We start from the raw sequence: 41,530 nt of genomic DNA on the forward strand, positions 1-41,530 counted from the left end.
GCCGGCCCTGGCGGAACCAGTACAGGCGGGAGTCGCCCGCATGCGCCCAGTGCACGCGGTGGCCGACGAAGTCGATCACCAGGCCCACGACCGTGCTGAACATGTTGGCGCGTTCGGTGTCGGGCACCCGGGCGTCGATCACCGCGCGGTTGGTATCGAAGACGAGGTCGGTCAGCTGGCGGCTGCCGGTCGTGGGGTGCGCCGCGAAGCCCTGCAGCATGCGCTCGACGACCAGCCGCGCGGCGATGCCGCCGCCGCCGTGGCCGCCGGCACCGTCGGCGAGCACGCAGCAGAGTTCATCGACCGAGTGCCAGTGGCCGCAGGCATCCTCGTTGGCCTTGCGGCCGCCCATCTCGGACAGCATGGCGACTTCGAGCGCGAGCATCGGGGGTCTTTCGTCGGGCCGCCGGATCAGCGGCCCTGGTCCTGCTGGAGCTGGTCGATGTGGGCCTCGTAGGCCTTGCGGAAGGCCTTGCCGAAGAGCTCCTGGAAATCGTCGGCCGCCTCGGCGGACAGCTGCGTGTAGAGCTGCTGGAACTGCTCCCACAGCTGGGCCTTGCGGCCGGAGGGCAGCAGCCCGGCGAGGCCGCTGCGCTTGCTGATCTTGCCTTCGAGCACCGCCGGGTCGAAGCGCTGCAGCACGCCTTCGAGCGCCGAGCGCATGCCGGCCATCACCCCGAGCTGGTGGGCCCGCAGGTCGTCGAAGGCGTCTCGCATGGCGTCGGTCGGGCCCATGAAGCCTGGTGTCGGCGCGCCCAGCAGATGCTTGAGCGCGACGTCGACGTTGGGCGAGAACTTCAGCGGGTTGTTCTCGCGCGAGGCCATCAGCGTCACGTCGGCGCGCATCTCGCGCTTGATCGCCGCGCGTGCCACCAGCAGCTCGACCGCGCCGCGCGTGGCCTCGCGCAGCAGCGCGCCGGTGCGGCGCATCTGTTCGGCGTCCATCGAGCGCAGCTCGGAGGCCGGCAGGCCCAGGCCCTCGGCCAGCGCGGCCACGAGGTCGTCGCCGGCGGCCGCTGCACGCGCAGGGGCTGCCGCAGGGCGCGGAGCCGACGGCGGCAGGATCAGGGTCTGCGGATCGTCGGCGGCTGCGGGCGGCAGCACCGCCGGGGGCGCGCCAGGCGCCTCGGACGGCATGCGGCGCACGCCGGGCAGCGTCACGACCTTGCTCTCCCGCGTCGGGTGGTCCCAGGACAGGATGGCGCCGGGCGGCAGGCCCGGGGCGGCAGCCGGGGGCGCGGGCGCCGGGGCTTCGGCCGGCGGGGCGAGGGCCGCCTCGGCGCGGGGCGGCTGCAGCGAGGGTGCCTGCCACGGGGTGTGGAGGTCCGGCACGTGGTCCGGCAGGGCTGCCGCGGGTGGCGGCGGCGCCATGCCCAGGGCGCGCAGCGGGTCCGCGTCGGCCGCGGTGTTGGGTCCGGTGACCGGCGGGGCGAGCGGCGTGCCCGCGAAGGGGTCCGGCGTGCCGGCCCCGGCCCCGCCCCCGAGGCCGAACAGCGCATCGAGCGAATCGCCGCCCGAGGGGCCGGCGAGCGGCAGGTCGGGGATGTAGGGGCTGCTGGCGGGTGGTGCGGTGACGTAGCCCAGGTCGAGCGACTGGGGGCCGGTGGGGCTGCTGATCGGCGCGGCGAAGGGATCCCAGTCGTCGGGGATCGGGCCGGCGGCCGCGGGTGCCGGCGACGGGGGCAGGCGCGAGGCACCGGCGGCACCGGCCGGCGGCGCCGCGCCGGGCGACGGCCCAAAGGTCTGCGTGAACAGCGGTGGCGGCGGCGGCGGCGCGGCCGCGGGTTGGGCGCCGCCGGCATCGCCGAAGAGGTCGGCGAAGAGGTCCTTCGCGGTGGTCTGCTGGCCGACGGTCACGCCGATCAGGTAGCCGCCGATCTGCAGCGTGTCGCCGTGCTTCAGCGGCGCCTCGCGGCCGTTGCCCAGCGGCTGGCCGTTGACGATCACGGCGTTGCTGCCGCGGTCGACGAGCGCGTAGCTCCCGTGCCGGAAGACGACCTGGGCGTGCACGCGCGAGATGGAGCGCTCGGGGTCCGGCAGCACCAGCTGGTTGGTGTCCGCGCGGCCGATCGTGCCGCCCAGCTCGTCGAAGCTGGCCGCGAGCGATGCCGTGGCCTGGCCATTGAAGCTCTGGACGGTGAGGACGATCATGGGCGACAGCAGGGGTCCGATGAGGGGGATCGCGCAAGCATAGCGGCAGGCATGCGGCCGCGCTGCTAGCGCATCACGTGGCAGTGGCCTTCGACGACGCCGACGCGCACCGGCCAGGCATGGCTGCTGCCGTCGGGCCCCGTTTCGGTGCGCAGGATGGGCCGGCCCGCCGCGTCGACGCACTCCAGCAGCCGCCCGCCCGCGCAGGGGCGCAGCTGCACGTCGGGCAGGGCCGGCAACACCATGCGCAAGGCCTTGGTGGCATGCAGCATCTGGATGCGCGCACGCCAGCGCGCCGCCAGTTCGGCCGCGGGCTTCTGGTAGGCGATCGCCAGCTCCTCGAAGCGCAGCCGCGCGGCCTGCACGAAGGCATCGGCGTCGCCCCGGGCCAGCGCCACCGCCAGCCCTTGCACGAAGCCGGCGACCAGCGGCTGCACCGCGGCCGGATCGCCCGCCGGCGGCAGGTCGAGCCAGCGCCAGCGCGGGAAGCTGATGGGCAGCTCGGTGCTGCGCTGGGCCGTCAGCGGCGGCGTGTACAGCTCGCCCTCCGGCAGCGCCAGTTCCAGCTCGGCCAGCGTGCGCGCGCTGAGCTCGCTGCCGACCTGGCCGATGCGTGGCAGCAGCAGCCTGGCACGGGCGGCCAGCGGCTGGGCGGCCAGCCGCGGCGCGGCCGGCGCACCGGCAGGCACCGGCTCGATCGACAGCGTGAGCAGGTTGGTGCCGGCCAGCAAATATTCATGGACCGGCACGTTCATGGTGCCGCCGCCCGCGGGGGTGCGTGCCACCGGGATGTCGTTGATGCGCGCCTCGGCGGCGCAGCCGGCCGAATGCAGGCGAAGGAGCAGCAGTCGTTCCATGGCCGTCAGCCGAGGCTCCAGTCGAGCAGGGGCAGCGCGGGCAGCAGCGCGAGGTGGCGGCGCACCTGGCCGAGCAGCGGGTCGGCCAGCATCACCGGCGCCACCACCGGCTCCACCGAGGCCCGCACGAACCACTGCCAGCCGCTGCCGCCCGACAGCCGCGGCCGCAGCCCCGCCTCGCCGACGATGGCGCCGCTGCAGGGGCCGGCCTCGGCCCAAACCAGGCCGTCGTCGTGGGCGATCGGATCGACGGCCATGGAGAAGGGCAGGCGGAAGGCCGCCCTGCAGGGCAGCACCGCGTCCAGCAGCCCCGGCTTCGCCTGCTCGCGCAGCACGCTGCGCTGCAGGCGCACGTCGCCCTCGGCCGAGAGCTGCACGCGCGCGCGGCTGCCGCCGAGATCGAATTCGCCGTCGAGCGACACGGCCAGCCCGCAGCCGAGGTCGAGCTCGCCGGCCACACGCATCAGCGCCTCGCCGGCCAGGCCGCCGGCGCCTTCGCGCCAGCCCCAGGCGAGCGCCGCGCGGCCGGTGAGCAGCGCAGGCCTGGCCTGCATGCCGGCGTTCTGCGCCCGTTGCGACCACTGCTCGAAGAGCCCGCCGAACCCCTGGCGCAGGGCCTGCGCCAGGCCCTGGTCGAAGCCCTCGATCCAGCCCCTGGCATCGAGCGCGAAGCCGTCGCGCTCGATGCGGCAGCGCGTGGCGGGTGTCGCGCCCGCCGCGGGCGCCGCTGCTGTGGACCAGGTCCATTCGGGCCCGGCCTCGCGCTGCAGCGCGAAGAGCCACTGGTCGGCCGGGTAGGTCCACACCTGCGTGCGCAGCGGGCCCAGCGGCAGGCCTTCGTCGCGCAGCGCACAGGTGGGCGTCTCGAGCAGGGCGACACCCGGCGGGATCTCTTCGGCCAGGGCCAGCCCGAGCCCGGTCGCAGGCGGCTGCGGCGCCATCGCCGCGACGGGCCAGCTCACGGCGCGGGCCTCGTGGCCGTGCCAGCGCGCCAGGCCCTCGGCGCCCAGCCAGCGCACGGCGGGATGGCGCTCGCCGCAGCCGCCGTGCAGCGCCTGGCGGACCTGCAGCCGGGCCTGCGGGCCACGGCCGGGCGCGTGGGTGAGCACGCTGAGCACCGCGGGCGCGGGGTGGGCGCCGTCGATGCGCAGCGCCGCGGGCGGCGGCGGGCCCGGCACCCGCTGCCACTGGCCCTCGACCGCCCGGTACTCGTGCCGCCAGTCGGCCTCGAGCACCCGCAGGTCGATCGCCTCGATGTCGCAGGCCTGGCGCGGCAGCGGCTCGGCGTCGGGGTCGGCGGCGCGCCGGGCGGCGTCTGCACGGTCGGCCAGCGCGGCATCGGCGCGCTGCAGCGCCGCGGCGTCGCCGCCCTGGCGCTGCAGTTCCGGCACGGCGCGGTACTTCAGCTGGTGCAGCTTGACGGCGGGCGCGAGCCGTTCGTCGGCGAGCAGCGCCAGCGCCCATTCGTGCTGCGGGCGGGTCTCGAAGGCCGGCCCGAAGGCGAAGCACAGGTTGAGGTAGCGCGCTGCCTCGAGCGGCGCCACCAGGCCGTGGCGCGCGGCCTGCTGCACGGCGGTGTCGAGGAAGGCCGCGCGCCGCTCGCCCAGGCGCCCGGCCACGGCCGGCCAGTTGGCCTCGACGAGGGCGGCGAAGTCGTCGGTGTCGGCGGCCTGCATCGGCATCAACCCGCCAGCCCGGCGCGGCGCAGCAGGTCGAGGTAGCGCGCGCCGTCGGGTTCGGCCTGGAAGATGTCCTCGCCGTCGAGCATGTAGGCCTTCAGCAGGTGCTCGCGGCCTTCGTCGTCGCGGCCGAGCCGGGTGCTGCTCTGGCCCAGCCGGTAGTGCACGAAGGGGTTGTCGGCCGCACCCGGTCCGTTGAGCGCGTCGAACAAGGCCGCCCGCGCCGCGCCGAAATTGCCCAACTGGTAGTACGCATCGCCGATCGAGGTCTGCAGCCAGGTCCAGGCCTCCCAGTCGGCCGCCGGCGGCGGCAGCAGCGCGAGCGCCGCGTTCCAGCGGTCGATCGCGGCGGCATAGCGGCCATCGTCGAAGCGCTGGCTGCCTTCCTCCGACAGGCGCTCGACCTGCGCGTGGATCGCCTCGGGCAGCTCCATTCAGCCCCCCGATGCGCGCTTGAGATAGAAGGCGAGGTACTTCGGGTCCTCGCCCTCGAAGGGGCGCTTCTTGAAGCGCTGGTACTGCGCGTGGAAGCCGCGGTAGGCGGCGTCGAGGTCGCCCGCCTCGTGGTCGACCGTTGCCGCCATGAACTCGACATGGCCGGTGCCGTCGGCCGGGCCGTAGGCCTCGCGCATGCGCTCCAGCCACGGGCGGGCCTTGGCGGGCTGGTGCGTGTCGCGGAAGAACTTGACGAGGCCGCCGGTCATCGACTGCGCGCGGTCGTACGCGAGCTTCGGCTCGGGCAGCAGTGCCCAGGCGGCCAGGTAGTCGGCCTCGGCGGCGGCGATGTCGCCGGCCTTCCATGCGGTGCGTGCACGCAGCGTGTGGGCCTGGAAGGCCTCGGCGATCTCGGGGGGGAGGGGTTTGGCAGCCATCGAGGGCCCTTCAAGGAACGGGCGGCAGGTAGGTGTGGGTCTGGCCCAGTACCGCGCCGGCGGAACGGTTGATGCTGAAGTGGTCCAAAGTGTAGTTGTCGGGGTTCAGCATGAACTCGCGCACCTGCGGCGACCTGGCGCCAAACTGGCGACCCGTGTCGTTCCACCAGGTGACCGCGTCGCGCCCCGGCGCGTGCGACATGTCGGCCTTGGACAGCGGGTACCAGTTGCCGTTGCTGGCCAGGAACTCGGTGTCGCCGAAGTCGTCCTCGCGCAGCGTGCCCTCGGTGCGCATGCGCTCCTGCACCTCGCGGCCGGTGCGCGAGCCCCTGCCCGGCGTGCGGCCCATGTACTGCTCGCGCAGCTTCTTCGGCTTGGCCGCGGGGGCCGCTGCCGGCGGCGGCGGGGCGGCGGGCGGCGGGGGCGCCGGCTCGCGCAGCTGCGACGGCGTGACCGACTCGCCGCTGCGCGCCGACGTGCCCCCCACCGCGCGGTGCTCGCGCAGCCGGGGGTTGCGCATCAGCGCCTCGGCGTTGGCCGCGACCCAGTCGGCGAAGCCCGCGCCGAGGCGGCTCTGCCGCAGCGCGGCGACCAGCTCGCCCGCCGACGACGAGGCACGCCCGGTGGCCGACACCGCCTGGGCCATCGTCAGCCGCGCGACGATGGCCATCAGGATCAGCAGGATGAGCCGTGCCGCCGCGTCGGCGAAGAGCCGGCCCGCCGCTTCCACCTGGGGCGTGCGCCGCGGCGTGCCGTGCGCGTCCCAGGCCATGCCCACGGCCTGCAGCACCATGCCGCTCACTTCGCCCAGCCCGCGGCCGATCGCCGCCGCCAGGAAGCCGAGCCCGAGCCAGGCCAGCAGCGCCATGCCCACGTCGGTGCCCACCGCGGCGCCGGCCGCCGCGCCGGGCACGGCCCCCACGCCGCCGGCCAGCGCGCCGATGGCGGCGCCCACCACGCCGCCGAGCGCGGCCGTCGCGCCGACCACGCCCATCATCATCAGCAGGCCCGGCAGCAGACCTTCCAGCAGGGCCTTGAGCTGGCAGCCGGTCTCGCGCGCGATGGCCTCGGGCGCCTCGCGCAGGCCGATCAGGTAGGCCTCCTGCACGCAGCGCGCGCGGCGCCACAGCGTGAGCGGGTCGTGGTCGCTCGCCAGGCCGTCCTGCGCGCCGGCGACGCTGCCGGGCCGGCAGCCGGGCGCCCGCTGCAGCGTGCCGTCGTCGGGCTGCAGCGTCTGCTGCTCGCTGCAGGTGGGGCCTGCGAGCCGGTACTGCGCCACCCGTCAGCCCTCGCCGCGGTCCGTCACGCGAGCGGGTCCGTCGGCACCTCGGGGGCCTGCGGATCCTGCGTGGCTTCCGGTGTCTTCGGGCTCGCGCCGCCGCCGGAGCCGCCGCCGCCGCCCGAGTTGATCAGCACCATCGCGCCGGTGATCGCGACGTTGGCCGGCCCGATCACCACCGAGCCGCCGCCGCACTTGAGCGTGAGCATCGCGCCCGCCTCGATCACCACGTTGGCGCCGCCCTTGATGTGCACGTTGGCCGCGGCCTCCACGCCCAGGTTGGCGCCGACCTTTTGCACCATGTCGGCCCCCGACTGCGCCGAGACGGCGGCCGCCGACTTCAGCACCAGGTCGCCGGTGACCTTCAACCCGTACGCGCCGTCGACCTGGTTCGCGCTGTGGCCGGTGACCTTGAGGCTCTGGTTGCCGGCCACGCTCTCCTTCAGGTCCTTGCCGATCGTGCGCTGCACGTCCTGCTTGATCTCCTCGTTCTGGTTGTTCTTGACGATGCGGTACTCGTCGTTGTCGACGAGGATGCGCTTGTCGTTCTTGACGTACTGGTAGAAGTCCTTCTCGGCCTGGAACCAGATGTACTCGCTGCCCGCCTTGTCCTCGAAGCGCAGCTCGTTGAAGTTGGCGACGGCCGCGCCGGGCGTCGACATGGTGCGCAGCGTCGCCACGGTCTTGTTGGCGGGCAGCGCGTAAGGCACCTTCTGCACGTCGTTGTAGACGCGGCCGGTGACCACGGGCCGGTCGGGGTCGCCCTCGACGAAATCGACCAGCACCTCCTGGCCGATGCGGGGCAGCGCGATCATCCCGAAGCCCTTGCCGGCCAGCGGCTGCGACACACGCACCCAGCACGAACTGTTTTCGTCCTTCTGGCCCTGGCGGTCCCAGTGGAACTGCACCTTCACCCGGCCGTACTCGTCGGTGTGGATCTCGTCGCCCGAGGGGCCCACCACCACCGCCGTCTGCGGCCCCGGCACCGTGGGCTTGGGCGTGGTGCGCTGCGGCCGGAACACCTCGCTCGCCGCGGTCGCGGTGAAGCTGCAGTGGAAGTGGCTCGTGCCCTGGCCCGACTCCTGGTCGGTGTAGGCGGCGTCGATGCGCGTGGCCAGCAGCACGTGGGCCGCGTTCTCGGCCGCGCGGGGGTGCTCGGCCAGCGTGAAGCGATGCCCCACCGCCAGGCCGCGCACGTTGCCCGAGCCCGTCACGCGCAGGTGGCGCGCATCCAGCTCCTCCATGCGCAGCGCCGCGTAGCGGCTGCCGTCGCCGGCCGTCTGGTAGTCGCCCGGCGGGTCGTAGTGTTCGTAGGCGGCCACGGCGCCGCTGCGCGCGGAATCGGTGGACGCCAGCAGCGAGGTCTCGGGCGTGGTGAAGTTGTAGTCGTTGAGCGTGACCTTGCCCGGCTGCACCTCGAGGCTGGTGCGCCACTGGGTGATCGCCTCGAGGTCGAGCATGCCGTCGAGCGACTCGCGGAACTTCACCGTCTCGTGGCCCGCGTAGGCGGTGTGCGCGCTCATCTTGTCGACCACCACCAGCGTGTGCCCGCCCTCGGTGTGCCGGAAGTAGTAGTAGAGGCCTTCCTGCTCCATCAGCCGGCTGACGAAGTTGAAGTCGGTCTCGCGGTACTGGACGCAGTAGTCGTAGGTCGGCAGGCTGCCGGAGAGCTCGAACGCCACGTTGTGCGCGTAAGGCTCGAACACCGTGTTGAGGATCTGCTGCGCATCCTGCTGCTGGAAGATGCGCGTGTCGGCGCGCCGCGTCAGCAGCCACAGCCAGGGCCGCAGCACCATGCGCACCGACAGCAGCTTGCCGGCCATGCCGTCGATGCCGGCCGTCGTGACGAGGCCGTGGAAGTGCCGGGTGCCCTCGGCCAGCTCGATCGCCACGTGGGCCGGCGTGCCCAGCAGCGAGGCGACGTCGACGTCCGGGTCCTCGCTGAGGGCGTGGACGTGGAACTCGTACAGTCGGCCCATCTCCTCGGTGGCCGACAGGCTGCGGAAACGCAGGGCCCCGTCGCCCAGGCGGGTGCCAAGGCTCATGAGGGGTGCGGCGCTGGCGTCAGGCATCGTGGCTCCGGGAGGCGGGGGGCGGCAGGTCCATCGGGGGTGGCAGGGTCATGCGGCAGTGCGTGCGGTCACCAGCCAGCCGGTGACCTGCTTGCCGGCCTCCTTGCGCAGCACGACCGCGTCGATGCGCGGCTCCGCCAAGCCTTCCGAGGCCAGCACGCCGCGCACGTAGGCCGCGGCATGGCTGTAGCGGCCGTGCGGCTCCAGCTGGAAGCCGGCCGCCGGCGCGGCGCCGTCGTCGGGCAGCGCCTCCACCGTGAAGGCCAGCAGCCCGCCCGGCCGCAGGCTGCGCGCGGCGGCGGCGAGCACCTCGTCGAGCCGGCCGAAGTAGCACAGCGTGTCGGCCGACACGATCACATCGAACGCCTCGGGGTGTGCCTGCAGCCAGGCCGTCAGCTCGGCAGCCTCCAGCTGGTCGTAGCCGCCGCGGGACCGGGCCTGCTGCAGCATGCCGGGCGAGAGGTCGACACCGGTCAGCCGGCGGGCGTGCGGCGTGAGCCACGGTGCGCACAGGCCGGTGCCGCAGCCGGCGTCGAGCACGTCCAGTTGCCCGCCGCCCGCGCCCAGCTCGCGCAGCAGCGCCTCGCCGACGAGCCGCGGCGCCTGGTACTCCAGCGCGTTCAGGCGTTCGTCGAAGCTGCCGGCGAAGTTGTCGAACACGTCGACCACGTAGTCGTCCGGCGCCCGCTCCGGCACGCCCTGGCCGGTGACGGCGGCCAGGTGGTGCCGTGCCTGCACGCTGCTGGGCTCGTGCGCGAGCCAGTCGCGGAAGACGGCCGCGGCTTCCTCCAGCCGCCCGCTCTGTGCGTAGACGATGCCCAGCAGCCGGCGCGTGCGCCCCTCGTCGGGCCGCAGTTCGAGGGCGCGTGCGAAATGGCCGAAGGCCTCGGGCAGCCGGTCGACCATCGACAGCAGCGATGCGTAGTTGAAGTGCGCGTCGGCGTAGTCCGGGTCGTGCGCGAGCACGCGCTGCAGGGCCACCTCGGCCTCGGCGTACCGGCGCAGGCGCATCAGCATGCAGCCCAGGTTGTTCATCACGTCGAGGTTGCCGGGATCGAGGTCGAGGCAGCGCTCGTAGGCCTGCGCCGCCTCCTGCCCGCGGCCGGCCTCCAGCAGCGCGTTGCCGAGGTTGTTGTGCCACGCCGCCACCGCCGGGTCGATCCCGACCGAGCGCTCCAGCAGCGCCAGCGCCTCGTCGCGCTGGCCGCGCTGGTGCAGCAGCATGCCGAGGAAGTGCAGCGTGTTGGCGTCGTCCGGCTTCAGCTCGAGCAGGCGCCGGTAGAGCTTCTCGGCGCCGTCCCAGCGGCCGTCGCGGTGCAGGCTGACGGCCATGCGCAGCGCCTCGTCGTAGGTGACTTCGGCCTGCGCAGGCGGGCTGCCGGTGGGAAGGGCGGTGGTCATCGGCTTCAGCCGTTCATGCGGAAGAGTTCATTCTCCTTCGCGCTCGTCGGGGCCTTGAACTGGTGCGTGCCCTTGATCAGCACGATGGCGTAGGCCAGGTGGCCGGTGCGCTTGTTGCCGTCGGTGAAGCCCTGCACATGCACGATGCTGGTGAGGTAGAACATCGCGATGCTCTCCCACTTGGCGTTGCCGAAGGCCGGCCAGCTGGTGTCGGCGCAGCCGGAGGTGAGGTCCAGGATGTAGTCCAGCAGCAGGCTGCCGCCGACGGTGGAGGGGTACTTGGCGCCGCCCATCAGGTTGATCCGGTAGGGCGCGGCGTTGGGCATGATGCGCTTGTAGAGCTTGCGCAGCGGCTGCGAGGTGCGCCCCAGCGCCATGCCCATCGGCCCGGCGTGGCCGGCGGTGGCGGGGATGTTCTTGGTCAGCAGTTCGCGCATCGCCGGGATGCCTGCGGTGTAGCCGCCGCAGATCCAGTTGGCGGCCTGGTCGATGGCCAGTTCGCGGCCCGCCAGCCCGCCACGCAGCGGGTTCTTGTAGTAGTCGGCCGTCGGGCGCAGGTTGGCGTTCAGGAGCGTGCCCAGCGCGCCGTTGGCGCTCTGCGGCACGAGCGAGTCCACGTACAGCTTGCGCGCGGTGTAGTTCTCCCGCTCCGTCTTCATGAAGAGCGCGGCGTCGCTTTCCTTCAGCTGGTCGATCTTGAAGTTCTGCGTCCACTTGTCGTAGACGGTCTCCAGGAATTCCTTCGCCGCCTCGCGGCCCAGCGTGCGCTCGAGCTGGTCGAACTGCGCCCGGCTGTCGGCGTGCGTCTGGATGCCGCGGCGCCAGGTGACCTTCTTGCTGGTGAAAATGCCCATCTACTACCTACCTCAGCAGTGGTTTGTCGGTGGTGGCGCGCGCGCCCCGCAGCGGGAACCGCCGGCCTCGTTCGGGAAACTCAGGCGAACCGGTAGCTGAACTGGCCGTCGGCCACCCCGACCGTCACGCCTTCGATCGGCTTGCCTTCCATCATCCGCGTGAGGAACTCGCGGCTGATGTCCGGCAGCATCGTGTTGGTGAGGATCGCGTCGATCATGCGGCCGCCCGATTCGCTCTCGGTGCAGCGGCTGACCACCAGCTTCACCACGTCGTCGCCATACTCGAACGGGATCTTGTAGCGGGCCTCGACGCGCTTCTTGATGCGGCCGAGCTGCAGCCGCACGATGCTGCCCAGCATCTCGTCGGACAGCGGGTAGTACGGGATCGCCACCAGCCGGCCCAGCAGCGCGGGCGGGAAGATCTTCAGCAGCGGCTCGCGCAGCGCCTTGGCCATGCCCTCGGGGTCGGGCAGCAGCTCCGGGTCCTTGCACATGCTGGCGATCAGGTCGGTGCCGGCGTTCGTCGTCAGCAGGATCAGCGTGTTCTTGAAGTCGATCGAGCGGCCTTCGCCGTCTTCCATGAAGCCCTTGTCGAACACCTGGAAGAAGAGCTCGTGCACGTCGGGGTGGGCCTTCTCCACCTCGTCGAGCAGCACCACGCTGTAGGGCTTGCGGCGCACGGCCTCGGTCAGCACGCCGCCTTCGCCGTAGCCCACGTAGCCCGGGGGCGCGCCCTTGAGCGACGAGACGGTGTGCGCCTCCTGGTACTCGCTCATGTTGATGACGATGAGGTTCTGCTCACCGCCGTACAGCGCCTCGGCCAGCGCGATGGCGGTCTCGGTCTTGCCCACGCCCGAGGTGCCGGCCAGCATGAACACGCCGATCGGCTTGGTGGGGTTGTCCAGGCCCGCGCGCGAGGTCTGGATGCGCTTGGCGATCATCTCCATCGCGTGGTCCTGGCCGATCACGCGCTTGCCGAGCAGCTCGGGCAGCTTCAGCACCGTCTCGATCTCGTTGCGCTGCATGCGGCCCACGGGGATGCCCGTCCAGTCGCCCACCACCGCGGCCACGGCCTGGTAGTCGACGGTCGGCAGGATCAGCGGGCTTTCGCCCTGCAGCGTGGTCAGCTCGGCCTGCACGGCCTGCAGGCGCTCCAGCGTCGCGGCGCGGTCGGTATCGGACAGGGCCGTGGCCGCCGCATCGGCGGCGGCCTGCGCTTCCAGCGCGCTGCCCGTGCCTTCCACCGGCAGCGTGCCGCCCGGGCCGCCGCGCAGCTTGGCGCGCAGCGAGAGCAGCTCGTCGACCAGCTTCTTCTCGGCGCCCCAGCGCTCCTCCAGCGTCGACAGCCGGGCCTGTTCGTCGGCCAGCGCGGCGCCGGCTTCCTCTTCGCGCTCATGCACGTCGATGCCGATGGCCTTCTCACGGCCGATGATCTGCAGCTCGGTCTCGAGCGACTCGATGCGCTTGCGGCAGTCGTCCACCTCGGCCGGCGTGGCGTGCAGGCTCACGGCCACGCGCGCGCAAGCGGTGTCGAGCAGGCTCACGCTCTTGTCGGGCAGCTGGCGCGCCGGGATGTAGCGGTGGCTCAGCTTCACCGCGGCTTCGAGCGCCTCGTCGAGGATCTGCACCTTGTGGTGCTTCTCCATCGTGCTGGCCACGCCGCGCATCATCAGGATGGCCTTCTTCTCGTCGGGCTCGTCGACCTGCACGTTCTGGAAGCGGCGGGTCAGCGCCGGGTCCTTCTCGATGTACTTCTTGTACTCGGCCCAGGTGGTGGCGCCCACGGTGCGCAGCGTGCCGCGCGCCAGCGCGGGCTTCAGCAGGTTGGCTGCGTCGCCGGTGCCGGCCTGGCCGCCGGCGCCCACCAGCGTGTGGGTCTCGTCGACGAACAGGATGATGGGCTGCGGGCTGGCCTGCACCTCCTCGATCACCGAGCGCAGGCGCTGCTCGAACTCGCCCTTCATGCTGGCGCCGGCCTGCAGCAGGCCGACGTCGAGCGTCAGCAGCTTCACGTCCTTCAGCGCGGGCGGCACGTCGCCGCGCGCGATGCGCTGCGCGAAGCCCTCCACCACCGCCGTCTTGCCCACGCCGGCCTCGCCGACCAGGATGGGGTTGTTCTGCCGGCGGCGCATCAGGATGTCGACCACCTGGCGGATCTCGTCGTCGCGGCCGACGATCGGGTCCATCTTGCCGCTGCGGGCCTGCTCGGTCAGGTCGGTGGTGAACTTCTTCAGCGCTTCCTGCTTGCCCATCGCGGCCGGCGCGATGGCGCCGCTGGCTTCGCCCGGGCCCGCACCGCCGCCGGAGCCGTCGGTGGCGCCCTGGCCGTCTTCCGGCGAGCCTTCGATGAGCTTGGCCAGGTTGTCGGCCAGGTCGTCGGGCTTGATCTTCTCGAACTGGCGCGAGATGGCGAAGAGGGCGTTGCGCAGCAGGTTCGTCTTCAGCATGCCCAGCAGCAGGTAGCCGGTGCGCACCGTGCTGTCGCCGAACATCAGCGAGCCGTAGACCCAGCCGCGCTCCACCGCGGTGTCGATGTTGTCGGAGATGTTGGAGATCGACGTCGCGCCGCGCGGCAGGCGGTCGAGCGAGGTGGTGATGTCCTTGGCCAGCACCGAGGCGTCGAGCCCGTAGTGCTTGATGATGCGGTGCCAGTCGGAATCGGCGCTCTGCACGATCTGCGAGACCCAGTGCTCCAGCTCGACGGTCGGGTTGCCGCGCAGCTTGCAGAACACGGTCGCACCCTCGACCGCCTTGTAGGCGAGGGCGTTGAGCTTGCCGAAGACGGCAACGCGGCTGATTTCTGCCATGGTCAGACCTCTGTGGATTCGGTGGGGGACGCGGATCGGTGGTTCTCTGTCATCTGTCGGCGGTGCAGCGAGCGCAGCGCCTCGGCGGGCGGCAGGCGCATGTGCGCGAGGCCGCCGCGGCCGGGTTGCCGCAGCCAGCAGTCCCAGCCCAGGCGGCCGTGGCGGCCCAGGCGGGCAGGGCGGATGTCCTGCGCCTGCAGCGCCAGGCGCATCGACCAGCCGAATTCCTCGCCGACGTACTGCTTCACCAGCGCGACGAGCGCCGGCAGCACCTGTCCGCCGGGCAGCAGCGCGGCGAAGGCCGTGTGGTCGAGCGGGCCGATGTGCAGCACGAAGTGGTGCTGCCGGTCCCACACGGTGGCGCCCAGCACCGCGCCGGCGCCCAGCCGGGCGCCGAGGTTGCGGCGTCCGCCCCGCAGGCGGCCGATGCGGGTGCGCTCGCCGGCCTGCAGCGGCAGCCATGCGCCGGCGAACTGCTCGACCTGCACCGTGCGGCCGAGCATGCCGCCCAGCAGCGCGGCCAGCCCTTCGGCGCTGCGCGACTGGCGGGTGAACACGCCGGCGAAGTGCAGCTTGACGTGATCGTGCACCGCATCGCGGCGCTGCAGCGCGGGGCTGCCGATGCCGATCAGCGAGCCAACAAGCGCGGCGAAGCGGTCGTCGCCGGGCCGGTCGAGGCTGACCGCCGGCTGCGCCTGCGCCCAGGCGCGGTAGAACAGCAGCAGCAGCCGGTGGTGGAAGAGGTCGGCGAAGCGCGTGAAGGTCTCGTCGCCGTGGTGCAGCTCGCGCTCCCGCGCATATTCGGTCAGGTGCAGCGGCAGCGGGCCGTTGGGCCCGAACAGCCCGAGGAAGCGCACATCGATGCGCGGCGGGCGGTGGGCGCTGCGCGGCAGCACGGCGTGCAGCGTGGCCGGCGCGAACGAGAGGTCGGGCGACTGGCCCAGCCGCACAGGCTCGTCCTGCGGGCGACGGGCGGTGCCCAGGCGCGGCTGGGCCGGGTGCGCGGCCTCGATCAGGCGCAGCGCATGGAAGAAGTCGTAGCGCCACGGCTCGGCCGCCAGCGCTGCCAGGAGCGTGTCGGCCGTGCTCACTGGACCCTCCGCACTGTGAGTTCCGGGATGAGCGCTTGGGAGCGGCCCGGCGCGCACTGGACGACCCTCCGCACTGCGTGCTCCGGTATGAGCCCTTGGGAGCGGCCCGGCGCGCTCATAGGACAGGCCGGGTGCCGCAGGTCGGCCGGCCCGCCAGGATGACCCCGCGCGTCGCCGAACGCACATGGGTCTCGGTGAAGCCGTTCATCGACACGTGCCGCGCCAGGAAGCGCTCCAGCACGCAGCCGAGCAGGAAGGCGCTGCTGCCCTGGAACGCGAGCTCGTCCACCTCCAGCTCGATGCGCACGCCGCGGCCGAAGGCGATCGGCCCGGGCAGCGGCAGGCGGCGCACCACCGGCTCGGTGCGCACCGACCGCAGCCCCTCCACCTGCTTGTGCTGCGCGGCGTCGGCCTCGTGCACGTAGAGCCGCAGCATCTCGCGCAGCGCCGCGGCGCCCTGCTCGGCGTCGGTGTCGAGCAGAGACAGGTGGTTGAGCGAGAGCTGGTTGATGAAGCGCCAGGCCACGTTGCCTTCGCGCAGCGCCGACAGCGGCCGCGAGGGCCCCTTGAGCACACGCACGCCCTTGACCGGCGCGGTGGTCTCCAACGTCAGCTCGGCCCCGACGGGCAGCAGCAGCGGCAGGTCGCGGTTGCTGCACAGCGCCTTCACGCCGAGCTGCTGCAGGCTGCCGCCGTAGGGCGCCTCGCGTGCATCGACCACGCTGATGAACACCTCGCTGCCGATGTAGGACGAGCGCGGCCCGTCGCGCTTCTGCGTGGTGGACAGCAGCCTCGGCTCGCGCTGCATCGCGTAGTAGGCGTCGTGCTCGCGGTCGGCCGTGTGGAAGGCGGCGTACAGCGGCATGAAGCGCCGCTCGCTGTGCGCGCCCACGCCGTAGCCGGTGACGTCGAGGATGTCGTGCACCTCGTAGTCCATCGGCCGCGCGCGGTCGACCACGACGTGGAAGTCGCTGGTCTGCGGACCCACGTGGATGCGGTCGCAGCGCTGCTCGAAGAGGTTGATCGCGGGCACGCAGTGCAGCGCGAAGCAGCCCGCGTCGACCGACTGCTGCAGCGCGGTGTCGCCGCGGGCGAACAGCAGCACGATCTCTGCCTCCTGCCCGCCGAGCTCGCGCAGCGCCGCCCCGAGGCCGCACAGGTCGAAGAACAGGAAGCGCTGCGGGAACGCGAAGTACTCCTGCATCAGCCGGTAGCCGTCGAAGCCGGGCAGCGCCGAGGGCAGCAGCGCGTGCTCCGGTTCGAAGCCGACGGTGCGCACGTCGTCCGGGTCCAGCGTGCGGAAGCGTTCGCGCCCGTTCGCCCGGCCCGCCTGCGCGCCCGCGGGCATCACCAGCGCGCCGAGCAGGTGGCCGCAGACCGATTCGTGCAGCCGGTAGGCGATGTCGTCGATGCCGGCGCAGTGCACCCGCAGGTCATCCATCGCGATCTGCGAGAAGTCCAGCCCCGCCGTGGCGCGCAGCTTCAGGCGCACGCCGCCGCCGTAGGCGCGCCATTCGGGCAGCGAGGCCAGCGGCAGCTGCGTGGCATGGGTGAAGTACGCCGCCTCGGTGATCTCCAGCGGCCACAGCGTCACGTCGTGGCCGGTGCGGAAGCGGCAGGCCGTCTGGCCGGCGCGGCCGGTGGCGCTGCGCAGCATGCTGCCGCGCGGCAGCGTGGCGCCGGCGGCGAGGCCGGCATCGGCCAGGTCGGGCTGCAGCTGCGCCACCAGCATCGCGGGTGTCGGCGCGAGGAAGTTCGGGTAGACGATCTCCAGCAGCCGCTGCGTGAAGCGGGGGAACTCGGCGTCGAGCTTGAGCTGGATGCGCGCGGTGAGGAAGGCGAAGCCCTCGAGCAGCTGCTCGACGTAGGGGTCCGCGACCTCCACGCCCTCCATCCGCAGCCGCCCCGCGATCTTCGGGAACTGCTGCGCGAACTCGGCCCCCATCTCGCGCAGATGCTGGAGTTCCTGGTTGTAGTAGCGCAGCAGCCTCGGGTCCATCGGCCGCCCTACCGGGTGAGTTCCTTGATGTCGACCCGGCCGGTCTCCAGGTCGATGTCGGTGTGCAGCAGCAGCTCCAGCGGCACCGGCTGGGCCCAGAGCTGCCCGCTGATGCGGAAGCTGATCTGGTTGTGGTGGTCGAGCTGCTCGTCGGAGACCAGGGCCTCCACGCGCAGCGTGGCGGCGAGGATGCGCGGCTCGTGGTCGATGATCGCCTGGCGCACCTGCGCCTCGAGCGAAACCGCATCCACCGACGACGCGCACAGCCCCGACAGCGCCGGCAGCCCGTAGTCGAGCACCGAGCGCTTGGCATGCGGCCAGGCGTCGAGCGGCTGCGAATCCGACAGCCGCGCGCTGTTGAAGAGCCAGCTCAGGTCGCGCAGCACCGCATGGCGCAGCTGGTGGCGCGAGACCACGCGCTGGTCGGCGGCCTCGGTGGTGTGGCCAGGGTCGTCGTCGCGCAGCCGGTCGAGCAGCGCGGGCTGCAGCCGATCGGTGACTTTCTGCAGGTTCATGGGCCGGACTTCCGCCGCGCTGCCGCGGCTATGCGGCGGACGCGAAGGTGATGGCGCGGGTGTCCATCAGCGGCAGGTCGCCGGCATCGGTGGCGAACATGCGCTGGCCGGCGCCGACGTAGACGCCGGGACGCGGCTCCTGCCAGTCGGTGCGGCGCGCGAGCGCCAGCAGGCCGTCCGACAGGTCGGTGCCGGCGTAGCGCGTCGGCACGAAGGCCACGGTCTCGCCGCCGTTGGCGAAGAGGAACTGCGCCGGCGTCCAGACGCGGTCGCGCAGGTCGGCGGGGGCCTCGAACCGCACCTCGGCCAGGCGCGTCATCGGCACCCAGTAGTAGCGGCCGTTGATGATGGCCTCGAACACCGGACCCAGCCGCATGTCGGCATCGGCCAGCCATTCGAAGGCCTGGCCGTCGGCCTGCCCGGGGCAGGCGGGCGCCTGCTCGAAGGCCTGGTCGCGCAGGCGCTGGGCGTCGTCGGCCTCGCCGCGGCCCTCGCGGATCAGCGCCTCGACCAGCAGCGCGACCCAGGCCTCGGGCTCGCCGAACAGCAGCGGCACCTTCCGCCCCGCGAAGACCGCCTCGCGCAGGCGTTCGCAGGGAATGGTCTCGCGGTAGGTCTGCACCATCGGCAGCGTGGAGGGGTCGAGCTCGCCGGCCACGTTCAGCTGGTTCAGCGCGCGGTCCCACAGGCCCAGCACGCACAGCAGCTGGAACAGGAACACGCGCAGCTTCGGATCGGCCGGCCGGGCGCGGACCTGGTCCTGCAGCAGCTTCAGCGCGCGCTGCGGGTCACCTTCGCGCAGGGCGTCTTCCGGCAGGGTACTCATCCGGCGATCTCCGCGGTGAAGGACGACGCGGCCTTCTTGCCGCCCTTGTCGTCCTGTGAGCTGTAGGCGATGTCGATCTTCTCGAACGCGATGGACAGCCGCTCGACCAGCTCGGGGCTGTCGGGCGAGGCGGTGCCGATGTCGAAGGCCGTGATGCGGCCACGCTCGATGGTGATCACCAGGTAGTCGATGGCCGGGCTGCCGCCGCTCTTGCGGACCGACAGCACGGCCTTCTTGATCTGCTCGTTGTTGCGCATCACCGACATCAGCGCGGTCGATGCGCTGTCCACGCCCTTGGTGATGCGGATCTCGGAGAGGGCCGCGCGCGAGGCCGCGCCGATGCCCCCCAGGCCGGAGGCGGCACTCATGCCCCACGACCATTCCCGTACCTCGATCTCGCCGATGTGGGACGCAACGTTGGATTCGCCCCGGATCGCACCGGTGCTCTTTCCCTCGATGCGCAGATGCATATCGCCTTTGGACATGGCATGCGCTCGTGAACGACAGGGATGGAAAGGACGGAAGGCACGCACCGCGCGCCTTCCGATGGGGCCTGCGTGCGGCCGCAGGGGCTACGCAGTGCGGGCGATCAGCCCTCGGCGTTGCCGGCGATGTCGAAGCCGTAGTCCTTGGTGCCGCCCTTCTTGGCGCCCTTTTCGTCCTGCGGCTGGAACTTGTACATGAACTTGGCGAAGTTCAGCGTGACGTTCTCGGTCAGGCGGTCCTCGCCGCCCGAGCCGCCGGTCGACACCGAGGTCACCAGCACTTCCTCGAGCTTGAGCACCACGTACTCGACCGGCGTGCCGCCGGCCTTGCGCACGATCAGCGTCGCCTCGGGGTAGTGCTTGCCTTCGCAGCAGGCCTTCAGCAGCGCGTTGGACGAGGCGTCGATGTACTTGGTGAAGGACAGGTCCTGCACGTTGACCTTGCCCGAGCCGCCGCCGCCGCCCATGTGCGTCGTGCCGCTGTTGCTCATGCCCCAGCTCCAGGCCAGGACGTCGATCTTGCCCTTGTGGACCTTGTCCTCGGATTCACCTTCGATGTCACCGATCTTGATGAACATGTCTACAGCCATGATGGATCTCCTTGTTGCCCCAACATTGATGGGCGGTTATCGCTGCATCGCGTGTCCGCTGAATGGACGGACGCCCTCCCGTGCAGCTGCCAGGAGGCCTGCGTACTGACTTCTGGAAAGGGAAGGGGTCGGGTGCTCAGCCGGCCTTGGCGGAGGGCAGCTTGGACACCAGCCGCAGCGACACCGTCAGCCCTTCGAGCTGGTAGTGCGGCCGCAGGAAGAACTTGGAGGTGTAGTAGCCGGGGTTGCCCTCGACCTCCTCCACCACCACCTCGGCGGCCGCCAGCGGCTTGCGCGCCTTGGTCTGCTCCGAGGAGTGCGCCGGGTCGCCGTCGACGTAGTTCAGGATCCAGTCCTGCAGCCAGCGCTGCACCTCGTCGCGCTCCTTGAACGAGCCGATCTTGTCGCGCACGATGCACTTCAGGTAGTGCGCGAAGCGGCAGGTCGCGAACAGGTACGGCAGGCGCGCGGCCAGGTTGGCGTTGGCGGTGGCGTCGGGGTCGTCGTACTCGGCCGGCTTCTGCAGCGACTGCGCGCCGATGAAGGCGGCGAAGTCGCTGTTCTTGCGGTGCACCAGCGGCATGAAGCCGTTCTTGGCCAGTTCGGCCTCGCGCCGGTCGGAGATCGAGATCTCCGTGGGGCACTTCATGTCGACGCCGCCGTCGTCGGTCGGGAAGGTGTGCGTGGGCAGGCCCTCGACCGCGCCGCCCGACTCGATGCCGCGGATGCGCGAGCACCAGCCGTACTCCTTGAAGGAGCGGTTGATGTTCGTCGCCATCGCGTAGGCCGCGTTGGCCCAGGTGTACTTGCTGTGGTCGGCCGCGCCGGTGTCTTCCTCGAAGTTGAAGGCCTCGACCGGGTTGGTGCGCGCGCCGTACGGCAGGCGCGACAGGAAGCGCGGCATCGCCAGGCCCAGGTAGCGCGAGTCGTCGGATTCCCGCAGCGAGCGCCAGGCGGCGTACTCGGGCGTGGTGAAGATCTTGGTCAGGTCGCGCGGGTTGGCGAGTTCCTGCCAGGAGTCCATCTGCATCACGTTGGGCGAGGCGCCGGTGATGAAGGGCGCGTGCGCGGCCGCGGCGACCTTGGCCATCTCGCCGAGCAGCTCGACGTCGGGGGCGCTCTGGTCGAAGTGGTAGTCGCCCACCAGGCAGCCGAAGGGCTCGCCGCCGAACTGGCCGAATTCCTCCTCATAGAGCTTCTTGAACAGCGGGCTCTGGTCCCAGGCCGTGCCCTTGTAGCGCTTGAGGGTCTTGCCGAGATCCTGCTTGCTGATGTTCATCACGCGGATCTTCAGCATCTCGTCGGTTTCGGTGTTGTTGACGAGGTAGTGCAGGCCGCGCCACGCGCCTTCGAGCTTCTGGAAGTCGGCGTGGTGGAGGATGAGGTTGATCTGCTCCGACAGCTTCTTGTCGATCGCGGCGATCATGTCCTCGATCGACTTGACGGTGTCCTTGCCGATCAGCTGCGTCTGCGCCAGCGCCTGCTGAGCGAGCGTCTGGACGGCCTGCTCGACGGCGCTCTTGGCCTCGTCGCTCTTGGGCTTGAATTCCTTCTGGAGCAGCGATGCGAGGTCGCTGCCTTCGAGGCTGACTGCAGCCAATGCGGAACTGGTTTGGGCTTCTGCCATGGTGACTCCAGGATTCGGATGCGCTGGGAGGGCCGGCCGTCAGGCCGCGCCGCCTTCTTCGGCCGGCTTGGCCGAGGTGGCCAGCGAACCGAGCAGTGCCGGGTCGGCCAGCACCTTGGCGATCAGTTCCTCGGCGCCGCCCTTGCCGTCCATGTAGGTGACGAGGTTCTGCAGCTGCTCGCGGGCGGTCAGCAGCTTGTTGAGCGAGTCGACCTTGCGCGCCACGGCGGCGGGCGAGAAGTCGTCCATGCTGTCGAAGGTCAGGTCCACGCTGATGTTGCCTTCGCCGGTCAGGGTGTTGGGCACCTGGAAGGCCACGCGCGGCTTCATCGACTTCATGCGGGCGTCGAAGTTGTCGACGTCGATCTCGAGGAACTTGCGGTCGGCGACCGGTGCGAGCGGGTCGGCCGGCTTGCCCGACAGGTCGGACAGCACGCCCATCACGAAGGGCAGCTGCACCTTCTTCTCGGCACCGTAGACCTCGACGTCGTATTCGATCTGCACTCGCGGTGCCCGGTTGCGGGCGATGAACTTCTGGCTGCTACCCATGATGGACTCCTTGGTTGAACGGCCGGGCGTTGGCGCCCTTATGCGGACTCATCGTCCAGTTGCACGCTGTCGGGATCGACGCCCATCACACGGGCCACTTCGGCCAGCGAATCGGGAGCCAGCTCTTTCATCAGCTGCAGGAAATTGCGGTTGATCATGCGGCGGGCCCGGCGCAACAGCAAGGGTGCGGGGCTCGTGGGTTCGGTGCGCTCCAGGTACTCGCACACCATGTCGATGGCACGCAGCGCATCCTCGCGCGTGGCCACCGTGCCCGACAGGCCGCGGGCCGGTGCGGCGCGCGCGGCGCCGGGGGCGGCCTCGGTGCCGGCCTCGTCGGCCGCAGCCTCGCCGTCGGCCCCGGCGTCGGGGGCCGCGGCGGGCGCCGGCATCACCCCGACCAGCGTGTGCAGCAGCGACTGCAGCGGCTTCAGGTCCGGTGCGGACTCGATGCCCGCCCGGTCGTTGGCCAGTGCGGACAGCGTCTTGAGGTGGGCCATCGCCTGCGCGGGCAGCTGGCTGAGCGCCGGATCCTGCGCGACGGCCGCGCCCAGCATCTGGCCGAGCTGGTCGCGGGTGTAGGCGGGCTCGCCGTCACGGGCCGGCATCAGCCCGAGCGCCACCTCGACCGAGCGCACCCGCACCTCGCCGACGCCCCGCTGGCTGAACAGCAGCGCACGCCGCACGTCGCCCACGAGGCCGTCGGACTCGCGCAGCACGCCGAGCGCGTTCATCCGCGCGTAGGGGTCGCCGTCGTCGGGGTCGGGCAGCGGGTGCAGGGTTTCCCAGAAGGTCTCGAGCAGGCCATGCAGCAGGCGCAGGCCCTCGGGCACCGCGGCGAAGCCTTCGAGGTGCGTGCAGGCGCGGACCCAGAGCACGGCCACGCGCAGGTCGCGTGTGCGCTCCATCAGCGCTTCGGCCTCGGCGCGCACCACGCGCCAGTCGGGCGGCACGGCGGCTTCGAACTGGGTTTCAGGTTTGCCGGCGGCCGACTGGTTCAGCGCCAGGAAATCGTTGTCGTATTCGAGGTCGGGCCCGCAGGGCGCGTTCTCTTCGGACAAAGGCTGCAGCCATCCTTCGATGGCGCTGGTGCCCGTGAAAACGTCGCTCACCTCTGCATCCCCAACATGCCCGGTCCGCTCTCGACTTTTTCTGAATTGTTGTGTGGTGTGTTGTCAACAACAACATGCAGTATTTGCATGGCTCACCAGCGAGGCGCGAGTGTCGCAGCGTTCAGGGGCTATGAAAAGCGCCAAGTGTGGTTTAGGGCACTCATCGAGCCTCCTGGTGCAAATAGTGTGAAGTCGTTGGCTACTATCCGCCGCCGGCGAAGTGATGCCGGCGTCGGGGGGGCGATGTTGCGAGGGGCGGAACGACCCGGACGGCGTGGGGCGGCCGGGCGGGGGCAGGCGTGGCGTTCGTGGGCGGGGCTGTGTGCCGGCGTGTGCTGGAGCGCCTTGTCCGTGGCGCAGGCCGACCGGGTGGTGCCCACGCCGGCGGAGCTGGCACCGCGCATCGCGCCGACGCCCGGCGATGCCGCCAGCCTGCCGCCGCGGCCCGTGCCGCGCGAGCTGGCCAAGCCGCAGGACGAGGTGCTGCTCGACGTCGTGGCCTACGAGGTGGCGCCGGATGCGCCGCCTGAACTGCGCGCCGCGCTGCCCGCGCTGACGGCGGCCTACGTCGGCCGGGCGCGCTCGTACGAAGACCTCGTCAACGCCACCACCGAGGTCACGCGCTTCCTGCAGCGCGAACTCGGCTACTACCTGGGCTATGCCTACCTGCCGGCGCAGGCGCCGGAGGGCGGCGTGGTGCGGATCGCGGTGCTGGAAGGCCGGCTCGACCGCGTCGAGCTGCGCTGGGACGACCGGGTGCCGGTGCGGCGCGAGGTGGTGGAGGCGTACCTCTCGCACCTGAAGCCGGGTGACATCCTGCGCGTGCGCAACGTGGAGCGCGTGGTGTTCCTGGTCAACGACCTGCGCGGCATGAACGCGCGCTTCGACGTGGCAGCGGGGTCGCGGCCCGGCACCGCGATGCTCGTCGTCACCCCGCAGGCCGAGGCGCGCTGGTCGGGCAAGGTGGACGTGGACCTCAACGGCTCCCGCTTCCTCGGCACCGAGCGCATCGGCGCCGTGGCGTTGTACGCGAGCCCCTTCGGCCGGGGCGACGGCTTCACCGCCACCGCGCTCAGCTCGTTCGGCAACGGGCTGCGCTTCGCGCTGCTGGGCTACGTGTCGCCCGTTGGCAGCAGCGGGCTCAAGCTCGGGGCCACGGTGTCCACCGTCGACTACGCGCTGGACAGCGCGACCTTCGACCTCGGCCTCAACGGCAGCGCGCTCAACGTCACGGCCTACGGCCTCTACCCCTGGGTGCGCTCGCGCAACCTGAACCTCTTCGGCCTGGCCTCGCTGGAATACAAGCGCTACGTCGACCGGCAGGACGTCACCGCCTCGGTGACCCGCAAGACCGTTCACAGCCTGACCGCCGGCATCACCGGCGACTTCCGCGACGCCTGGCTGAGCGGGGCCGTCAACGCCTACGAGCTGAACGTGTCGGCCGGCAGCGTGCGCTACGAGGGCGGGCGCAGCAGCCAGCTCGACGATGACGCCGACCACGTGAAGCTGATGTTCTCGATCAACCGGCTGCAGAACCTCGTCGACAACCGGCTGCTGCTGTACCTCGCGCTGCGCGGCCAGCTCACCGGCCACCGGCTCGACACGACCGAGCAGTTCCGCCTCGGCGGCCCCGATGCCGTGCGCGCCTTCGCGGCCGGCGAGGCCACCGGCGACCGCGGCGCGGTGATGACGGCCGAGCTGCGGCTGCTGCCGCCGGAGTCCTGGCTGGGGCCGCTGGCCCGCGAGCTGGTGTTCGGCCTGTTCTACGACGCGGGCCGCCGCGGGCTGCGCCCCGGCGCGGACGGCGGCGAATCGCGCAGCTTCTCGGGCGCCGGCGTGTCCGTCTCGTGGGAGCGCCCGCGGCAGTGGGCGCTGCGGGCGAGCCTGGCCACGCCGCTGGCCGGCGATCCGCGCGGGGATCCGCGCGAACGCGATCCCCGCCTGTACCTGCAGCTCACCCGCGTGTTCTGACGCGCTGCCCTTCGGCTGTTCTTGAAGAGGTTCCCGTGATGCCTTCCTTGCGCCGCTCCGCCACACGCCGTGCAGCTTCCCGTGCGGGCTGCCCCGCGCAGCAGCCCGGGTGGCCCGTGTTGCGCCCGGTGTGCGCGGCCGCGGCGCTGCTGGCCTGCGGCGCCGCCGGGGCCCTGCCGCAGGGCGGGACCGTGGTGGGCGGCGAGGCCTCGATCGTGACGGCGCCGTCGCGCACCGAGATCATCCAGACGACGCAGAAGGCGGCGATCGACTGGCAGCACTTCTCCATCGGCCGGCACGAGACGGTGCGCATCGAGCAGCCGGGCGCGGAGGCGGTGCTGCTCAACCGCGTGGTCGGCGGATCGCCGTCGGTGCTGCTCGGGCAGCTGCAGTCCAACGGCCGCGTCTACCTCAGCAACCCGCGCGGGATCATCTTCGGTGCCGGCGGGCAGGTGGACGTGGGCGGCCTCGTGGCGACGACGCTGTCGATCGACGATGCCGCGCTGCGCGCGGGGCGCTTCGATCTCTCGCGCGGCAGCGAGGCGCCCGGCGCGATCGAGGTGGCCGGCGACATCCGCGCCGCGGGCACGGTGGCGCTCGTCGCCCCGGCGCTGGCGGTGGCCCCCACCGGCCGCATCGCGGCGCCGCGCATCGGGCTGGCGGCGGCCGAGGCGGTGACGGTCGACGTCGACGGCGACGGGCTGGTCTTCTTCAACATGCGCGGGGAGCAGGCCGCGGCGCGGCTCGAGGTGCTGGGCGCGCTGCAGGCCGACGGCGGCCATGCGGAGCTGCGCGCTGCGGCACGCGCGGGCTTTGCGGACACGGTGCTCAATATGGAAGGCATCGTGCAGGCGCGCACGCTGGGCGTGCGCGAGGGCCGCGTGGTGATCGACGGCGGCGGCACCGGCATCGTGCGCGTGGCCGGCCGCATCGATGCGACCGGCCTGCAGGCCGGCGCGCAGGGCGGTGCGGTCGACGTGCTCGGCGACCGGGTGCTGCTCGATGCCGCGGCCCGGGTCGACGCCTCGGGCGCGGCCGGCGGCGGCAGCCTGCGCATCGGCGGCGATTTCCAGGGCGCGAACGGCAGCGTGCGCAACGCCAGCCGCGTCGCGGTGCTGCAGGGCGCCACGATGCGGGCCGACGCAATGGCGGCCGGCGACGGCGGGCGGGTGATCGTCTGGTCCGACGAGGCGACGCGCTTCGCCGGGCACCTCAGCGCCCGCGGCGGTGCGGCGGGCGGCGACGGCGGCTTCGCCGAGGTGTCGGGCAAGCAGTTCCTCGACTACGCCGGCGTGGCGGACCTGGGGGCGCCCGCCGGGGCGGCCGGGCGGCTGCTGCTCGATCCGCTGAACCTGACCATCGGCGGCACCGCGAACCTCAACGGCGACGCGACGGCGGGCGACGACCTGTCGTCGCCCCTGCTGGCCTTTGCCGATGCGCCCGGTGCCGGCAGCCAGATCACCGCGGCCGCCGTGGTCGCGCAGCTCCAGGCGGGCGGCGGCACGTCGGTGGAACTGCAGGCGAGCAACAACATCACCGTCGGTGCAGCCGTCAGCGCCAACTCGGGGGCGCTGACGCTGCGGGCCGGCAACAGCATTGCCGTCAATGCGCCGGTCTCGGTGGCCGGCGGCCTCCAGCTGCATGCCAACGACGGCGGCGGGCCCGCCAGCGGCTCGGGCCGCGTGGTGGTGGATGCGGCGCTGACGGCCGCCGGCGGCCAGGTGCTGATCGACAACCACGGCAGCAGCGTGGCGAACGGGATCAACGCCGCGGTGCAGGGCGGCAGCGTGGTGCTGCGCGGCTCGGCCAACGTGATGGGCACGCTCGCCGGCACGGCCATCGACATCGACGGCGGCACCGTGACGCTGGGCGCGGCCGACCGGCTGGCCGACGGTGCCGCCGTCACGGTGGCCGCCGGCGCGGCGCTGGCCCTCGGCGGCTTCGACGAGACGGTCGGCAGCCTGTCGCTCGCCGGCACGCTGAGCAACGGCACCCTGACGGCCGCCACCTATGCGCTGGCGGGCGGCACGGTCCATGTCAGCGCGGGGCTCGGCACCGGCACCCTGACCAGCACGGGCCTGAGCGCGCTGGACGGCACCTCGGCCGCCTCGACGGTCGACGTGGCCAGCGGCACGCTGGCGTTGGGCGGCGGCCCGAACCGGCTCGCCGACACCGCGGTGGTCACGGTGGCCGGCGGGGCGACGCTGGCACTGGGCGGTTTCGCCGACACGGTGGGCAGCCTGGCCTTGTCGGGCACGCTGAGCAACGGCACGCTGACGGCGGCCGCCTACACGCTGGACGGCGGCACGGTCGCTGCCAGCGGCGGCCTGGGCACCGGCGTGCTGACGAGCACCGGCAGCGCGACGTTGAACGGCACCGCGGCCGCGGGCACGGTCCACGTCGACGGCGGCACGCTGGCGCTGGGCGCATCGAACCGCCTGGCCGACGGCGCGGCCGTCACGGTGGCCGCGGGCGCGACGCTGGCGCTGGGCGCGTCCAGCGACACGGTGGGCAGCCTGTCGCTGGCAGGCACGCTGGCCGGCACTGGCACGCTGACGGCCGCGACCTACGCGCTGGACGGCGCGCAGGTGCAGGCCGGCCTGGGTGCCGGGGCGCTGACGAGCGACGGCGCGGTGCGGATCACCGGCCAAGCCAACGTCACGACGGCGGCGGTGCGCAGCGGCGTGCTGTCGGTGGGCGACGGCGGCGCGGGCGGCTCGCTCGGCGGCAGCACGACGGTGGCCGCGGGCACGACGCTGCGCTACGACGTGGCCGGCCCGGTGGCGCTGGGCGCGGTGAGCGGCGACGGCACGGTGGAGCATGCCGGCAGCGGCGTGATGACGATCGGCCAGGCGGTGGGCGTGGGCCTGTTCGAGGTGAGCGGCAGCGGCACCGCGCGGCTGGCCGCGGCGGACCGCTTCGGGGACGGCGTGGCCGTGCGGGTGGCAGGCGCGGGCCGGCTCGACCTGGCCGGCTTCAGCGACACGGTCGGCAGCCTGGACCTGTCGGGCACGCTGGCGGGCACCGGCACGCTCACGGCCGCGAGCTACACGCTGAACGGCGCCACCGTGGACGCGAACCTGGGCGCAGGCACGCTCACCAGCACCGGCGCCACGCTGCTCAACGGCACGGCGGCCGCGGCGGTGGTGAACGTCGACGGTGGCACGCTGGCGCTGGGTGCATCGAACCGGTTGGCCAACAGCGCGGCCGTCACGGTGGCCGATGGCGCGGCGCTGTCGTTGGGTGGCTTTGCCGACACGGTGGGCAGCCTGTCGCTGGCGGGCACGCTGGCCGGCACCGGCACGCTGACGGCCGCCGCCTATGGGTTGAGCGGAGGCACCGTGCACGCGAGCCTGGGCGCCGGCGTGTTGACCAGCACCGGCAGTTCGACGCTGCACGGCACCGCGGCCGCAGCCTCGGTCCACATCGACGGCGGCACCTTGGCGCTGGGCGCTGCGGACCGCCTGGCCGACACGGCAACGGTCACGGTGGCCGCGGGCGCGACGCTGGCGCTGGGCACGTCCAGCGACACGGTGGGCAGCCTGTCGCTGGCAGGCACGTTGGCCGGCACCGGCACGCTGACGGCCGCGACCTACGCGCTGGACGGCGCGCAGGTGCAGGCCGGCCTGGGTGCCGGGGCGTTGACGAGCGACGGCGCGGTGCGGATCACCGGCCAAGCCAACGTCACGACGGCGGCGGTGCGCAGCGGCGTGCTGTCGGTGGGCAACGGCGGCGCGGGCGGCTCGCTCGGCGGCAGCACGACGGTGGCCGCGGGCACGACGCTGCGCTACGACGTGGCCGGCCCGGTGGCGCTGGGCGCGGTGAGCGGCGACGGCACGGTGGAGCATGCCGGCAGCGGCGTGATGACGATCGGCCAGGCGGTGGGCGTGGGCCGGTTCGAGGTGAGCGGCAGCGGCACCGCGCGGCTGGGCGCCGACCACCGCTTCGGGGACGGTGTGGCCGTGCGGGTGGCGGGTGCGGGCACGCTGGACCTGGTCGGCTTCAACGACACGCTGGGCAGCCTGGACCTGTCGGGCACGCTGGCGGGCACCGGCACGCTCACGGCCGCGAGCTACACGCTGAACGGTGCCATCGTGGACGCGAACCTGGGCGCAGGCACGCTCACCAGCACCGGCGCCACGCTGCTCAACGGCACGGCGGCCGCGGCGGTGGTGAACGTCGACGGCGGCACGCTGGCGCTGGGCGGCGCGAACCGGCTGGGCGACGCGGCCGCCGTCACCGTGGCCGGGGGTGCGGTGCTGTCGCTGGGGGGCTTTGCCGACACGGTGGGCAGCCTGGCCTTGTCGGGCACGCTGGGCAACGGCACGTTGACGGCGGCCACCTACGCGTTGGACGGCGGCACGGTCAGCGCCAGCGGCGGCCTGGGCGCCGGCGTGCTGACGAGCACCGGCAGTTCGACGCTGAACGGCACCGCGGCCGCGGGCACGGTCCACATCGGCGGCGGCACGCTGGCGCTGGGGGCCTCGAACCGCCTGGCCGACGGCGCGGCCGTCACGGTGGCCGCGGGCGCGACGCTGGCGCTGGGCACGTCCAGCGACGCGGTGGGCAGCCTGGCGCTGGCAGGCACGCTGGCGGGCACCGGCACGCTGACGGCCGGGAGCTACACCCTGAGCGGCGCCACCGTCGACGCCAACCTCGGCACCGGCACGCTGGCCAGCCGGGGCGCCAGCGTGCTGAACGGCAGCGCCGCGGCGCTGGTGGTGCGCGTCGATGACGGCTCGCTGTCACTCGGCGCCGCGGACCGGCTGGCCGATGCGGCGGCCGTCTCGGTGGCCGCAGGCGCCACGCTGGCGCTGGGCAGCGCCTCCGAGGCCGTCGGCAGCCTGGCGCTGTCCGGGACGCTGTCGGGCACCGGCACGCTGACGGCGGCGACCTACACGCTCAGCGGCGCCACCGTCGACGCGAACCTCGGCGCGGGCGCGCTCGCCAGCACCGGCGCCACGCTGCTCAACGGCACGGCGGCCGCGGCGGTGGTGAACGTCGACGGCGGCACGCTGGTGCTGGGCGCGTCCGACCGGCTGGCGGACGGCGCCGCGGTCCGCATCGCGGGCGGCGCCACGTTGTCGTTGGGCGGTTTCAGCGACACGGTGGGCAGCCTGTGGGCGGCGGGCACGCTGTCGGGCACCGGCACCTTGACGGCCGCGACCTACACCTTGCAGGGCGCCCGGGTCGAGGCCCACCTCGGCGCGGGCACGCTCGACAGCCGGGGCGCGACGGTGCTCGACGGCAGTGCGGCGGCGACGGCGGTGACCGTCACCGACGGCACGCTCGCGCTCGGCGCGGCCCACCGGCTCGCCGATGCCGCGCACGTGGCGGTCGCGGCCGGTGCCGCCCTCGTGCTCGGCGGCGACGAGACCATCGGCTCGCTGGCGGGCGAGGGGCGCCTCATGCTCACCGGCACCCTCTCGACAGGCGCTGCGGCCAGCACGCACTTCGCCGGGTCGCTGGGAGGCGCCGGCGGCCTGCGCAAGCTCGGCGCGGCCACACGCTTCACCCTGGCCGGCACGAACGCCTTCACCGGCGACACCATGGTCGACGGCGGCACGCTGGTGCTCGACAGCGCGCTGGCCTCGCAGGCCGTCGTGGTGAACGCCGGCACGCTGGCGCTGGGCGGCGCCGACCGCCTCGCCGACGGCGCGCAGCTCCAGGTGGCCCGCGGCGCCCGCCTGGCGCTGGGCGCCTTCGACGACACCCTCGGCCGGCTGTCGCTGCAGGGCACGCTGGACGGGAGCGGCACGCTCACCGCCGCGCACTACGCGCTCGACGGGGCCGTGGTCGACGCGCACCTCGGCGCCGGCGAGCTCGCCAGCACCGGTGCCACCACGCTGAACGGCACGGCCGGCGCGCAGGTGCTGCGGGTCGACGGCGGCAGCTTGGTGCTGGGCGGTGGGGGGCGGCTGACGGCGCTGCCGCAGGTGGTGCTGGGGGCTGGCGCCGCGCTGGTGCTGGGCGGGGCGGAGACGATCGGCAGCCTGTCGGGGCACGGCACGGCGGCCCTGGGCGCCCACGTGCTCTCGACCGGCGCGGGTGGGGCCAGCCGCTTCGACGGCAGCCTGACCGGCGACGCCGCGAGCGGCCTGGTCAAGCAGGGTGCCGGCACCTTCGTGCTGGCGGGCGACAACCGCCACGGCCGCACCACGGTGGAGGCCGGCACGCTGCAGGTGGGGGTGGGCGGCGCCTCGGGTTCGCTGGGCAGCGGCCCGGTGCACAACGACGGCCGGCTGCTGTTCGACCGCGGCAGCGCGCTGCGCGTCGATGCGCCGATCACCGGCAGCGGCACGCTGGTGCAGGCCGGCGCCGGCCGGCTCGTGCTGGCCGGCACCAACACCTATGCCGGCGAGACGCAGATCGCGGCCGGCACGGTGCTCGAGATCGGCGAGGGCGGCACGATCGGCGGCGGCGACGTGGCCAACGAGGGCCTGCTGTCGGTCCAGCGCGCCGGCACCTTGACGCTCGCCAACCGCATCGGCGGCAGCGGCGCCGTGTCGCTGGGCGGCGGCGGCACGCTGGTGCTGACGGCGGACAACACCTACGCCGGCGGCACCGCCATCGGCGCCGGCAGCACGCTGCAGCTGGGCGACGGCGTCGGCAGCAGCGGATCGCTCGGGCAGGGCGACGTCGAGCTGGCCGGCACGCTGCGCAATGCGCGCAGCGGCACGGTGGCGATCGCGAACCGCCTGGCCGGCGCCGGCACGCTGGCCCACGACGGTGCCGGCAGCCTGCGGGTGGTGGGCGACAACACGCTCACCGGCGCCACCGTCATCGGGCCGGGCACGCTGATCGTGGGCGACGGCGGCACGGCCGGGTCGATCGGCACCGGGCCGGTGGCCAATGCCGGCACGCTGCGCTTCGAACGCAGCGACGACGTGGCGCTGCGCGGTGCGGTGTCGGGCATCGGCGGACTCGAGCAGGCTGGCACCGGCACGCTGCGCCTGGTGGCGGACAACGGCTACACGGGCACGACGCGCATCCTCTCCGGCACGCTGCAGGTGGGCGATGGCGGTAGGGCGGGCTCGCTGGGCGGCGGCGCGGTGCACAACGGCGGGCTGCTGCGCTTTGCGCGGGCCGACGACGTCACGCTCACCGCCGCCGTGACGGGCGAGGGGGCGCTGGAACAGGCCGGCCCCGGCCGGCTCACGCTGGCCGCGGCGGGCAACGGCTACACCGGCGGCACGGCCGTGGCGGGCGGCACGCTCGCCACCGCGGGCGACGAGCGTCTGCCCGACGCCGGCCGCGTGGCCGTGGCCGCCGGTGCGGGGCTGGTGCTGGGCGGCGCCGAGACGCTGGGCGAGCTTCAGGCCGCGGGCGAGGTGACGCTGGGCGGCGCGCTCACCGCCTCGACGGGCGCGCTCGTGTTCGGGCGCAGGCTGGGGGTGGCCGCCACCGCCGGCCCGATCACCCTGCGTGCCACGGAGATCGTCGCGGAAGCAGGCGACTACGACTTCGGCAGCCAGGCGCTGTCGCTGGACGCCGGCATGGTGCGCCTGCTGTCCGGCAACGGCGCGGTGGACGGTGTGGACACCGCCTACCGCGACCTGACGCTCGGCGCGGTGACGCTGGCGCAAGGCGGCCGCATCGACGCCGGCCGGCTGGTGCTCGACGGGGCCTTGCGGCTCACGGCGGCCGGCGGCACGCTCGACCTGCGCGCCCACGCGGCGCCCACGGTGTTCACCCTGCAGCCGGGCCTGCTCGGGCCGAACAGCGAGCTGCTGGCGCTGTCGGAGGCCGTCGTCGTGCAGCGGACCGGCAGCCTGATCGACACCGTCGAGGGCTCGGCGATCGCCTTCCGGACGGTGAACGGCGGCTCGGTGCACCTCGAGCAGGACGCCAACCGCTTCCTCGGCGGCCTCTCGGTGGTGACCGGCGGCGCGGACTTCGGGCGGGCCTGGCAGCAGCACGCCGCGCCCGGCTCGCCGCCGACGGCGCGGCAGGACGAGGTGCGCGTGGCCGGCAGCACCATCGTCGTGGGCGGCGGCCAGGGCACGGCGGCCAACGGCATCGAGGCCGACGTGGTCTACCTGCGCGCCGGCGCGCTGCGCACCGAGGGACCGGGGCTGATCGCCGCCCGGCTGCCCTACGGCAACCTCGCCGTGGGGGCGGGACAGTCGCTGCCGGGGCTGACGCTGGAGCTGACCGATGCGGCGTTCGATGCGCCCGACACCCGCTACACCTTCGGCAACCCGCACGGCGACCGCGAGATCCGCGTGCAGGTCGGCAGCCGCGCGACCGGCCAGCGCACGGACGGCCTCGACGCCGGCTTCGTGCGGGTGCTGCCGATCGGCGGCGCACGGGGCGGCACCGCGGTGTACCTCGTGGGGCCCGACGCGGGCGGCGCGGCGGGCTACCGCTTCTTCGACAGCGGGGCGGGCCGGCTCAGCGAGATCCCGGTGCTCTACAACGGCTACCTGCCGGCCTCGCCGCAGCTGCAGGGCTCGCTGTCGTCGGTGGCCGCGGTGTCGGAGCAGGCGCGCAAGGACCGTTTCGAGGAGGCGGTGCGCACCGAGAACGTGGCGGTGCGGCTGCGCGCCGGCGTGATCGCCGAGGTCGGCCCCGGCCGGCCCGCCACGCAGGGCAGCGACGGCATCCGTTTGCCGGAACAATGCGAGGCGCTGGGGGCCACCCTGGCGTGTGGACAAGACCCTCAGGAAGTCGTGCAGTGAAGTCGTCGCGTTTTTCTCCGTCGTCGCCCGAGGCCTTGCGCCGCCGGCTCTGCCAATCGCTGGCACTGGCCTTTGCCGGGTTCGGCGGCGCGGCGCGCGCGCAGTACGGCGGCTACGGCAGCCCCCCGCCGGCCGCCCCCGCCGCGCCGGTGCCCGTGCCGGCCGCGGCCCCGGCTGTGGCATCCACGCCCGCGGTGCCGCGTGCCGGGGGCGAGACGCGCCTCGCGCTGGTGATCGGCAACCGCGTCTATCCGACGCCGCACGACCTGCCGTCGATGCACAAGAACGTGCGCGACATGCAGGCGGCGCTGGAGCAGCGCGGCTTCCGCGTGACCGCCGGCGTCGACCTGGATCCGTCCCAGAGCAAGGCCGCGATCGACGCCTTCGAGCGCGAGGTGCAGGCTGCGCCGCCCGACGCCGTGGTGTTTTTCTATTTCAGCGGCCACGGCGTGCAGGCCGAGGCCGAGAACCTGCTGGTGTCGTCCGGCGTCGACCCGGGCCGGCCGGACGCGGTGGCCAAGGGCAGCATCGTGCTCGGCCCCGACGTGGTGCTGCGCCTGCAGGGCCGGCCGCAGGGCCTGACGATCGCGGTGATCGACGCCTGCCGCACCGACCTGCGTGCGGCGCTGAAGCCGGGCGAGGGGCTCAACCAGGTCGAGGCGCCGCCCGGGTGCCTGATCGCCTTTTCGACCGGCGCCGGGCGGCCGGCGCTGGCCCCGAACAACGAGGCGCAGAACACCTTCTACACGGCGGCGCTCGTCAACCAGCTGACCAGCGCCTCGGGCGAGCTGTCGTTCTCCGACCTGTTCCGGCTGGTCAAGCTGGAGACACAGCGCACGATGCTCAACCACCCGCTGGCGCTGATCCGGCAGTTTGCGCAGTTCCCGTTCATCGCCGAGAACACGCGGCAGCCGGTGCTGCTGGCGCCGCGGCCGGCACCGGCGGCGGTGGCGGCGGGCGGGCGCTTCAGCACCGAGGACGAGGCGCGCGATTGGGCGGCGCTGCAGGCGACGGCCTGGCCGCCCGACGTCGTCAAGCAGGCCGACCAGTACCTGGCGCGCTACCCCGGCAGCAAGCTCGCCGGTGCGGCCGAGGTGGTGAAGGAGGGCGCGACGGAGGCCGCGGCCATCCTGCGGCGCAACGACATCCGGCTCTTCCGGCGCTCCTTCGACATGCCGCCGGGCGCCGATGCCGACTACCAGGCCGACCTGCTGAAGTCCGCGCGGGGCGACAAGGACGCCGCGGCCCGCATCGGCCGGGTGTGGCGCACCGAGGCGCAGTCGGGCCCGGAGGTGTCGCGCTACGAAGGCTGGATGCAGTACGCGGCCGAACTCGGCAACGGCATCGCGAGCTATGAGCTGGCGCTGCACTACCGCCGCACCGGCCAGCCCCAGCCCGCCGCCCGCTGGGAGACCCGCGCGCGCGAACTGGGCTACACGCCGCCGCCCTCGCTCGACAACCAGCGCAAGTGAGCGAGGCCGCTGCCGCAGGCGCAGCGGCCCGCTCCGTTATGCTCCCGGGCCGGCCGGGGTGGCGAAATCGGTAGACGCCGCAGACTTAAAATCTGCTGCCGCGCAAGCGGCGTACGGGTTCGAGTCCCGTTCCCGGTACCAGGCAGATCCAACGCTTCTACATGACAAGGGCCCGAACACCGGGCCCTTCGACTTTGCCGGCCGCACGCGCACCTGGCCGCCGCTGTACGAACTGGCGGGTATCTCCTGCTGTTTTCGCAGGACGCACCGCCGTTCTGTTTCCTTACGCTCTCCGCGGGCCACCGCCCGGGCTTCCCCAGGGGAAGGCGGGTGCCGTGGTGTGTTGCATCAGCATCTCCAGGAGCAGTATCCACATGCGGTTTCACCAGGTTTGGGGCACGGCCCTTAGCGTGATCGCGCTCGCCGCCTTGTCGGCGTGTGACGACGACGGTTTGAATGGCATCGACGGCAGCAACGGCATCAGCGCGCTGCTGAAGACCACGGCCGAGGCGTCGAGCAGCTACTGCCCCAGCGGCGGCACGCGCATCGAATCCGGACCCGACACGAACACGAACGGCACGCTGGAAGCCGGCGAAGTGACAGGGACCCAGTACGTCTGCAACGGCGACACCCCCGCCCGGCCACTCACGGCGATGGCCGCCGAGCCCGCCGGCGCGCACTGCGCCACCGGCGGCACGCGGATCACCGCGGGGGCCGATGCCAACGGCAACGGCACGCTCGACGCCGCCGAGGTCAGCTCGACGGCCTATGTCTGCACCGGGGCGGTCGGGGCCACGGGCACCACCGGCGCCACGGGCGCGACGGGGTCCGACGGCTACACGCACCTCGTGGCGCTGGCGGTCGAACCCTTGGGCAGCGCCAGCTGCACGTACGGTGGCACGCGCATCACGAGCGGCCTCGACACCGACCGCAACGGCAGCCTCGCGGCAGGCGAGGTGGCCGCCACCAGCTACGTCTGCAACGGCGCCGGGGTCACCTGGAGCAACGTCGTCAGCGACACCAGCGTGCAAATGGCCTCGCACATGGGCTACATCGCCAGCAACACGACGACGGAGGTGGCGTTCTCGCTGCCGGTGTCGCCGGCCATCGGGGACATCGTGCGCGTGAAGGGCGGCCTCGGCGTGGGCTGGAAGATCACGCAGGCCGCCGGCCAGTCGATCGACCTCGGCGACCTGCGCACGTGGTCGTCGCTGTCGGGCCAGGCGTGGACCGAGCTGCCGGTCCAGATCGGCGTCGGCTGGGAGACCTTCGTCGCGAGCTCCAGCAGCGGCCAGACCGTGGCCGCGGTCACCCGCTGGCTGACCGACGTGGGCGTCAGCAAGGACGGCGGCGCCACATGGGCGCTGACGACGCTGGGCCCGAACGTGCGCGATGTCGCCGTCTCGCCGAACGGCAAGGTGATGTACGTGAGCACCCTGGACCCGGCCAACGGGATGTATGTCTCGAGCGACGAGGGGGCCACCTGGGCCGCGCGCACCTTGCTGACGGACGTGATCGACGCGGCTGCCTACACGAACGGCGTGGTGGCCATCGGCACGTTGGGCGGCATCACCGCACCGTACCGTTCCACCGACGGCGGGGTCAGCTGGACCTCGTTGCTGCCGACCGGCGCGCCGCCGTCGGCGTGCTGGCGCAGCATCGCGGTTTCCGCGGACGGGCAGCACATCGCGATCGGCGGCAATGGCAATGGCAGCTGCTCGGCCATCCCGGTCTTCGTGTCGCACGACGCGGGCGTTTCCTGGATCGCCAGCGATGCCACGAACGGCCCGCCGCAGAACCGGATCCAGATGGTGGCCATCTCCGGCAGTGGCAACACCGTGGTGGTGGGTTCGTCCGATGGCGGCATCGGCCTGCGCGTGTCCACCGACGGCGGCCGCACCTACCGCCAGTCGACCATCACCGACGGCCTGTACCCGGAGCTGACCGGCAAGATCGCGCTGTCCGCCGACGGCCGCCGCATGGTGGCGCCCGCCACCAGCAGCCGGGTCTATACGTCGAACAACACCGGCTACACCTGGAGCGTCCAGACGGTCGCCCGCGGCGCCGTCAGTGCCGCCGGCTCCAGCACGCTCGATGCCGTCTATTACGCCACGCCCCGCGGCGTGGATGGCGGCTACGTGTTCAAGAGCGAGTCGGTGCTGTCGTCGGTCTCCGGCACCACGGGCGGCGTGGGGGGCCAGGTCAGCGGCACGAGCGGCGATGCGCTCGAGCTCCAGCACCTCGGCAGTGGCGTGTGGAGCGTGCTCGGGGGCGTGAGCAACCTGCTCGTGGTGCGGTAACCGCTGCACCCCTCGCGCGATTTGGGGTGCAGCGGTGGCCGTTCAGTTGCAGCGGCCGTTGGCACCCGCCACGCTGAGCCCGCCGGCCCCCAGCAGCGCGATCGCGATCGCGCCGAACAGGTACAGGCCCTGCAACTCGAGCGCCCAGCCGCCCTGCGGCGTCAGTGACATCAGCTGCGATGCATGCGCCAGGGCGATGGCCACCACCATGTTGACGGCGATGACGACCGCGGCGAGCCGGGTCCACGCGCCGATGATCAGCAGCAGCGGCGCGAGCACCTCGCCGACGTAGACCCCATACGCCAGGAACGCCGGCAGGCCGGCGCCCTGCAACATGCCGGCGATGCCGCCGACGCCGCTGCCGATCTTGAAGATGCCATGCAGCAGCATCAGCACGCCGACGGCGAGCCGCAGGACGAGCTTGCCGATGTCGTCTGAAGGGGTGGCCACGGCTCTTTGGGAGGGGACAGAGGGCATGACGAGGGGTCTCCGTTGAAAAGCTGGACGGGCGACGATCTTGCGCAATGAAGCGCGGCGATGTTACGGCTGATCGCGGCTTCTGCTGACACGCGGCGGTGGTAAGGTGGGCCTTTCCCAGGAGCCTTGATGACCCCATCGCCCCGGCTGTCGCCTGTCCTCAGGCGCGAGGCTCTGCGCAATGCGCTGCTCGAGACGGTGGACCTGCTCCGTCGCTGCCGCGCGTCGGAGATCACCCCCGGCTTCATCGACGACTACGTGGCGCTGAACTGGCTCGAATGGAGCGGCGGCAGCCTGAAGCTGACGATCACCGGCCGCAACATCTGCAAGCAGGTCGCTGCCAGGCTGGACTGAGTAACCATAGCGGCCGGCGCCTGCGGCCGGCGAGCGCGATGTGGTGGGGCGACGTGGGAGGGCGACGCCATGAGCGACACTCCCGGCTGCGTTTCTCACCGCTGGCGTGCGCCGTTTCCATGTCCCTGAACCTGTCTGATCTGGCGCGCCTGTGGCGGCCCGTCGTCGCGATGATGCTCGTCATCGTCGCTTCCAACTTCCTCGTCCAATACCCGATCAACGAATGGCTCACCTGGGGCGCGTTCACCTTCCCGGTGGCCTACCTGGTGACCGACCTGACCAACCGTGCGGTGGGGCCGCAGGCCGCGCGTCGCGTCGCGTGGATGGGCTTCGCCATCGCCGTCCTGGTCTCGCTGCTGCTGGCGCCTTGGCGCATCGCCGTGGCGTCCGGCGTGGCGTTCATCGTGTCGCAGCTCCTCGACGTGGCGGTGTTCAACCGCTGGCGGGCGCAGTCGTGGTGGAAAGCCCCCTTTGTCGGGTCTTCGGTGGCGTCGGTGATCGATACGCTGCTGTTCTTTTCGTTGGCGTTCGCGGGCACCGAGCTCGACTGGGCCGCTTTGGCGGCGGGCGATCTGGGCGTCAAGTGGCTGATGGCCGTGCTGCTGCTCCTGCCCTACAAGGCAATGCTGCCGAGGCTGCATCGTTGGGTACCGGCGGCGCGCTGAGTTGCTGCCGCTGATGCGTGATCGCGACATCCCCCCGCTCGGGCGATGCGGCCCCCCGGGTTGGGCGCCAAGAATGATTGCAAAGGAGCGCTCCACCATGAATCCCCCGACCTGCACCCTGATCCGTGTCTCCCTCAAGAGCAACGGTGCCGGCGTGCGTGACGTCGAGGTGATCGAGGAGCCGCCGGTCTTCCATGCCTGCCGCAGCACCCAGCGCCTGCTCCGCCCGTATGCCAGCCCCGAGGGCGCCGCCTGGTTCGAGAGCCTGATGGCCGAGTTCGACAGCGGTTCGGCCGTGCCCGCCCGCGGCGGCAAGGCGCGCTCGACGCCGTCCTGACGCATCGGGCCCCGTCTGCCTCGATGCTAGTCTCCGCCCTCCACGGCGGGAGGCGATTTGGGCTGGTTTCCACAAGAGGCGCTCAACGAGGGCGTTCGCAAGCGAGAGGTGTTCGGGTGGGCGATGTACGACTTCGCCAACTCCGGCTACACGACGGTGGTGCTGACCGCCGTGTTCAACGCGTACTTCGTCGGCGTGGTCGCACGGGGCGCTTCCTGGGCCACGCTGGCCTGGACGCTGTGCATCGCGGTGTCCAGCGCGATCACCATGGTCACCGTGCCGGCACTGGGTGCCCATGCGGATCTTCGCGCGGCGAAGAAGCGGGTGCTCGGCTGGACCACGGCAGGCTGCGTCGCGGCCACGCTCGCGCTGGCCTGGTGCGGCGAGGGTGACGTGGCGCTGGCGGCCGTGGCCGTGGTGGTGTCCAACGTGTTCTATTCGTACGGCGAGGCCTTGAACGCGGCCTTCCTGCCCGAGCTGGCGCGGCGGGAGGCGATCGGCCGCGTGTCGGGCTGGGGCTGGAGCTTCGGCTACTTCGGCGGCATGCTGTCCCTGGGGCTGTCATTGGGCTATGTGCTGTGGGCGCAGCAGCAGGGGCAGCCTGCGACGCAGTTCGTGCCGGTGACGATGCTCATCACCGCGGCCGTGTATGCCGTGGCCTCGCTGGCGACCTTCGCGCTGCTGAAGGAGCGGGCTCTCGCTTGCGCAGCGCCGGCAGGCGCCAGCCCGCCGGCGGGCGGCGTGCGCGCGGCCCTGTCCCGCCTGTTGCAGACCGGCCGCGACGCGCGCCGCTACCGCGACTTCGCATGGCTTCTGGCCTGCGGAACGGCCTACCAGGCCGGCATCGCGGTGGTGATCGCGCTGGCAGCCGTCTACGCCGAGCAGGCGCTTGGCTTCGAGCAGACGCAGACGATGGCCCTGGTCTTCGCCGTCAACATCGCATCCGCGGCGGGTGCGTTCCTCTTCGGCTACTGGCAGGACAAGGCGGGCCACAAGCTGGCTCTGTCCACGACCTTGGTGGGATGGATCGCGATGACGCTGATGGCGTTCGTGGCGACAACGCCGGGCCTCTTCTGGGCAGCCGCCGTGCTGGCAGGGTTGTGCATGGGGTCGAGCCAGTCCGCCGGCCGCGCGTTGACGGGGCTGCTGGCGCCCGCGGAGCGGCTGGCCGAGTTCTTCGGGCTCTGGACCTTCGCCACCCGGCTGGCGGCGATCATCGGGCCCTTGACCTACGGCCTGGTGACCTGGCTCACCGCCGGCAACCACCGGCTCGCCATCCTGTCGACGGCGGTGTTCTTCATCGCGGGGCTGGTGTTGCTGCGGCCGGTAGACCTGCAGCGCGGCATGCGCGCCGCCCGGCATTAGCGCCACCCGGCCGCAGCGCGTTCAGACGGGTGCGACCTGGGCGGCGATGCGCAGGCCCATCCAGCGCTGCGCCAGTTCCTCGAGCCGGGACGGGTCGCCGGTGCTCCACAGCTCGACACTGCCGGCGGCGGTGCCGGGTGCGCCCGGCGGCAAGGCCTGCGCCAGTGCGAGCGTTCGTCGGGCCACGGCCTGCGCCGTGTCCACCAGCGCCACCTGCGGCCCCATCTCGGCGCGGATGTGGTGCGCCACCAGCGGATAGTGCGTGCAGCCCAGGACGACGGCATCGCAGCCGGCCTCGCGCAGCGGGGCACAGTGCTCCGCGACGCACGCCTTCACGGCAGGGCTGTCCAGCGGGTGTTGTTCGATGGCCTGCGCCAGGCCGCTGCAGGCCTGGAGATGAAACGCCACCGGGCCGTGGGCGCCCTGCGCCAGCCGCTGCAGCAGGGCGCGGAAGCGATCGCTCTGCAGCGTTGCGCGCGTGGCCATCACACCCACCTGGCCGTTGCGCGTGAGGGCCAACGCGGGCTTGACGCCCGGCTCGATGCCGACCACCGGCCAGTCGGGCATGCCTGCGCGCAGCGCCTGCACGGCGGCGGCGGTCGCGGTGTTGCAGGCGATGACGAGCATCTGTGCCCCTCGCGCCCGCAGGAACGCGGCGATGCGGTGGGTGCGTTCCCCGATGAAGCCAGCGCTGCGCTCGCCGTAGGGCGCATGGGCGGTGTCCGCCACGTACAGGAGGGCTGCGGCAGGCGCCGCCTCGCGCAGGGCATGGAGCACCGACAAGCCACCCACCCCTGAATCGAAGACGCCGATGCGGACCGGCCTGGGCGTGGGGACCATGCAAGCGAACTGCGGAGGGAGGGGGCCGGCAGTGTAGGGGCCTGCGGGGCAGGCGGCCGGAATGCGCCAACTTTGGCCGTTAGAATCGAACGACCGTTCGTTTCCGGGGGTGCGTAGTTCACGCAGGCCGCTGGAACCGGGGTCGGCAACGAGACGAGATTCATTTGCATCCGAGGAGCACAAGCGCATGAAGATCCTGGTCCCGGTGAAGCGGGTGGTGGACTACAACGTGAAGGTGAGGGTGAAGGGCGACGGCACGGGGGTGGACATTGCCAACGTGAAGATGTCGATGAACCCGTTCGACG

General features: G+C 72.6%; 30 protein-coding genes, 1 tRNA gene and 1 pseudogene (1 of these 32 running past the window's edge). 10 read left to right on the forward strand and 22 right to left on the reverse strand.

The genetic code is table 11. The features are described from left to right. The 20 genes from V4F39_RS09440 to tssA all read right to left on the reverse strand — a co-directional run. On the reverse strand, positions 1-385 hold the 5' portion of the coding sequence (locus V4F39_RS09440) for a PP2C family protein-serine/threonine phosphatase (protein WP_332289066.1). Its footprint begins 374 nt before the window's first position; the window shows 385 of its 759 coding nt (coding positions 1-385); its start codon is at positions 383-385; its stop codon lies beyond the left edge, outside the window. Between the two features lie 26 nt (positions 386-411). Then, entirely contained in the window at positions 412-2,151 is a 1,740-nt protein-coding gene (tagH, locus tag V4F39_RS09445; protein WP_332289068.1) for a type VI secretion system-associated FHA domain protein TagH, read from the reverse strand. 65 nt (positions 2,152-2,216) lie between these two features. Then, the gene (locus tag V4F39_RS09450; protein ID WP_332289069.1) at positions 2,217-3,008 is read right to left on the reverse strand and encodes a hypothetical protein; all 792 of its coding nucleotides are present in this window, start codon (positions 3,006-3,008) and stop codon (positions 2,217-2,219) included. Positions 3,009-3,013: 5 nt separating this feature from the next. Next, positions 3,014-4,684 carry a hypothetical protein gene (locus tag V4F39_RS09455; RefSeq protein WP_332289070.1) on the reverse strand — a complete coding sequence of 557 codons (1,671 nt, stop codon included), beginning with the start codon at positions 4,682-4,684 and terminating at the stop codon, positions 3,014-3,016. 5 nt (positions 4,685-4,689) lie between these two features. Further along, positions 4,690-5,121 carry a tetratricopeptide repeat protein gene (locus tag V4F39_RS09460; protein ID WP_332289072.1) on the reverse strand — a complete coding sequence of 144 codons (432 nt, stop codon included), beginning with the start codon at positions 5,119-5,121 and terminating at the stop codon, positions 4,690-4,692. Next, complete coding sequence (locus tag V4F39_RS09465) at positions 5,122-5,559, reverse strand: hypothetical protein (protein ID WP_332289073.1); 438 nt, start codon at positions 5,557-5,559, stop codon at positions 5,122-5,124. 10 nt (positions 5,560-5,569) lie between these two features. Then, positions 5,570-6,838: a DUF6861 domain-containing protein gene (locus V4F39_RS09470; protein ID WP_332289074.1), complete on the reverse strand. Its 1,269-nt coding sequence runs from the start codon at positions 6,836-6,838 to the stop codon at positions 5,570-5,572. A gap of 23 nt (positions 6,839-6,861) precedes the next feature. After that, positions 6,862-8,883, reverse strand: a complete 2,022-nt coding sequence (locus tag V4F39_RS09475; RefSeq protein ID WP_332289076.1) for a type VI secretion system Vgr family protein — start codon at positions 8,881-8,883, stop codon at positions 6,862-6,864. Between the two features lie 75 nt (positions 8,884-8,958). Then, on the reverse strand, positions 8,959-10,311 hold the full coding sequence (locus V4F39_RS09480) for a tetratricopeptide repeat protein (RefSeq protein ID WP_332289077.1): 1,353 nt from the start codon (positions 10,309-10,311) through the stop codon (positions 8,959-8,961). A gap of 5 nt (positions 10,312-10,316) precedes the next feature. After that, positions 10,317-11,165, reverse strand: a complete 849-nt coding sequence (locus V4F39_RS09485) for a hypothetical protein (protein ID WP_332289078.1) — start codon at positions 11,163-11,165, stop codon at positions 10,317-10,319. 80 nt (positions 11,166-11,245) lie between these two features. Then, positions 11,246-13,972: a type VI secretion system ATPase TssH gene (tssH, locus tag V4F39_RS09490; protein WP_332289079.1), complete on the reverse strand. Its 2,727-nt coding sequence runs from the start codon at positions 13,970-13,972 to the stop codon at positions 11,246-11,248. Between the two features lie 2 nt (positions 13,973-13,974). Next, positions 13,975-15,063: a type VI secretion system baseplate subunit TssG gene (gene tssG, locus V4F39_RS09495; protein ID WP_332289080.1), complete on the reverse strand. Its 1,089-nt coding sequence runs from the start codon at positions 15,061-15,063 to the stop codon at positions 13,975-13,977. A gap of 115 nt (positions 15,064-15,178) precedes the next feature. Then, positions 15,179-17,062 (reverse strand): type VI secretion system baseplate subunit TssF, encoded by a 1,884-nt coding sequence (tssF, locus tag V4F39_RS09500; protein ID WP_332289082.1) that lies wholly within the window; start codon positions 17,060-17,062, stop codon positions 15,179-15,181. Between the two features lie 8 nt (positions 17,063-17,070). Next, positions 17,071-17,577 carry a type VI secretion system baseplate subunit TssE gene (gene tssE / locus V4F39_RS09505; protein WP_332289084.1) on the reverse strand — a complete coding sequence of 169 codons (507 nt, stop codon included), beginning with the start codon at positions 17,575-17,577 and terminating at the stop codon, positions 17,071-17,073. Between the two features lie 28 nt (positions 17,578-17,605). Continuing rightward, positions 17,606-18,403 (reverse strand): type VI secretion system accessory protein TagJ, encoded by a 798-nt coding sequence (locus V4F39_RS09510; RefSeq protein WP_332289085.1) that lies wholly within the window; start codon positions 18,401-18,403, stop codon positions 17,606-17,608. Next, positions 18,400-18,888 carry an Hcp family type VI secretion system effector gene (locus V4F39_RS09515; RefSeq protein WP_332289086.1) on the reverse strand — a complete coding sequence of 163 codons (489 nt, stop codon included), beginning with the start codon at positions 18,886-18,888 and terminating at the stop codon, positions 18,400-18,402. Before V4F39_RS09515 ends, V4F39_RS09510 begins: the two co-directional genes overlap by 4 nt. Before the next feature lie 104 nt (positions 18,889-18,992). Further along, positions 18,993-19,478: an Hcp family type VI secretion system effector gene (locus tag V4F39_RS09520; RefSeq protein WP_332289087.1), complete on the reverse strand. Its 486-nt coding sequence runs from the start codon at positions 19,476-19,478 to the stop codon at positions 18,993-18,995. 136 nt (positions 19,479-19,614) lie between these two features. Next, positions 19,615-21,105, reverse strand: a complete 1,491-nt coding sequence (gene tssC / locus V4F39_RS09525) for a type VI secretion system contractile sheath large subunit (RefSeq protein WP_332289088.1) — start codon at positions 21,103-21,105, stop codon at positions 19,615-19,617. Between the two features lie 39 nt (positions 21,106-21,144). Continuing rightward, positions 21,145-21,657 carry a type VI secretion system contractile sheath small subunit gene (tssB, locus tag V4F39_RS09530; protein WP_332289120.1) on the reverse strand — a complete coding sequence of 171 codons (513 nt, stop codon included), beginning with the start codon at positions 21,655-21,657 and terminating at the stop codon, positions 21,145-21,147. 35 nt (positions 21,658-21,692) lie between these two features. Further along, entirely contained in the window at positions 21,693-22,763 is a 1,071-nt protein-coding gene (gene tssA, locus V4F39_RS09535) for a type VI secretion system protein TssA (RefSeq protein WP_332289089.1), read from the reverse strand. 351 nt (positions 22,764-23,114) lie between these two features. On the opposite strand from tssA, the gene V4F39_RS09540 reads away from it, so the two are divergent. The 5 genes from V4F39_RS09540 to V4F39_RS09560 all read left to right on the forward strand — a co-directional run bounded on the left by V4F39_RS09540 (position 23,115) and on the right by V4F39_RS09560 (position 37,187). Continuing rightward, complete coding sequence (locus tag V4F39_RS09540; protein ID WP_332289090.1) at positions 23,115-24,734, forward strand: ShlB/FhaC/HecB family hemolysin secretion/activation protein; 1,620 nt, start codon at positions 23,115-23,117, stop codon at positions 24,732-24,734. 38 nt (positions 24,735-24,772) lie between these two features. Next, entirely contained in the window at positions 24,773-33,415 is an 8,643-nt protein-coding gene (locus V4F39_RS09545) for a two-partner secretion domain-containing protein (protein WP_332289121.1), read from the forward strand. Continuing rightward, on the forward strand, positions 33,412-34,887 hold the full coding sequence (locus V4F39_RS09550) for a caspase family protein (protein WP_332289091.1): 1,476 nt from the start codon (positions 33,412-33,414) through the stop codon (positions 34,885-34,887). The genes V4F39_RS09545 and V4F39_RS09550 overlap by 4 nt, the downstream gene beginning before the upstream one ends. A gap of 52 nt (positions 34,888-34,939) precedes the next feature. After that, positions 34,940-35,028: transfer RNA gene (locus V4F39_RS09555), tRNA-Leu, on the forward strand. A gap of 269 nt (positions 35,029-35,297) precedes the next feature. Next, positions 35,298-37,187: a WD40/YVTN/BNR-like repeat-containing protein gene (locus V4F39_RS09560; protein ID WP_332289093.1), complete on the forward strand. Its 1,890-nt coding sequence runs from the start codon at positions 35,298-35,300 to the stop codon at positions 37,185-37,187. Positions 37,188-37,229: 42 nt separating this feature from the next. On the opposite strand, the gene V4F39_RS09565 is transcribed toward V4F39_RS09560, so the two are convergent. Then, entirely contained in the window at positions 37,230-37,664 is a 435-nt protein-coding gene (locus V4F39_RS09565; RefSeq protein WP_378235060.1) for a DoxX family protein, read from the reverse strand. Between the two features lie 129 nt (positions 37,665-37,793). On the opposite strand from V4F39_RS09565, the gene V4F39_RS09570 reads away from it, so the two are divergent. The 4 genes from V4F39_RS09570 to V4F39_RS09585 all read left to right on the forward strand — a co-directional run bounded on the left by V4F39_RS09570 (position 37,794) and on the right by V4F39_RS09585 (position 40,385). After that, positions 37,794-38,018 (forward strand): hypothetical protein, encoded by a 225-nt coding sequence (locus V4F39_RS09570; protein ID WP_332289097.1) that lies wholly within the window; start codon positions 37,794-37,796, stop codon positions 38,016-38,018. A 119-nt stretch (positions 38,019-38,137) separates the two neighbouring features. Further along, positions 38,138-38,683: a queuosine precursor transporter gene (locus V4F39_RS09575; protein WP_332289098.1), complete on the forward strand. Its 546-nt coding sequence runs from the start codon at positions 38,138-38,140 to the stop codon at positions 38,681-38,683. Between the two features lie 97 nt (positions 38,684-38,780). Beyond that, entirely contained in the window at positions 38,781-39,020 is a 240-nt protein-coding gene (locus V4F39_RS09580; RefSeq protein ID WP_332289099.1) for a hypothetical protein, read from the forward strand. 57 nt (positions 39,021-39,077) lie between these two features. Then, positions 39,078-40,385 carry an MFS transporter gene (locus V4F39_RS09585; protein WP_332289101.1) on the forward strand — a complete coding sequence of 436 codons (1,308 nt, stop codon included), beginning with the start codon at positions 39,078-39,080 and terminating at the stop codon, positions 40,383-40,385. Positions 40,386-40,406: 21 nt separating this feature from the next. Here V4F39_RS09585 and murI read toward each other — a convergent pair whose 3' ends face one another. After that, positions 40,407-41,225 (reverse strand): glutamate racemase, encoded by an 819-nt coding sequence (gene murI / locus V4F39_RS09590; protein WP_332289102.1) that lies wholly within the window; start codon positions 41,223-41,225, stop codon positions 40,407-40,409. Between the two features lie 187 nt (positions 41,226-41,412). Here murI and V4F39_RS09595 point away from each other — a divergent pair. Then, positions 41,413-41,530: pseudogene (locus tag V4F39_RS09595) on the forward strand (electron transfer flavoprotein subunit beta/FixA family protein); the annotation flags it as partial.

Source organism: Aquincola agrisoli (assembly GCF_036621135.1).
Lineage (GTDB): Bacteria > Pseudomonadota > Gammaproteobacteria > Burkholderiales > Burkholderiaceae_C > Aquincola > Aquincola agrisoli.

Excerpts from the sequence above, each read along its gene's own strand:
- V4F39_RS09455 (WP_332289070.1), bottom strand. The coding sequence starts at position 4,684 with ATGCAGGCCGCCGACACCGACGACTTCGCCGCCCTCGTCGAGGCCAAC.
- V4F39_RS09545 (WP_332289121.1), top strand. The coding sequence starts at position 24,773 with ATGCCTTCCTTGCGCCGCTCCGCCACACGCCGTGCAGCTTCCCGTGCG.
- V4F39_RS09520 (WP_332289087.1), bottom strand. The coding sequence starts at position 19,478 with ATGGCTGTAGACATGTTCATCAAGATCGGTGACATCGAAGGTGAATCC.
- V4F39_RS09480 (WP_332289077.1), bottom strand. The coding sequence starts at position 10,311 with ATGACCACCGCCCTTCCCACCGGCAGCCCGCCTGCGCAGGCCGAAGTC.
- tssC (WP_332289088.1), bottom strand. The coding sequence starts at position 21,105 with ATGGCAGAAGCCCAAACCAGTTCCGCATTGGCTGCAGTCAGCCTCGAA.
- tssH (WP_332289079.1), bottom strand. The coding sequence starts at position 13,972 with ATGGCAGAAATCAGCCGCGTTGCCGTCTTCGGCAAGCTCAACGCCCTC.
- murI (WP_332289102.1), bottom strand. The coding sequence starts at position 41,225 with ATGGTCCCCACGCCCAGGCCGGTCCGCATCGGCGTCTTCGATTCAGGG.
- V4F39_RS09485 (WP_332289078.1), bottom strand. The coding sequence starts at position 11,165 with ATGGGCATTTTCACCAGCAAGAAGGTCACCTGGCGCCGCGGCATCCAG.
- V4F39_RS09580 (WP_332289099.1), top strand. The coding sequence starts at position 38,781 with ATGAATCCCCCGACCTGCACCCTGATCCGTGTCTCCCTCAAGAGCAAC.
- tagH (WP_332289068.1), bottom strand. The coding sequence starts at position 2,151 with ATGATCGTCCTCACCGTCCAGAGCTTCAATGGCCAGGCCACGGCATCG.
- tssE (WP_332289084.1), bottom strand. The coding sequence starts at position 17,577 with ATGAACCTGCAGAAAGTCACCGATCGGCTGCAGCCCGCGCTGCTCGAC.
- tssF (WP_332289082.1), bottom strand. The coding sequence starts at position 17,062 with ATGGACCCGAGGCTGCTGCGCTACTACAACCAGGAACTCCAGCATCTG.
- V4F39_RS09510 (WP_332289085.1), bottom strand. The coding sequence starts at position 18,403 with ATGAGTACCCTGCCGGAAGACGCCCTGCGCGAAGGTGACCCGCAGCGC.
- V4F39_RS09570 (WP_332289097.1), top strand. The coding sequence starts at position 37,794 with ATGACCCCATCGCCCCGGCTGTCGCCTGTCCTCAGGCGCGAGGCTCTG.
- V4F39_RS09450 (WP_332289069.1), bottom strand. The coding sequence starts at position 3,008 with ATGGAACGACTGCTGCTCCTTCGCCTGCATTCGGCCGGCTGCGCCGCC.
- V4F39_RS09460 (WP_332289072.1), bottom strand. The coding sequence starts at position 5,121 with ATGGAGCTGCCCGAGGCGATCCACGCGCAGGTCGAGCGCCTGTCGGAG.
- V4F39_RS09475 (WP_332289076.1), bottom strand. The coding sequence starts at position 8,883 with ATGAGCCTTGGCACCCGCCTGGGCGACGGGGCCCTGCGTTTCCGCAGC.
- V4F39_RS09565 (WP_378235060.1), bottom strand. The coding sequence starts at position 37,664 with ATGCCCTCTGTCCCCTCCCAAAGAGCCGTGGCCACCCCTTCAGACGAC.
- V4F39_RS09465 (WP_332289073.1), bottom strand. The coding sequence starts at position 5,559 with ATGGCTGCCAAACCCCTCCCCCCCGAGATCGCCGAGGCCTTCCAGGCC.
- V4F39_RS09515 (WP_332289086.1), bottom strand. The coding sequence starts at position 18,888 with ATGTCCAAAGGCGATATGCATCTGCGCATCGAGGGAAAGAGCACCGGT.
- V4F39_RS09575 (WP_332289098.1), top strand. The coding sequence starts at position 38,138 with ATGTCCCTGAACCTGTCTGATCTGGCGCGCCTGTGGCGGCCCGTCGTC.